Genomic DNA, 57,671 nt, shown 5'->3' with positions numbered 1-57,671 from the left:
ATTAAATTATATGTTGTGTGGAAAATTAATCCGGGACGGAATCTATGAAGATTATCCGGAAGTGTCACAGATAATCAGAAAAGCAACCCAGATCGATCCGGAGAAACGATATCAGACAGCAGAGGAAATGATGCAAGCTGTTTATCAGAGTATGTGTTTCGATACATATACGGATAAAGAGTCGTTGAATGATAAAACGGTTACAGTTGAAACATCTGCTATATCAGATCCTTATGAGCGTAAAGGAAAAATCCGCCCTGCATGGACTCGTTTTCTGCCGCCGGGATTTCGGGAAGGGAAAGTCCTGAATATGGTTGTTGCAGCCATTTATTATACATTTTGGATATATTTCTGTCTGACAGTAGAAGTAAAAGATCATGGAGAACCGCTCTCCGGAACTTGGTTATATGTAAATCGCTTTGTATATTTTATGATGTTTATTATTACTCCGTTTTTTTGGAATAATTATCTGGACGTTTGGAATTATTTTCCGCTTGTACGTTCACCGAAGAAGATATGGAAGCTGGTTGGATTATTTTTATATACAGTGGCATGGTTTTTCTTAGTAATGTTTGTATTCGTTATAGTAGAAGATATATTCCGATAGTGTGCTGACAGCACACCAGCTCTTTCTGATAATTTTATAAGATAGAATATGCAGTGGTTGTAATTATATCAAAATACCCTGAATGATGACTGATGCCGGGGGATTTTAATATAATAGCAAGAACACTTATAACAGCAGAAAGAGGAGAGAATTTATTATGGAAAAGACAAAGCAACCTTTATCAACATTCAGACTTGTAGCAGGGATCATAACAATCGTGTTATCAGTCTTAGTAACATTTCAGTCTTGTGCGGCAGGATTATCAAATGCACTGGAAGAAAACGGGGAATCCGGAGGCTCTGCAGGTGTATTACTTGCAGTTTGTTTCCTTGTTGCAGGAATCGTTGGAATTGTAACCAGAAAGTCAACCGGAGCAGGCGGCGCATTCACAAGTGCAGGCTTCTACATAGTCGGCGGTTTGATCGGCCTTATATGTGCAGGTTCCTATGCCGATTTGGTAATCTGGGGCGTTATCTCCGTAGCATTTGGTGTTATATTCATAATCGCAGGCGTATTAACAAAGAAGAGAAATTCTTAATTTATATAAAACACCTATAAAAAATAAGTCTATCTGGTTGTGTGGGGGGTATGACTGTATTCACCCTATATGACTTACTGCGGTTTCTGTTCTCTGCACATGTCTGATCCGTAAATACTCCTGTGCCAACTCGCCTTCGGCTCAGACAGGCACTCGTATTTACTGACAATGTGCAGCTCACAACGAAATCCTCATAAATGTCATATAGGGTGAATACAGTCATACCCCCCACACAACCGGATGGACTTATTTTTAATTATAGGAAGAAAAACTACGCATACTTCCACCGGAAACTGGAAAAAATACTAAAAGAATATTGGAATATAGGGGATTTTAGGATATACTATAAAACAGTGTGTTTAAAAAAATACAAACAGCGATGGAGGAACTATGTTAGAGTTAAAAAACATCTCATATATTGTAAATGAGGATGGAAAAGAGAAAGCAATATTAAAAGACATTGACCTTACAGTAGACGAACATTTCGTAGCAATTACCGGACCTAACGGTGGCGGTAAATCAACACTTGCAAAGATCATAGCAGGAATCATCAGACCGACGACCGGACAGATTCTTTTAGATGGCGAAGATATTTCAGAGCTGAATATAACAGAACGTGCAAAGAAAGGAATCAGCTATGCATTTCAGCAGCCGGTTCATTTTAAAGGGCTTACCGTAAAAGATCTGGTATCTATAGCATCCGGCAAAACGATGAATGTTTCACAGATCTGTGAGATCCTTTCCGAAGTCGGTTTATGTGCAAGAGATTATGTGAACCGTGAAGTAAATGCAAGTCTTTCCGGTGGTGAGTTAAAACGTATCGAGATCGCAATGATCATTGCAAGAGGTACGAAGCTGTCATTATTTGATGAGCCGGAGGCAGGCATCGATCTGTGGAGCTTCAACAGTCTGATCAAGGTATTTGAGAAGATGCGGGAGGAGATCAACGGAACAATCCTGATCATTTCCCACCAGGAGCGAATCCTTAATATAGCAGATAAGATTGTTGTGATCGCAAATGGTCATGTTGATGCAATCGGAAGCAGAGATGCGATCATGCCAAGACTGACCGGTGAATCAGCCACCTGCAAGGTGCTGGAAGAAAAACAGAAATAAGTTGTGAGGTAACAGAACATGGATTTAATTCAGAAGAGTTTATTGCAGCAGGTAGCAGGACTTCATGATGTACCGGAGGGCGCATTTAACATTCGTGTCAACGGACAGCTTGACAGTAGAAATACAACTGCAAATATAGATATTGTAACAAAAGAGGATAAACCGGGAATCGATATCATCATTAAACCGGGAACAAAAAATGAGAGTGTGCACATCCCTGTTCTTTTGAGTAAGAGCGGTCTGCAGGATATGGTATACAATGATTTCTATATCGGAGAGGACTGCGATGTTACGATCGTAGCCGGATGTGGTATTCATAATTGTGGTGTGGATACCTCCAAGCATGACGGTATCCATACATTTTATATCGGAAAAAATGCAAAGGTAAAATACATCGAACGTCACTATGGTGAGGGAGATGGAAATGGCGAGAATATCATGAATCCTGAAACCATCGTGCATTTAGAGGAAGGCGCATCGATGGAGATGGAGACAACCCAGATCAAGGGAATTGATTCGACCGTCAGAAAGACCAGCGGTGATCTAAAGGACAACGCATCCTTAGAGATCCGCGAGAAGATAATGACACATGGGAAGCAGTATGCAAAGACTGATTTTGATGTAGATTTAAACGGAAAAGGCTGCAGTGCAAATGTAGTATCCAGATCGGTTGCAAGAGATCAGTCCAGACAGGAATTCTATTCTACGATCAATGGCAATAATGAATGTAAGGGTCACAGTGAATGTGATGCGATCATTATGGATAGTGCAAGCGTATCGGCAAGTCCGAAGCTGACGGCAAATAACATTGATGCAAACCTGATCCATGAGGCAGCGATCGGCAAGATCGCAGGCGAGCAGCTGATCAAGCTGATGACACTTGGGTTGACAGAGGCAGAAGCGGAAGAGCAGATTATCAATGGATTTTTAAAATAAAAACGTTTACAATAAATCATATAACCTATTTGACATTAAAGGTAGATAGTGATAGTTTGTAAGAGTAAAAAATACAAATCATAAAATCATAGCGAGGTATCAAAAATGCAGGAAATGAAACCGATTAAAGAGGGTAAAGTACGTGAGATTTATGATAATGGTGACAGCCTTATCATGGTAGCAACAGACCGTATCAGTTGTTTTGATGTCATTTTAAAGAATATCGTTACAAAGAAGGGTACAGTCCTGACACAGATGTCCAAATTCTGGTTCGATATGACAGAAGATATTCTTCCAAACCATATGATCTCGGTTGACGTAAAGGATATGCCTGAATTTTTCCGGCAGGAGAAATTTGACGGAAACAGTATGATGTGCAAGAAGTTGGAAATGCTCCCTGTTGAGTGTATCGTTCGTGGTTATATCACAGGAAGTGGCTGGGCAAGCTACAAAGAAAACGGTACAGTATGCGGTATCAAGCTTCCGGAAGGATTAAAAGAATCCGATAAGCTTCCGGAACCGATCTACACACCTTCCACAAAGGCAGAGATCGGAGATCATGATGAGAATATCTCATACGAGCAGAGTGTTGAATATCTGGAAAAGAGATTTCCTGGCAAGGGCGAAGAATATGGCGCAAAGCTTCGTGACTATACAATCGCTTTATATAAGAAGTGTGCAGAATATGCATTATCAAGAGGTATCATCATAGCAGATACCAAGTTCGAGTTTGGTCTGGATGAGAATGGCAATATTGTTCTCGGTGATGAGATGCTCACACCGGACAGCTCCCGTTTCTGGCCTGCTGAAGGATATGAACCGGGACATGGTCAGCCATCCTTTGATAAGCAGTTTGCGCGTGACTGGTTAAAGGCAAATCCGGATAACAACTGGGAGCTTCCTGATGAGATCGTTCAGAAGACAATTGACAAATATCTTCAGGCATATGAGCTTCTCACAGGCAAGCCTTTAAAGTAATAAGTAATAGAAAAGTAATAGAATAGCACTTAATTTTATTAGGCGGTGTAGGTACGAAGTATTGTATTTATACCGCCTGAATTAATTTTCTGAATATTTGACAAAATGTCTGTAAAATCTGACAATTATGGGTTGACGCTTAAAAAATGGCATGCTATAGTCAGCTCATAAGAAATACAACAGATAAAAAATTACCAGGGGTTTTATGGTGATTATAATAAAAAGATGGAATCTTATTACAATGGGGTGGTAAGATTCCATCTTATTTTTTTGCGTTGTCAGGGAGATTCTCATTATAAGAAATCTCATTCTGTAAAGCGGAAATATGTCTGGGAGCTTGTTTCAGGACAAGGCTCCTGTGTATTATCTGAATGAATTATATGTCTCTCCGGCTTTCATTGTTATACCGCGAAGCTCAGCCATTTCGCTGATGGTTACAAGCTGATAACCATTTTTGATCAGTCTCGGAATAAATGTCTTTGATGCAATAGCTGTTGATTCATGCAGATCATGAACTAAGATGACAGCACCGTCATAAGCCCCATCTACTACTCTTGTGATCGTTGTAGGAGTACTTCTTGTTTCCCAGTCTCTGGTATCGACCGACCACAGGATCATCGGAAGCCCAACATTCTTTCGTACAGTTTCGTTAATACAGCCACCGGGTGGACGCATCAGTGTAGGTGCTACACCGATCGCACGGACAATGGCGTCTGATCCTTTTTTGATCTCATCTTTGATGCCGGCTGCCGATAATTGGTTGAGCCATGCATGGTCATAAGTATGAGTACCGATCTCGCAGCCCAGGTTATATGCCCGTTTTACATAGGATGGATAAGCAGGAACACGGTTGCCGACAACGAAGAAGGTTGCAACGGCATCATATTTTTCCAGAGTATTCAGTACGATAGGAGTATAAGGAGATGGTCCATCGTCAAATGTCAGAGCTACCATTTTCTTATTTCCATCTACGGTACGGTAGATAGCACCATTTTTATCTGTGTAGTACAGACAGTTACCGATTCTGAATTTTCCGGTTTCAATCACTCCGGATGCATCGGCATAGTACCATTTGTTACCTGTCTTGAATTTTCCGGTTTGGATCACGCCTACTGCATTTGCATAGTAGGTAGAATTTCCAATCTTAAACAGTCCGGTTTTAAGGACACCTGAATTAGTTGCATAGTATGTGTTATGACCGATTTTGAATTTGCCGGTTCGTATTACGCCTTTATCAGTAGCATAGTATCGTTTGTTACCGACTTTGAATGCTCCGGTTTTGATCGCACCTTTTTCTGTTGCATAGTATAGTTTATTATTGATTTTGAACTTTCCGGTGTATACATGACCGTTTTTTTTGAAATAATACCAGTGCTTTTTTATCTTGTGTTTTCCGGTATAAGCAGCACCGCTTTTTCCGAAATACATACGGGAATTTTTCGGAGTGATCTTCCAACCGGTCTTGATAACACCGCTGGTTGTTCCGGTATAATATCGTTTGCCTGTTTTGTAATTCTTACAGAAGCCTTTCAGCATGCAGCCTTTATCTGAAAAGATATAAGTCTTTTTGTTTATTGTCTTTTTTCCGGTAACTGCGGTTCCGTTCTTTTTCAGATAATATTTATTACCTGCCTTTGTCGTGTACCAACCGTTTGTCACCATGACTCCGGTTGCAGGATTAAAGCAGTATGTATATTCCCCTATGTATTGTCTCCCCTTTAAGGATTTTCCATTTACATAATAGTGTGTACCGTCTGCTTCCTTCACAAATCCGTTTTTTACAACAGGAATTTCTTCTGCAGAATCCGGAGTGACAGGAGCTGCTTTGCTGACCGATGGATGACAGAAGAGAAGTGTAGCCGAGATAAGTAACAGCGACAGAATCAGAAATCTGAATCTGTGCCATTTTTGTAAATTGCATTTCATTCGTATTCCTCCTTTTTATTCAGATACGATAAGCCGTATCTGATGCGCAAGCAACATACTAACACAAATAATTTAGCGTTTCCATAGAAAAAGTCCTTAAATATCGGTAAAAAGTGCATAACATGTTTTTGTAATGTTCTTCTAACAGAATGGTAACAGAATATCAATAAAAAGCCTATTTTAGAAAACATAAGCAGATAAAGATAATGCTGATAAAGACGCAAATACAGAAAAGATATAACTTGCATGTAAAATGTGAGATGAGTATAATTCATTATTGGATAAAAAAGAAAGCAGGAATATTGTGTTTAAACATAAGAAAAAACGGGATACAAGTACATATTTATTTTCAAATAAAGATCTGGTCAGATTATATGTGCCATTGATCATTGAACAGATGCTTGCGATGTTAGTCGGACTTGCGGATTCGATCATGGTATCTTCGGTAGGGGAATCGGCTGTTTCGGGTGTATCGCTGGTAGACAGTTGTTTTCAGTTGATCATCAACCTCTTTGCAGCACTTGCGACCGGGGGTGCGGTTACGGTCGGACAGTATCTTGGACAGAAGAATAAAGAAAAGGCGGGAGAGGCAGCTACACAGCTCATATGGTTTTCGTTGATCCTGTCGCTCGGAGTCATGACGCTAATGTATGCAGGCAAGGGACTGATCCTAAATCATGTGTTTGGTCAGATCGAAGCAGATGTATATGGTCATGCAGATACTTATATGATGATCGTAAACGCATCGATTCCGTTTCTGGCACTTTATAATGCCGGTGCGGCTATTTTCCGTTCCATCGGTAATTCTAATATATCCATGCGGGTATCTCTGATCATGAACGGGATCAATGTAGCGGGAAATGCCATTTTGATCTATGCATGTAAATGCGGAACGGAAGGCGTTGCGATTCCTACCCTGGTTTCCAGACTTGCGGCAGCGGTTATTATGATCATATTGCTGATTCCGAAGAAAAGTGCACAGGCGAAGCAGGACAGTACACGTATTTATATAAAGAAAAGTCTGCATTATCGGGCGAACTGGCATATGTTAAAAAGCATTCTGTTAGTTGGTATTCCAAATGGTCTGGAAAACAGTATGTTCCAGCTTGGTAAGATTCTTGTACTCAGCCTTGTCTCAACATTTGGCACATATGCGATCGCTGCAAATGCAGTCGGTAATGTAATTGCCGGATTCCAGTTGATGGCGGGTATGGCGGCATCCCTTGCCATGGTCACAGTAGTATCAAGATGCGTGGGAGCAGGAGATTACGAGCAGGCAAAATATTATACGATCAAAGTTCTGACCATGGCATATATATGTATCATAGTTACGGTATTGTTTACATTTGCGGTTCTTCCTCTGGTCATGAAAGCGTATGGACTATCTTACGAAGCGCAGTCTGCTGCCGAGAAGATCCTGATGCTTCATGGTATCGCGGCATCTACGATCTGGCCGGTAGCATTTACGCTTCCATGTACATTCCGTGCAGCCGGTGATGTTAAGTATAGTATGATCGTTTCCATTTGTACGATGTGGATCTGTCGTATCGTGTTCAGTTATGTGCTCGGCAAATATATGGGTATGGGTGTATTCGGTGTCTGGGTTGCTATGATCATGGATCAGTTCGTACGTGGCGTGCTGTTCATCCGGCGGTACCTGAGCGGCAGATGGATCGGCAAGAAGGTAATCTGACCGTATGCGGCATAATATGAGTAAGTTCGTAGAAAAAGTAGAATTTTTCAGATGACAGATGACTGCTTGGTATGCTATATTAGAAAAGTGTTTGTTCTATGAGAGAATTTGGAGAGGCTTCCATAGAATCTAAGAGGATAACAAATAAATTAGAAAGAGTCTGTGATATACAGACAGGGGTAAACAAAACATGGAAAAGAAACGTAATACTTTTTCCGGCTCGCTTGGATTTGTTCTGGCGGCCGCGGGAAGCGCAGTAGGACTTGGAAATATCTGGCGTTTCCCATATCTTGCAGCAAAGGATGGCGGTGGACTGTTCCTGGTTATATACTTGATCCTTGCACTGACATTTGGATATACACTTTTGGTGACAGAAGTATCAATCGGTCGGAAGACCAAGCAGAGTCCGCTTACCGCTTATAAGAAGCTGAATAAGAAATGGGGATTTCTGGGAATCATTGCCAGTCTGGTTCCGGTTATTATTTTCCCATATTACATAACGATCGGTGGCTGGGTTGTCAAATATTTCCTCGCATTTTTAACCGGTAAGGGTACAGAGGCAGCGCAGGACGGTTATTTTACAGGCTTTATTACATCAGATATCGAACCCGTCATTTTGATGTTGATATTTCTTGCTGTTACGGCATTTATCGTATTTCGTGGTGTTAATAAAGGAATTGAATCTTTTTCCAAGATCATCATGCCATTACTGATCATTCTGGTTATAGGAATCGCAATCTTCTCCATAACGATCAAAAAGACCGGAGATGATGGGATTGTCAGAACCGGTGTAGAAGGTTTGAAATTATATCTGATTCCGAATCTGGACGGACTTACTGTGAAAAGCTTCTTTACGGTATTATTGGATGCAATGGGACAGTTATTCTTCAGTCTGTCTGTTGCCATGGGTATTATGATCGCTTATGGTTCTTATGTAAAAGATGATGCAGCTCTGAATAAATCAGTTGGACAGATTGAGATTTTTGATACGGTTGTAGCATTCCTTGCGGGCGTTATGATCATTCCTGCTGTATATGTATTCTCAGGAACAGAGGGAATGGCACAGGGTCCAAGTTTGATGTTCGTATCACTTCCGAAAGTATTTGCCCAGATGGGTAAGGTGGGAAATGTGATCGGTTGTCTGTTCTTCGCAATGGTATTATTTGCGGCATTTACCAGTGCAGTGTCTGTCATGGAAGCAATCGTGGCAAGTATCATGGATGAATTCCATACAAGCAGAACAAAGGCCGGTATTATTGAGTTGATCGTTGCGATCATTGTTGGAACGATCGTATGTCTTGGATATAACAAGCTGTACTTTGAAGTAAAGCTTCCAAACGGAGCGATCGCACAGATCCTTGATATCATGGATTACATCAGTAATAACATTATGATGCCGATCGTAGCAATCGGAACCTGTATCCTGATCGGATGGATCTCCAAACCGCAGACGGTTATCGAAGAAGTGCAGAAGAACGGAGAAAAATTCAGCAGAAAAGGTATGTATGTGGTTATGGTGAAATTCATAACACCGATCCTGTTGTTTATCCTGTTCTTAAAGTCGATAGGTTTATTGACATTTATTTAAAGCTGTAAAATAAAATATAAATAATTTGTCAGCAATATTAAGTTTTCAAATGAATATTATCTAATATAGACCGATCGTCGGAAGCCGGATATTAAATCTTGCATCGACGGTCGGTTTTGCAATATGAAATATATTGAAGAATCTGTGGCAGACAGACCTCAAATGATAGAAAAATACAGATAAGAAAAAAACAGGTCATGGCATAAATAACAGTATTCCGCTATAATAAGGAAACAGAGGAGAGATGATTCATATAATAAATGGAAATAATTTATGGAGCGTGAATATATATGATATTAAGTTTAATTGTTGGTCTGGGACTGCCGCTTCTTGGAACGACGGCAGGAGCAGCCTGTGTATTTTTTATGAAGAAACAGATGAATCTGTTATTGCAGAAAGCATTGTCCGGATTTGCGGCGGGTGTTATGGTGGCTGCATCTATCTGGAGCCTGCTGATCCCGGCGATGGAGCAGTCGGAAGCAATGGGGAAGCTTGCATTTCTTCCGGCAACGATCGGTTTCTGGCTGGGAATTATATTTTTATTACTGATCGATACTCTGATGCCACATTTACATATTGACAGTAAGGAGGCAGAGGGGGTCAAGAGCAATTTCAAACGTACGACTATGATGGTATTTGCGATCATCATACATAATATTCCGGAAGGAATGGCAGTCGGTGTTGTCTATGCCGGATGGATCAGTGGCAACACGAACATTACGTTGACGGCGGCACTTGCATTATCCATCGGTATTGCGATCCAGAATCTTCCGGAGGGAGCAATCGTGTCAATGCCGCTTTGTTCGGAAGGTTGCAGTAAACCGAAAGCATTTGGCTATGGATTCTTTTCCGGTATCGTAGAGCCGATCGCAGCGCTGCTTACGATCGCACTTTCTTCGATCATGGTGCCGGTGCTTCCGTATTTTCTGGGATTTGCGGCAGGAGCTATGCTATATGTTGTCGTTGAGGAATTGATACCGGAGATGGCAGAGGGTGAGCATACGAATCTTGGTACGATCATGTTTGCGGTAGGATTTTCATTGATGATGGTGCTTGATGTAGCACTTGGATAAGAGAACAGTCAGAACGTGAAAATGCAGGATATGGTTATTGTAAAAGGATAACTATATGCTGCATTTTTATGATTTGTATAACTATATAACTGCATTTTTATGGCAGTTGATATTTTCTGAGTGTTCCACTATACTATTATTAAATATAGCTTGAAGCATAACAAAGGTCTGCTCACGGATATATTGATTTTATAGAACGTACGAGGCAGACCGGATGATTGTACAGGAAGAAGAATTATATAGCAGAAGAAAAGAGGCAGATACAAGTGTATGATGTAAAATCATTAAAAGCAGAAGAATTTATTTCAGATGAAGAGATCAGAGAGACATTGACATATGCCGATGCGAATAAAGATAACGTACAGATCGTTGATGAGATCCTTGCAAAAGCCAGACTAAAAAAGGGCTTGACGCACAGAGAAGCGTCCGTGCTGCTGGCCTGTGAGATGCCGGATAAGATTCGGGAGATGTATGATCTGGCAAGGGAGATCAAGGAAGATTATTACGGGAATCGTATCGTGTTATTTGCGCCACTGTATTTGTCCAATTATTGTGTGAATGGATGCGTTTACTGTCCATACCACAGCAAGAATAAACATATTGCAAGAAAGAAGCTGACACAGGAGGATATCGTAAGAGAGGTTACCGCACTTCAGGATATGGGACACAAGCGTCTGGCGATCGAAGCCGGTGAAGATCCTGTGAATAATCCGATCGAATATATTCTGGAATGTATTAATACAATCTACAGTATCAAACATAAGAACGGCGCAATCCGCCGTGTCAATGTCAATATAGCAGCGACAACAGTTGAGAATTATACGAAGTTAAAGGATGCAGGCATCGGAACCTATATCCTGTTTCAGGAGACTTATCATAAGGAAAGCTATCTGAAATTACATCCGACAGGTCCGAAGCATGATTACGATTACCACACCGAAGCCATGGATCGTGCCATGGAAGGCGGTATCGATGATGTAGGACTTGGTGTACTGTTTGGACTGGAAATGTACCGGTATGAATTTGCAGGTTTACTGATGCATGCAGAGCATCTGGAAGCGGTTCATGGGGTAGGTCCGCATACGATCAGTGTTCCGAGAATCAAACGTGCAGATGATATCGACCCGGATGTATTCGATAACGGAATCAGTGACGATACATTTGCAAAGATCTGCGCACTGATCCGTATCGCAGTACCATATACAGGAATGATCATATCTACCAGAGAGAGTCAGGCAGTTCGTGAGAAAGTGTTGCCGCTTGGTGTTTCACAGATCAGCGGAGGTTCAAGAACAAGTGTAGGTGGATATGATATCCCGGAGACATCAGAAGATATCACATCGGCACAGTTTGATGTCAGTGATACAAGAACGCTGGATCAGGTTGTGAACTGGCTGATGAAGATGGATTATATACCAAGCTTCTGTACAGCATGTTACAGAGCAGGAAGGACCGGAGACCGTTTTATGGCACTCTGTAAGAATATGCAGATCTTAAACTGCTGTCATCCAAATGCCCTTATGACGCTTAAGGAATATCTGGAAGACTATGCAAGCTCTGAGACGAAGCAGATCGGTCTGAAACTGATCGAACGTGAGCTTGCGCGGATTCCGAATGAGAAGGTCAGACAGATCACAGCGGATCATATACATGATATCGCGGAAGGTCAGAGAGACTTCCGTTTTTAACAGATGATAGAAAGAAGCGATCTTAACAGATGAAAGGATTGCAGATCAGATAACAGAGATTGCAGATAAATGCTGAAGCAGACAGCGTATAACAACAGGGAGGGCATCACATGGCAGGGTTAAATGAGACACCATCCGGAAATCGACTTCATATCGGAGTATTTGGAAAGACAAACAGTGGAAAATCATCCTTTATCAACCGGTTTTCCGGGCAGAATATATCAATTGTAGCAGATGTTGCAGGAACGACGACCGATCCTGTATATAAAGCGATGGAGGTCTATCCGCTCGGCCCTTGTACACTGATCGATACAGCAGGTTTTAATGATGAAACAGAACTGGGGGGGGAACGCTTAGAGAAGACAAAGCTTGCAGCGGAAAAAACAGATATAGCGATCATATTACTTACAGATACCGATATGGACGAGGAACTTCACTGGTATGAATATTTCAGAGAAAAGAAGACTTCTGTCATATGGGTAATCGGTAAGGCAGATATCCGGAATGATACAGAGAAGATAAATGAAAAGCTGTATCAACAGACGGGACAGCATGCAGTTATAGTCAGTGCCGCGACAGGAGCCGGTATGGATCAGGTAAGAAAAGAGCTTGTGCGGAACCTGCCGGAGCAATATGGTGCTTCTTCGATCCTCGGAGAGCTGGTAACAAAGAGAGATCTGGTTATGCTGGTTATGCCGCAGGATATTCAGGCACCGAAGGGCAGACTGATCCTGCCACAGGTGCAGACACTGAGAGAATTGTTAGATAAAAAATGTCTTGTTATGAGTGTGACAACAGATCAGTATGTAGAAGCTTTATCCCATTTGACGGAAGCACCGAAGCTTATCATAACGGATTCTCAGGTATTTGCCTATGTCTATGAGCATAAGCCGGAAAACTCCATGCTGACATCCTTTTCTGTGTTATTTGCCGCATATAAGGGAGATATCGAATATTATATAGAGGGGGCAAATGCGATAGGAAAGCTGAATGGGGAATCCCATGTGCTGATTGCAGAGTGCTGTACACATGCACCGTTAAAAGAAGATATCGGACGGGAAAAGATTCCTAAGATGCTGCGGAAACGGTATGGAGAAACCATGAAGATCGATATAGTCAGCGGAACGGACTTCCCGGATGATCTGACAGGATATGATCTTATCATACAGTGCGGAGGCTGTATGTTTAACCGCAAATATATTATATCCAGAATCGACCATGCGAAGGAACAGCATAAACCGATGACCAATTACGGAGTAACTATCGCATATCTGACGGGGATACTTGATAAGGTTGTCGTACCTCGATTCTAAAAGAGAAATAAAATAGCAAATAAAACAGATTAGTTATAAAAAATAAGATGATAAAATACAGGAGAATAACCATGAAGCATTTAGTAAGGATTGCGTCTGTATCACCAAGAGTTCACCTTGGCAATGTTACAAAGAATTGCGAGGAGATCGAAACAGTCTATAGAACATATGCAGAACAGGTCGATGTTATTGTTACACCGGAGTTGTCGCTGACCGGATATACCTGCGGTGATCTGTTTGTGAATCGTCGTCTGATCGACAGAGCAGAAGAAGGACTGTTACAACTGGCGGAAATGACTGCAGAATACGGTAAAAAGGGTGCAGCACTTGTTGTCGGTGTGCCATATGAAGTAGACGGAGAATTATTTAACTGTGGAGCTTTTTTATGGAACGGGACAGTACTTGCGCTTACACCGAAGGTATATCTGCCGAATTACGGCGAGTTTTACGAGAAACGTTGGTTCAGTGGAAGACGTGTAGAGAACCGGACAGTTGAGATGGCTGACGGTTCGGAAACCTTATTTGGCAATTCCATTCTGCTCGAGATGACGGATCCGAATCAGCAGGAGGAACATGTTACATTTGGTATGGAGATCTGCGAGGATCTCTGGACACCGATTGCGCCGGGAAGACTGTTGGCACTTCAGGGAGCAGAGATCCTGCTCAATCTGTCGGCATCCAATGAAGTGATCGGAAAGGAACAGTACAGAAGAACACTGACAGGAAGTATGTCATCCTCCTGTATCTGTGGATATGTCTATACATCGGCCGGAGCCTATGAATCAACCTCGGATCTGGTATTTTCCGGCCACAATCTGATGTATGAAAACGGAAAATTATTAGGCGAGATCAAGCCGTTTGAAGATGGTATACTGATCCGTGATTTTAATATGACAAAGATCCGCCATGATCGTCTGGCAAACAAATCCTTTGCGGAGTGCAAACGGAATTTTGATGCCGGAGAATACATGACGGTAACCTGCGAGAAAGTATTTGCAGAGAAAAAAGAAGTATGCGCAAGGGTGTCTATGACTCCATTTGTTCCGTCAAAGAACAGACTTGAACGATGTCGGTCGATTTTTGCGATGCAGGTTGCCGGTCTGCAGAGGAGGATAGAAGCTACGCATGCGTCCTGTATCGTTGTGGGTGTGTCGGGTGGACTGGATTCTACGTTGGCACTTCTGGTATCGGCACAGGCAGTAAAGAACCTCGGACTGCCGCCGGAGACAGTAACCGGTATCACGATGCCGGGATTTGGAACAACGAAACGGACAAAGAGCAATTCAACTACGCTTATGGAGCTGCTTGGATGTGACATCCGGGAGATCAGTATCGTAGATTCTGTCCGTCAGCATTTTGCAGATATCGGACAGGATGAAGCAGTACATGATATTACATATGAGAACTGTCAGGCGAGAGAGCGGACACAGATCCTGATGGATGTAGCGAATAAAGAGGGCGGATTTGTGATCGGAACCGGTGATTTGTCAGAACTTGCACTTGGCTGGTGTACCTATAACGGAGACCACATGAGCATGTATGCGGTGAATACCAGCATCCCGAAGACTCTGGTCCGGACTCTGGTAGATGAAGTTGGACATGATATGGATCGAAATGGATTCCCGGGAATCAAGGATGTGATTGAAGATATCATTGATACGCCTGTAAGCCCTGAACTGCTTCCGCCGAATGCTGACGGAACGATCGCACAGAAGACAGAGGATACTGTCGGATCTTATATCCTGCATGATTTCTTCTTGTATTACACATTGCGTTATGGCATGGAGCCGGAAGAGGTCTATGACCTTTGTAAAGAAGCGGTAAGACAGAGTGTAGAAGCTTCGCAAGATGGGGAAACAGAAGCATATATATTTACAGATGAAGAGATAAAGAAATGGCAGAAGGTATTCTATACCAGATTCTTCCGTCAGCAGTTCAAGCGTAACTGTATGCCGGATGGCGTAAAGGTCGGTACGGTATCGGTAAGCCCAAGAGGGGATCTGAGACTGCCGTCCGAGATAGAATTTGAGGATTTCCTTACTTTTGAATAGAACCGGAATAGAGGCAAATATGAACCGTTACAAACGATAATTAAGATTATTAAAGATTGTTTCAGAGTTGAATTATGATATAGTAGATGGAAATTGCAACCTGAAACTGATCGTACATTCATAACAGGGATATGAATGTCGGTTCATAAAAAAGGAGAGAGATATGAAATTAGAATTACAGGGCATCAAAAAGAGCTTTGATGGCACAGAGATCCTGCATGGGATCAACTTCTCGGTAGAGGGTGGAAGCGCACTCGGACTGCTGGGAAGAAATGGTGCGGGCAAGACCACAACGATCCGGATCATCATGGATGTTTTCCATGCGGATGAGGGGCGGGTCTTATTAGATGGAGAACCCTTTGTCTATCAGCCGGAGCAGGTCGGATACCTGCCGGAGGAACGTGGCTTATACCCGAAACGTCTGATCAGTGAGCAGTTAGTATATCTGGCAAAGCTTCGTGGGATGAATAAGAAGCAGGCGGAAGAGAATATGAGGAAATGGCTGACCCGTCTGGATGTGATCCAGTACGAGAACCGGAAGCTGGATACGTTATCGAAAGGTAATCAGCAGAAGGTACAGCTTGCGGCAACATTGGTAGCAGATCCTGACATCGTGATCTTAGATGAGCCGTTTTCCGGTCTGGATCCGGTGAATTCACAGATCTTAAAGGATGTTATAAATGAACTGATCAGAGTCGGAAAGATCGTTATTTTCTCCAGTCACCAGATGAGCTATGTGGAAGAATTCTGTGAAGATATCGTAGTGATCAATCATGGTGAAGTGGCACTGGCAGGGAACCTTGACAAGATTAAGGAAGAATACGGAGAAGGTCACAAAGCAGTTGCGGCAGTCGGAATGGAATCGGAAGAACTGGAACAAGTTCTTCGTGATAAGTTTGCAGATCAGGTACAGGTGATCAGTCATAACAAGCATCATGTTGTGATACAGATCCTGTCGGAACAGGATGAATGGCAGGTGCTCTCCCGTTTTAAAGAGCTGGGAATCAGGCTTAGAAGTTATGGTGTCTATGAGCCTTCCCTGAATGATATATTTGTATCGGCAGTCGGAGATGAGGAGACACCGGAAGAAATAAAAGAAAAAAATAATATCGGAACTTCTTTTTCTGAATTTGAACCAAAGCAGAAAAAGGGTCTGTTTGGAAAGAGAGGTTAAGATATATGAAAAAGATTGGTACAATATTAAAGTTTGAACTGGGTAATTATTTTGGCAGTAAATCCTATCTGATTTCAACGTTCTTACTGGCACTTCTTTGTGTAGGCATCATGTTCGCACCGAGAATTAAGGAATCATTTACAAGTGGAAGCCCTTCATCTGATAAAGAGACAGATGCAGAGGACGAATCGGATCAGGAGAATGAATCCGTATATGCATACTATGATGCATCCGGTATTATGGATGAAGGTTTGCTGGCGCAGGTATATCCGGATGTTAAGCTGCAGAAATGTAAGGATGCAGCAGAAGTAGAGTCGCTGGTTAAAAGTGAAGATGCGGAACTTGGTTATGTAGTTTATAGTACGTCAGAATATACATATTATGTTTATAACAAAGGCGTGTTTGATGATTACACCGGTGCCTTTGACAGTTATCTGTCCATGCTTGCCAAGAAACAGTACAGTGAAGCACATGATCTGGATTTTGATGAACTTATGAGTCTTGATTATGCAGATATCCAGGCAAAAGAAGTTATCCTCGGTAAGGACAGCACAAGCAATTATTGGTATTGTTATATTCTGGTTATCGTGATCTTCATGCTGATCGTTATGTATGGAATGTCGATTGCAACCGGTGTGGCAAATGAAAAGAGCAACCGCTCGATCGAGATTCTGGTAACGACAACGAACTCCAGAGATATCTTATTCGGAAAGGTATTTGCCGGAACAGTTGCTACGTTCTTTCAGGTAGGGCTTATCATGGCAGCCCTGCTGATCTCATATAACTTTAATAAGGAATACTGGGGCGGATTTATGGGGGCCGTATTAAATATCCCATCTGATGTTCTGATCGCATTTGCGGTATTCGGTCTTGGTGGATTCCTGTTCTATGCATTTATGTATGGGGCACTGGGAGCACTGGTATCTAAGATCGAGGATCTGAACAAATCAGCCGGTACGGCGCAGATGATCGTAATGATCGTATATTTCGTTGTACTTATGAACCTGACAAATGTCGATGGCCTGGTTATCAAGATTTGCTCTTATCTTCCAATCAGTTCTTACAGTGCAATGTTTGCAAGAGTTGCGATGGGAGATGTAGCAACATGGGAAGTTGTTATATCAGCAATAATTTTATATATATCGGTGATCGGTATGGGTGTTCTGGGAGGTAAGATCTTCCGTAATTCAACACTCCGATATGGTAATCCGATTAAGCTTTCCGGAGCTGTAAAGGAATTAAGACATAAAAAATAAACTCGGTAAAATGACGAAAAATAAATGGATGATAGGGGCTTTTAATATAAAAATGCAGAAATTATATTCGACATCTTTACATTAGAAGCCCACTGTGGCATAATCACTGTTGAGAAAAACGAACGCAGTTGGTACGTTTGTGGGGTGACAGGATATTATAAAAGGTTTGATAACCTAGATTCTATTGATACAGCAGGATGTTAACTGTATTATCTGTTGCCACTGTTTTATAAAAACAGTATCCCGTGTTATTTATTTTAAATAGAAAGGTCAGAGTCCCATAATGAAAGTGATAGATTTTCATTCTCATATTCTTCCCGGTATAGATGATGGAAGTAAGAATGTAGAGACATCGATAGAGATGCTTCGCCGAAGTAAGGCAGCGGGTGTTGACATCATGATCGCAACGCCACATTTTTATGCAGATTGTGACCGTATCGAACGATTTACAGAGAAAAGGCTCGGAGCATATCAGAAGATAGAAGATCAATTGGGTAAAGACACTCCACAGATCTTACTGGGTGCGGAGGTCGCCTTTTTTGAGGGAATGGATCAGGCCGAGAAGATAGATTGGTTGACAATTAACGGTTCGAGGATTATGTTATTAGAGATGCCTTTCCGAATGTGGAGACAGAAGGATATAGATCAGGTAAGAAATCTGATCGAGGAGAGAAAGTTTTCGCTGATCATTGCGCATCTGGAACGTTTTATGAAAACGGCAGGAAATAAAGAATACATAGAAGAACTGATGTCACTTCCGGTAACGATACAGATCAATGCAGAGAGCTTATCGGACTGGAAACAGTCACATACGTTGATAAAGATGTTCAAAAGAGGACAGGCACATATTTTAGGAAGTGATTGCCACGGAATTCATCATCGTCCGCCGAATCTGATGGAGGGACGACAGATCTTGGGAAAAAAAGCAGGCGAAGCCTGTATCAGACGCTTGGATGAATATGGAGTGGATTTGCTGCAGCAGATCAAGAATGATAAAATGCAGGAATAACAGCCGAAGGATAAGATTTCAGGTGACAGAGTAATACGGAGGATATCGATTATGTCGAAAAAAGTTGCAATTATAATAAGTGTAGTTTTATTTATGATACTTATTGCATTGATTATATGTGAAAAAGCATTTCCGACAGGTGGATCTGATCTGATAAGCAGTCTGTTTTAAGGGTGGTTTGAGATGTCACGAGTGATTCACAGCAGACAGGAAAAAAGAAAATTATATAAAAAACTGATGATTACCATAGTGGCTGTTGCAGCATTCTGTATCGTATTGGCGATGGTATTTCGTGTAATTGACAGACAGAAGCTTCGGGCACAGCAGGCATATGAAACGGAGCTTGGAGTGGTCACGCTAAATGGTAAGAAATATGTTCCGAAGAAGAATATAGAGACATACCTGTTTATGGGTATAGATTCATATGATAAAGTAGAAAAGGTGACGGATTATGACGGAGGACATCAGAATGATGTACTGATCCTTATGGTTCGTGATATCAGTGCGGGAACATTTAAGACAATGGCGATTAATCGTAATACGATCACAAATGTAAAATCGCTTGATCTGGATAATTCTTATCTCGGAGAAACGGAGATGCAGATTGCATTGGCGCATTCCAGTGGCGACGGACTGGAAGCCAGTTGTGAGAATACGGTAGATGCTGTATCCGAATATCTGCACGGACAGGAAATTGATGGATATGCAGCGGTCAATATGGGTGCTATCGGTACGATCAATCATATGGCCGGTGGAGTAACGGTTACGATCGAAGATGATTTTTCCGAGATCGATCCGGATCTTAAGCAAGGTGAAACAATCTGTCTGACTGATAAACAGGCGGAAGAATTTATTCATGACAGATGGGGCGTTGCTGATGAGACAAATGAGAATCGTATGCATAGACAAGCTGTATATATGACTGAATTAAAAAGGCTCATCAAAGAAAAGTGTCAGCAGAGCAGTACCTATCCGCTAGACCTGTATGAGTCCGTTCAGGACTATATGGTTACCAGCATCAATAAAAGTAAATTTAGCAAGCTTGCGCTTCTGGTTGCAAAGGAAAAGGATGAGGGAGAAGTTTCCGTTGATGGTACAGTTGGAACGGATGAACTTGGATATGCCACATTTGAGCCGAACGAACAGAGCCTGGAAGCGGCAATAGCAGAATTGTTTTACGAAGAATACGAAGAATAAAAAGTAGTTTTACTTTTTACGGAGGAGAATATGAGTACAGAGAACAAGAGAGTATCGGAATCGGATACAGCAAAAGAAGAAAAAAACAACTATATCAGAGTTGTTCAGGCGGAAGAAGACGATAAAGAGATCGATCTGGTCGATCTTGGATATGCATTGATGGATAAGCTCCATTTTATCGTTCTCTCATTTCTGCTCGGAGCAGTTTTGTTAAATGCATGTGCTTATTTTCTGATCAAACCGACATATCAGTCTACAGCAAAGTTGTATGTTGTATCAGCGTCAGAGGATTCTGTTGTTAATCTGTCTGATTTGAATATTGGTACATCTCTTACAAAAGACTACGAAGACCTGATGCTCAGTTATCCGTTATTAGAGCAGGTAATTGCAAAGCTGGATCTTAGTTATGATTATGAACAGCTTGCAGATATGATCACATTAGAGAACCCAACGGATACCCGTGTATTGAAGATTACAGTTACCAGTACAGATCCTGAAGAAGCAATGAACATTGCAAATACACTTGCGGAAATTTCGGTTAAGTATCTGCCTGAGACTATGAGTACCAATGCACCTAATATTGCACAGGTTGCACGAATACCGGATGAGAAAGCAGGACCGAGTTACCTGAAATTCACATTGATCGGAGCTTTGCTCGGAGCATTCCTATATTGTCTGGTTATCATTATCAGATATCTGTTAGATGATACGATCCATACCGCTTCAGATATGGAGAAGTATTTTGGAATCGTTCCGCTGACCTCCATTCCTGAGAGTGATCAGTTCAATCAGGGAGATTCAGCAACAGATAAAGATAAGGCAAAATCCGGTCTGAAAGGAAGAAGCAAATGAAAAAACTCAGTATAGATTTTAATGAAATGCCATATGCAATAGAAGAAGCAATGAACCGACTTAGAATTAATATCAAATTCTGTGGGAAGAATACTAAGAAGCTTCTGATCACAAGCAGTCTTCCGAATGAGGGAAAGAGCACAATCTCCATCAATCTCTGGAAGATGATGGCAGAGGCAGGATTCCCGACCGTATTCCTGGATGTGGATCTCAGAAAGTCTGTGATCAAAGGAAGACACAATATGAAGTCTGAGTCGGAGATCAAGGATCTCGGTTATTACCTGTCGGGACAGGCCGAGTATGAAGATGTTGTATATGAGACAAATATTCCGAATGCATATATTGTTCCGTGCTGCAACCTGTTAGAGAATCCATCTGCATTATTAGAGGATGCCCGGTTTGCGGAGCTTTTAGATAAGCTGGCAGAACAATACAGATATGTTATTATAGATTCACCGCCTCTTGGAAGTGTGGCAGATGCAGCACAGGTTGCATCCCTTTGTGATGGAGCCGTTTTGGTTGTCAGAAGCGGCGAGACATCAAGAAATGTGATTCGCCAGTCCATGCAGCAGTTAGAGCAGGTGAATTGCAGATTATTGGGTGTTATACTAAACCGTGTTGAGGCATCGGGAAGAGCATATAAGAGTTATTACGGAAAGTATGGCAAGGATTATGGCTATGGCTACGGTTATGGCGAAAAAAAATATTCCGGTAAAAAGGAAAAATAAAATGAAAAGCTTGGGTGAATCAACTGGTACGTGGCATACAGTTGTTTTATCATATATGTGTTTGATTCCAACAAAGGATAGTATTTATCAACAATGGGAGAAAACACCTTTATCCAAAATGTGGTAGGAAGGAGAGATAAAACATGAAGAATTTAAAGAAACTGATCGCTATTATCATGGTGATCGCTCTGATGATTCCTTGTACAGCAATGGCTGCAACAGAGTCTCCTAGTAAGGCTTCTTTAAAGGGCAATACAACAATTGTTCTTTCAAAGAAATCCTTTACATTTAATAATAAGTCACAGAAGCCTAGTGTTAAAACAGTGACTTATAAGAACGCAGATGGCAAGACTGTAACATTAAAGGAAGGTACTGATTATACAGTTTCTTTCTCTAAGAAGAGTACAAAGAACGCAGGTACTTATAAAGTAACTATTAAAGGTACAGGTAAGTACAGCGGATCTGTAACATCTTCTTATACAATCAAGAAAGCAAAGCAGAAGAATGTAAAGGTTACAAACAAGTATAAGGCAACAAAGGCTAAGACTTTCAAGAAGAAAGGCAAATCTTACACATTCAAAGCAACAGGTGTAAAGGGAAAGGCTAAAGTTACTTATACAGCAAGCAGCAAGAAGATCAAGGTTAAGAATGGCAAGATTACATTATCAAAGGGTATCAAGAAAGGTACTTATAAGGTAACAGTTAAGGTTGCTAAGACTAAGAACTACTCAGCTTATACAAAGACAGTAACAATCAAGGTTAAATAATTTATTTAATCAAAAAAATGCTATAGCATGGGACATCCGGGCCACGAGGGTGTCCTTTTTTTGTTGTTCTGATTTACAATCGGACTGAAATGTTGTATATATAGAGGGACTTATAGATAAAAATTATCAATAAGACGATAGGAGATATACATGAGTAAATACAAAGTAATTGCATTCGATATGGATGGGACATTGCTGAATTCACGGAAACAGATATCAGAACATACTTTGGAAGCAATCAATCGTGCATTTGATGCAGGAAAGGAAGTGATCCTTTCGACCGGAAGATGTGTGGCAGAGCTTCGGGAATATTTTAAGCGGATTCCGAGGCTGCGTTATGTTGTCTGCTCTAGCGGCGCGATCCTGTATGATGTAAAAGAGGAAAAGATCCTGTATTCGAATTCAATCTCTATTGAACTGGCAGAAAAGATTCTGGCAGAAAGTAAAAAAGAAGATCTTATGGTGCATCTGCTTGCAATCGAATCCATAGTGCAGAAAAAGGACATACCCCAGATGGAACGCTTTGGGATGGGCGTCTATCGGCCAATGTATGAGAAGGTTACAACACAGGTCGATGATATCTATGAATATTATAAGGAACATTCATTTGAGGTCCCGAAGCTGAATCTGTATCATGCGACAACAGAAGGCAGGGAGAAAACCAGAAAGAGACTTGCCGGACTGGATCTTGTTCTTGCGGATGCAGAGAAGACCGCTTTGGAATGTTCGGCGACAGGAGTTACCAAAGGAACCGGGCTGCTCCGGCTGTGTGAGCACCTGGGTGTTGAACCTGAAGAGACGATCGCGGTCGGTGATGCAGACAACGATCTGAATATATTGGAAACTGCAGGATTAGCGATTGCGGTCGGAAATGCAAATGAACATGTAAAAGCAGTTGCTGCGGTTGTTGTCAATGACTGTGACCATGATGGATGTGCAGAAGCAATTGATAAATATTTATTATAAAGAGTTAAGAGGCGATACAAATGACGATCAAAGATTTGAAAGAGGGACAGTCCGCAACCATCTGTACAGTTGGCGGTGATGGAGCACTGAGACAGCATTTCCTTGACATGGGCGTGATACCCGGTATTGAGGTTAAACTGATCAAATATGCACCAATGGGCGATCCTCTTGAAATCCGTATTCATGATTATGAACTGACGCTCCGACTGGCGGATGCTGAGCAGATCGAGGTATCAGATAAAAAATCAGATGAAGACGAACATAGGAAAGATAACAAAAAGGATAAAGCTTTAGTAGAGCATCCGGGACTTGGCGAAGGCGGAAAATATCATGTGAAAGCAGATGAACATCCGCTGCCGAAGGATGAGATCCTGACCTTTGCTCTGGTTGGTAACCAGAACTGTGGCAAGACGACATTATTTAACCAGTTGACAGGCTCGAATCAGCATGTAGGTAATTTCCCCGGAGTAACGGTTGATCGGAAAGAGGGAATGATCAAAGGATATCCGGACACAAGAGTAACCGACCTTCCGGGTGTATATTCTCTCTCGCCGTACAGCAGCGAAGAAATTGTAACCAGACAGTTTGTATTCGATGAAAAACCAAAGGGCATAATCAATATCGTGGATGCAACCAATATTGAGAGAAATCTCTATCTGACGATGCAACTGATGGAGCTTGATATACCGATGGTGCTGGCACTGAATATGATGGATGAAGTTCGTGAGAACGGAGGATCAATCCGTATTAACCAGCTGGAAAGTATGCTTGGAATTCCGGTTATTCCAATCTCTGCGATCAAGAATCAGGGTGTAGATGAATTGATCGAACATGCAGTTCATGTCGCCAGATATCAGGAGAGACCGGGCAGACAGGATTTTTGTGATCCGGAAGATCATGGTGGTTCGGTGCACCGGTGCCTGCATGGAATCATGCATCTGATCGAAGACCATGCAGAGAATGCGGGAATCCCGGTTCGTTTTGCTGCGGCGAAGGTGGCAGAAGGGGATGCAGAGATGGAAAAATCTCTGCATCTTGAACAGAATGAGACAGAGATGATAGAACACATTGTAAGCCAGATGGAAGAAGAACGTGGAATTGATCGTGCAGCAGCAATTGCAGACATGCGGTTCGATTTTATACAGCGGATCTGCAGACAAACGGTTGTCAAACCGGCAGAGAGTAAGGAACGTATCAGAAGCCGGAGGATCGATGCGGTTCTTACGGGAAAGTATACCGCGATACCGACCTTTATATTGATCATGGGAGCGGTCTTCTTTCTGACCTTTAATGTGATCGGAGCGGTACTTCAGAATCTGCTGGAGAAAGGGATTGATTATCTGACAGCGCAGATGGATCAGCTTCTGACTGCATGGTCGGTGAACCCGGTGCTTCATTCACTTGTGATCGATGGTATCTTTAAGGGAGTTGGAAGTGTGCTGAGTTTTCTTCCGATCATAGTGGTGCTGTTCTTATTTCTTTCGTTATTGGAAGACAGTGGATATATGGCTCGTGTTGCTTTCGTCATGGACAAACCACTCAGAAAGATTGGGTTATCCGGAAGAAGTATTGTGCCGATGCTGGTTGGCTTCGGTTGTACGGTTCCCGGCATTATGGCGAGCCGTACCCTTCCGTCGGAGCGTGATCGTAAGATGACGATCCTGTTGACCCCGTTTATGAGCTGTTCTGCAAAGCTTCCGATCTATGCATTCTTTGCAACAGCGTTTTTCCCAAAGTATAAAGCACTTGTTATGGTCGGGTTGTATGTTGTGGGAATACTGATAGGAATCCTTGTGGCGCTTATTATCAGAAAGACATTATTCAAGGGTGAGGCAGTTCCGTTTGTTATGGAGCTTCCAAACTACAGAATGCCGGCATTGAAAAATGTATTGCAGTTATTATGGGAAAAGGCAAAGGATTTCTTACAGCGGGCATTTACGGTTATCTTTGTGGCAACGATCGTGATCTGGTTCTTACAGAGCTTTGATCTGCACTTTAACCTGACGGCAGATTCACAGAACAGTATCCTTGCAGTTGTCGCAGGATTGATCGTACCGGTATTTGCACCGCTTGGTTTCGGAGACTGGCGGATATCGACGGCACTGATATCCGGATTTATGGCCAAGGAGAGTGTAGTATCAACATTGTCTGTGCTGACCGGAAGCATGGATGTTATCCATAAGATCCTGACACCGGCATCCGCTCTGTCATTGTTGATATTCTGTTTGCTGTATACTCCATGTGTAGCAGCCGTTTCTTCCGTAAAACGGGAACTTGGAAGCAAATGGGCACTGGTAGTTGTGGTCGGACAGTGTGTTGTTGCATGGATCATGGCGGCACTTGTCTATGCAATCTGTCTGTGTTTCTAAAACAAATATAAATTATAAAATACAGGCGTGATGATTATAAAAAAAATGTAAAAAAGTCATATCCGGTAAAGATTTTCTTTACTTTTTGATTAGGGATGGCTATAATACAAATTGACTGTGGAAGTTGGTAGTACAAACTAACCTCCATAGAATAATACTTAGAAAGAAAAGAGGATTTGTGTACAATGAAAAATATTGATTTAAGCAAGTATGGCATTACCGGAACTACAGAGATCGTTTACAACCCTTCATATGAAACACTTTTCGAGGAAGAGACTAAATCTACTCTTGAAGGATATGAAAAAGGACAGGAAACAGAGCTTGGCGCTGTTAATGTAATGACAGGTATTTATACAGGACGTTCACCTAAAGATAAGTATATTGTTGTTGATGAGAATTCAAAGGGCACTGTATGGTGGACAACAGATGGTTACAAGAACGATAATCATCCAATGACAGAAGAGACATGGGCATCCGTTAAGGATATTGCAAAGAAGGAACTTTCAAATAAGAAATTATTTGTAGTTGATGCTTTCTGTGGAGCAAACGCTGATACTCGTATGGCTATCCGTTTTATCGTAGAAGTAGCTTGGCAGGCACATTTCGTAACAAATATGTTCATCAAGCCAACTGCTGAAGAACTTGAGAACTTCGAGCCGGATTTCGTTGTTTACAACGCATCAAAGGCTAAAGTAGAAAACTATAAAGAACTTGGTCTTAACTCAGAGACATGTGTAGCATTTAACATCACAAGCCATGAGCAGGTTATCATCAATACATGGTACGGCGGAGAGATGAAGAAGGGTATGTTCTCAATGATGAACTACTACCTTCCACTTAAGGGAATGGCAGCTATGCACTGTTCAGCAAACACAGATATGAACGGTGAGAACACAGCTATCTTCTTCGGTCTTTCAGGAACAGGTAAGACAACACTTTCAACAGATCCTAAGCGTCTCCTGATCGGTGATGATGAGCACGGCTGGGATGACAACGGCGTATTCAACTTCGAAGGTGGCTGCTACGCAAAGGTTATCGACCTTGATAAGGATTCAGAGCCGGATATCTATAATGCGATCAGAAGAGATGCTCTTCTTGAGAACGTAACAGTAGATGCAAATGGTAAGATCGACTTCACAGATAAGAGCGTTACAGAGAATACTCGTGTATCTTATCCAATCGATCATATTAAGAACATCGTTCGTCCTATTTCATCAGCTCCTGCAGCAAAGAATGTTATCTTCCTTTCAGCAGATGCATTCGGAGTACTTCCTCCGGTATCTATTTTGACACCAGAGCAGACACAGTACTACTTCCTGTCAGGCTTCACAGCTAAGCTTGCTGGTACAGAGCGTGGAATCACAGAGCCGACACCTACATTCTCAGCATGTTTCGGACAGGCATTCCTTGAGTTACATCCTACAAAGTATGCTGAAGAGCTTGTTAAGAAGATGGAGAAGAGCGGAGCTAAGGCTTATCTTGTAAATACAGGATGGAACGGAACAGGCAAGCGTATCTCAATCAAGGATACAAGAGGTATCATCGATGCTATCCTTAGCGGTGCTATCCTTTCAGCTCCTACAAAGAAGATCCCTTACTTCAACTTTGAAGTACCTACAGAGCTTCCGGGTGTTGATCCGGCAATCCTTGATCCTCGTGACACATATGCAGATGCTTCTGCATGGGAGACAAAGGCATTAGATCTTGCTGACAGATTCATCAAGAACTTTGCTAAGTACGAGAGCAACGAAGCTGGTAAGGCATTAGTTGCAGCAGGTCCTCAGAAATAATATCTGAATGATCAGAATACAATATATGTTCGTGAGATACACCTGAGACATTATAACGTCAGGATATACTTCGGACAAAGAAGAACCGGGTGTGGGTTTCACATCCGGTTTTTCTTTGAAGCAGGGCATATCGTTCTTGCTAACTATATTGTGTCTGATATTATTTGAAGAAGAACGGAGAGTTGATTGAGATGAAAGTTGGGCAGAACAGACAGGCGGAACGGCAGATGTCGGAAGCGTTTATTACCAGTGTGTTTCTGGCGTTATCCGGTGGATTTCAGGATGCCTATACATATTTTACAAGAGATGAAGTGTTTTCGAATGCGCAGACAGGAAATGTAGTGCTGATGAGTCAGCATTTTATGATGGGTGAATGGCAGGCAGGACTTCGATATCTGTATCCGTTGTTTGCATTTGCATTTGGGGTGTTCTTTGCAGAACAGGTACAGGGACGGTTCAAATACGCAAAGAAGCTTCATTGGAGACAATCCATTTTATTGATGGAGATTTTAATTTTGTTTTTTGTTGGATTTTTAACAGAAGGATGGAACATGCTGGCAACGGTATTAGTATCTTTTTCCTGTGCAATGCAGGTTCAGACATTCCGAAAAGTCAACGGACATTCTTATGCGAGTACGATGTGTATCGGAAATCTCAGAAGTGGTACAGCAGCCTTATCTGTATATTTAAGAGAAAAGAAGCCGGAGCAGTTAGAAATGTCACTATATTATTTCGGTGTGATCCTGTTCTTTGCGGTCGGAGCCGGAATCGGAGGTGTTTTGTCGGTACATCTGGGCTTCCATGCTATCTGGGTATCCAGCGGATTGCTTCTTATCAGTTTCCTTCTGATGTTTAAGGATCGTCTTGAAAAAGATGTGCATGAGCTGGAGGGTGATCTGGAAGAAGATATTCAGAAACTTGGAACACAGCTCCGCGAAGAAATTAAGAAATAGATAAGAGTAAAATAAAGAATATTTATTTTGTTATATTTATGAGATAATGAACGCGGAATTATTCGTTTTCAAGTGTGCTGATTATGCGGCATGCAGTAAGTATAGGATATGCAGAAAGAAATCTACAGAAAGTGAGGTGGCAGCTATGCTTCAACAACAGAAGAAACAAATATGTGTAATATATTGTATCATATTGATATTAGCTGCCACCGTTTTTGGCATAGGTGATATAGAAAGTTCCAGAATGGAGCGGGGGCTTGAACAGAATAAATCTGTGCTTCGTGAAGTCCGGACGACATCAATTAATGAAATAGGGATACTTCCGACAGGAAGCGTTCTTCGTACAGTGTTTGAAACGCAGAGCTTGAAATCGTTTCAATCGGAGAAAACAGTTGATCTGTGGATCCTGGTTTTACCGTTTCTGTTTACCTTATCCGGGTTTGTTTGTGATACCAGAAAATGGTGGGTGAAGATCGGCACACTGGTGCATGCATCTCAATGGTATCGAAGGCTTGAGTATATACATAAAAAGGACGGAAAGAAACTCCTAACTTCTTACATTTGAAAACCGAATATGTAAGAAGAAAAGGAGAATAATAAAATGGGTATGGATATATTTGCTATTGTTTTTGGCGTTGTTGCAATCGGTCTCGGAGGATTCTTTTTCATTAATGAGACATTTATTAAAAAAGAATCGGATAGCGATAAGATATCTGCAGATGCAGAGAAGAACAGCAGAGAATCATAAGCAGTATACTATTATATGGGATATTATAAGAAACAATAGCTGAGACAAAAAGCTGTCGGAATTGGTCATTTATTAACCGATTTTGCCTGATATAATGCAGGTGAAAAGGGAGATATATGATGGATTCCGGCAGTTTTTTTCATGTATGAGGTATTTGTCGTAATTAACGCATTCCTGATATAAAATACTGGATTTTCTGTTTACAGTATGTTAAAATATTTGACACATATACTTAAAAATCGACAAAAAATCAGGATGGAGATAAAGTATAGATTCGTTTGTTCGGAATGAACGATATATAAAGAAGAAAGTAAGGGATAAAATGGCAGGAACGATAGATATAAAGCCGGCGACCAAGCTGCGGTTGGCACTGGATGTGCCGGCAGGAAAACAACCGGTATTCAATATGATAAGCACACGTTGGCATTTTCAACGATTCGATATGGTGTTACGGATTTTGCCGGATTTATACAAATCTGTCATGGCGTTCCACGTATCGCAATTCCACTTTCGGCAATCCTTTTGCCAACGCTGATCTCATTTCCATATCCGATACATGGAATTGATACTCCATTTTTCAGTTCAAATGTGTCGGATAATTTATTCATTTGACGATCCTCCTTGTCTTTGATAATTAAATGATAGTTCTTGGAGTTCACTCTGTGTCAAGCTTTTTTTCAGAGATTAAAAAATTTGTAAAAATTATGCGAATGTACGAAAAGAAATACAATAAAAATGATAAGGATTGTTGAATTATAAAAAAAGATTCTGTATAATACCATTAGAGTGTATTATATATTCACATAATATAAAATTGAAAGGAGAAAAATTATTATGTTACAGAACCAGGAATGGGATTCATTCACAGGTAGACTCTGGAAAGAAGAATGTAATGTCAGAGACTTCATCCAGAATAACTACACAATGTACAACGGAGACGAGAGCTTCCTTGCTGGACCTACAGATGCTACTAACAAGCTCTGGGACAAGCTTCAGGCTCTTCAGAAAGCAGAAAGAGATAACGGCGGTGTATTAAAGGAGGATGCTGATGTTGTATCAAGCATCACAGCATACGGCCCTGGATATATTGATCCTGAGACAAAAGATCTTGAGCAGATCGTTGGTCTTCAGACAGATGAACCACTTAAGAGAGCATTCATGCCTTATGGTGGTATTAAGATGGCTGAGGAAGCTCTTGAAATGTATGGTTACAAGCCAAACGAGAACTTCCACAAGATCTTCACAGAGTATCACAAGACACATAACCAGGCAGTATTTGATGCATATACACCAGAGATGAAAGCTGCACGTCATACACATATCGTAACAGGTCTTCCTGATACTTATGGACGTGGACGTATCGTAGGTGACTACAGAAGAGTTGCTCTTTACGGTATCGATCAGCTGATCGCTTGGAAAGAGGAAGATAAGGCTAACTGTGGCGATGGTAACATGTTTGATGATGTTATCCGTCAGAGAGAAGAACTTGCAGAACAGATCAGACGTCTGCAGGAGATGAAGGTTATGGCTCAGTCATATGGTTATGATATTTCTAAGCCAGCTTCAAACGCTAAGGAAGCTATCCAGTGGTTATACTTCGGATATCTTTCAGCTATCAAGACACAGAATGGTGCTGCTATGTCAGTTGGACGTGTATCAACATTCCTTGATATTTATATTGAGAGAGATATTAAGGCTGGTAAGCTTACAGAGGCTGAGGCTCAGGAACTTATTGATCATTTCACAATGAAGCTTCGTATGGTTAAGTTCGCAAGAATTAAGTCATACAACGAACTGTTCTCAGGTGACCCTGTATGGGCTACACTTGAAGTTGGTGGTATCGGTGTTGACGGACGTTCAATGGTTACAAAGAACGACTACAGATTCCTTCATACTCTTGAGAACATGGGACCAGCTCCGGAACCAAACCTTACAGTTCTTTATTCTTCAGCTCTTCAGGATACATTCAAGAAGTATGCTGCTAAGATCTCAGTAAGAACAAGCTCAATCCAGTACGAGAATGATGATGTTATGAAGCCTATCTGGGGTGATGACTATTCAATCTGCTGCTGTGTATCAGCTACACAGACAGGTAAAGAGATGCAGTTCTTCGGAGCTCGTGCAAACCTTGCTAAGTGTCTCCTTTACGCTATCAACGGTGGTAAAGATGAGAAGTTCTTAGACAAGAAGACAGGCAAGCCAATGCAGGTTGGTCCTGAGTACGCTCCAATTACTTCAGAGTATCTTGACTATGATGAAGTTCTTGCTAAGTACAAGAAGATGCTTGACTGGTTAGCAGGACTTTATGTAAATATCCTGAACCTGATTCAGTACATGCATGATAAGTATTACTATGAGTCAGCAGAAATGGCACTTATCGATACAGATGTACGTCGTACATTCGCAACAGGTATTGCCGGATTCTCACACGTAATCGACTCACTGTCAGCTATCAAGTACGCTAAGGTTAAGGTTATTCGTAACGCAGAAACAGGTCTTGCAGAAGACTTTGAGATCGAGGGAGAATTCCCTAAATATGGTAATGATGATGATAGAGCTGATAACATCGGTGTATGGCTTCTTCATGAGTTCATCACAGATATCAAGAAGAGACACACATATCGTAATTCAGAGCCTACAACATCTATCCTGACAATTACATCAAACGTAGTATATGGTAAGTACACAGGTAACCTTCCAGATGGAAGACGTGCTTGGACACCATTCGCACCAGGTGCTAACCCAAGTTACGGTGCAGAGACATCAGGACTTCTTGCTTCACTGAACTCAGTAGCTAAGATTCCTTATGAGTGGTCATTAGATGGTATCTCAAATACTCAGACAATGAACCCATCAGCACTCGGACATGACGAGGAAGAAAGAGCTGAAAAGCTTGTAAGCGCTATGGACGGATACTTCGATCAGGGTGCTCACCACTTAAATGTAAACGTATTCGGTAAGGATAAGCTCCTTGATGCAATGGAGAATCCAGATAAGCCAGAGTACGCTAACTTCACAATCCGTGTATCAGGATATGCTGTTAAGTTTATCTCACTTACACGTGAGCAGCAGCTCGACGTTATCAACAGAACATTCCATGACTCACTGTAAATCTTACACAGTCTGAATGTTTTAACAGATAAGTAAAAGATTGGAGTCCCGGGGAGTCTATCTCCGGGACTTTTTTACAGCATAAGGCAGACGGATTTTTATCCGTATATCATGTGCTTCGCACATTCTATGCATTACGCAAAATCAGCATTCTTGCGAGCAAATAATTTTGCGTTCATTATATCATGTGCTTCGCACATTCTATGCATTTCGCAAAATCAGCATCCTTGCGAGCAAGTAATTTTGCGTTCATTATATCGTGAGAATAGCTCACCCAATGCATAAAAAACATTCCTTGTAAGGAAGTAAAATTTCATCATAATATCGTGTATGAAAATTGTGTATCAGAGAGAAAATAGAAAGAGACTATGAAGCTGTGAGTGGTGGAAACAGATGCATAGTCGTGGTTGTTTAATGTGTATTTGTGTAAAATAATAGAAAGAACTTAGAGGTGGAACATGCCGGAAAAGAAACAGATTTTAGGATATATTCATTCAACAGAAAGCTTTGGAGCAGTCGATGGTCCGGGAATTCGATTTGTTGTATTTTTACAGGGATGCAAGATGAGATGCAAATATTGTCATAACCCTGAGACATGGAATCTTGTAACAGATTACAGCAGACTGTATGCTGACGATGTCAGCGATGATGAAAGAGAAGCACTTGAGAAAAAAATTGAAGAGAATACAAAACTGCTCAAAGATAAAGGTGTTAAGATCGAGGCCAGAACTCCGGAAGATCTGTTAAAGCAGGCACTTCGTTATAAGCCATACTGGAAAGGTCAGGGTGGTATCACTGTAAGCGGTGGTGAAGCATTACTTCAGATGGATTTCCTGATCGAATTTTTCAAGCTGGCAAAGGCGCAGGGTATCCATACTACGATCGATACGGCCGGAAATCCATTTACCAGAGAAGAACCGTTCTTCTCAAAGTTCAATGAACTGATGAGCCTTACAGATCTTTTTCTACTTGATATCAAACAGATCCATGATGATAAGCATCGTGAATTAACAGGATTCTCAAATCAGAATATTCTGGAGCTTGCTCAGTATCTGTCCGATCAGGGCAAGCATATGTGGATCAGACATGTACTTGTTCCGGGAATTACGACAGATGAGGATGATCTGAAGAAGACAAAAGAATTTATAGATACTCTTAAAACAGTGGATAAGGTAGAGGTACTTCCATATCATAAGCTGGGTATTCAGGAGTGGGAGAGACTTGGAATTCCTTATAAATTAGAGGGAATCGATCCTCCAACAGAGGAGCAGCAGAAGCTGGCAAAGAGCATTCTTGAAAAATAGGGAATGAACAAAAACATCACACGGACGGTATATATATTTTATGAAGCAGACCTGTCCGAATGTCGGTCCTTAGCGATCCGCTATTAAGCGGGAGCTTAGTACCGTTACATGAGGATAGAACGAAAGTGTTCTGCGCAATAAAGATATATATACCGTCCGTGTGATGTTTTATGTCACGAACTTATATAATAAGAATGCTCTTTGCAAGCATGTTCTTAGAGTAGGCGGAAGGTCGACTTTTGAGTGTCGATGATTCCGCCTTTTTTTAGTTTGCTGATTTCAGCGGACATGGCGGAGCGTTCTACACCGAGATAGTCTGCGAGTGCCTGACGATTGAAAGGAATAGTGAAGGTATCCGAATGATTCTGTTTTGCCTGGTCGGAGAGGTATGCCATTAATTTATCACGGGTTGTTTTCTCTGACATATAGCGTATTTTTTGGTTTAACGCAAGGTTTTTCCGGGCAATTTCGTGTAGCAGATTCCGGATCAGGGTGTTGTGAAAATCACAGGAATTCGAACAGGAGGTCAGAAGGTGGTGGCAGTCCAGAAGCAGAATATCACTGTCAGTCATGGCAAAGACGCTGATCGGTACAGTAGAAAGACCTGCGCAGGAGAAGGCTTCTGCAAACAGATCACCGGGTTGTAGATCTGTCATGACGCTTCGGTGCCCATAATAATCTTCCCGGATCACCTGCGCTGTTCCGGTAAGAATGATTCCGATAAAGCGTGCCGGATCGCCCTCTACGAATATGGGATTCCCTTTTTTTACATGAATATGGTTTCCGTCCAGACATGTAAGCATAGCTGGCAGATCCTGTTCATCGATGCCGGTAAACAGGCGGCAGGCTGACAGGGTATCAATATAGGATGTAAGATCGTGTTTGTTCATAAAATTTCCATTTCCTTAAATGTTGTTTTGTTGGAAATCCAACATACATTTTGAAATAAGTATATTAGAATAAGCACATAAAATCAAGAACCTGATTGACAGTTAAGTGATGAAAGTAAGCTGCGATGTATAATGTCGATCAAAGAAGCGACAGATATAACAGCAAATATCATAGAATGATCAGGTATCGGGTATTCAGGAGGAAAAACGATGATTCGCAGGATTATAGAAATTAATGAAGAAAAGTGTAACGGCTGTGGGGCATGTGCATCGGCATGCCATGAGGGCGCAATCGGGATGGTGAATGGAAAGGCAAAGCTGCTTCGTGATGATTATTGTGACGGACTGGGAGACTGTCTTCCTACCTGTCCGACCGGAGCCATTACATTTGTTGAACGTGAAGCAGCGGACTATGATGAGGCAGCGGTATTGGCGGCAAAAGCTGAGAAGGCAGTAAATGGAGCAGGCAGTCCGTCAGGAGAACCACTACCATGTGGTTGTCCGGGTACGGCTATGAAGACATTTAACAGAGACCGGTATGACAAAAAGACAAGAACTGTTGAAGCAGGGAGTAAGACTGTGCAAAATGGTGAAGTATCACCTGAGCTTGTACAGCAGTTAGCATCGATGATGGGACAGCAGGAGTCAGAGCTGCGCCAGTGGCCGGTACAGATCAAGCTTGTTCCGGTGACAGCCCCTTGGTTTGATGGAGCAAAGCTGCTTGTTGCGGCGGATTGTACAGCGTATGCATATGCAAATTTCCATCGGGATTTTATTAAGGGACATATCACTTTGGTTGGCTGTCCGAAGCTTGACATGATAGATTATTCTGCAAAGCTGACAGAGATCATCCGGAATAATAATATCCGGAGCGTTACGGTTGTGAGAATGGAGGTCCCGTGTTGTGGTGGTATTGAGATGGCTGTAAAAAATGCTCTTCAGAACAGCGGCAAATTCCTTCCGTGGAATGTGGTTACAATTTCAACAGATGGAAAGATTATGTAAGTAAAATAAATGTATATTGTATTACTGTTGTTCCTGTAAGATCACGTGGGATAGAAGACACAGATTTTGCAGGAATATATGTCAGGTGATAGAAAAATAAAAGAGAAGAAGGCTTCGGGTGTCAGAAATTATAAGGTAAAGAGCGTGACCGGAAAATAATACTTGACATTTTGGTTAGAAACGTCTAACATAACATGTGTTATGATGAATGATCAGGAAAACACAATAGAGAAAATCAAACAGACAGCATTAGACGAATTCTTCATACATGGCTATAATAAAGCAAGTCTTCGAATGATCTGCAGCCGGGCAGGAGTTACAACCGGTGCAATGTATTTTTATTTTAAGAATAAAGAAGCGTTGTTCCGGGAGATTTTTGAACCACTGGTTGTGCAGTATGAAGAATTGCTTGTCAGATATATGGAGTTAGAGCTTGCAGAGCCGGAGATTGGTACGCAGTTAGATGTTCAGATGATGCGATTTATTCTGGAACACCGAAAAGAAGCGGTGGTCATTCTGGAGAAGGCGCAAGGAAGCTGTTATGAAATGTATCGTTCCAAGGTAGAACAACTGATGGAGCAGTCGATATATACATTTTATAAGAGCCGGATGGAATGTGAGCCGGATGAGAAGCTTGTAAAGATACTGGCCAAGATCCGTTTGGATGGATGTCTGGAGATTATTAAAGGAAATTACAGCATGGAAGATAGTTTGTATCTGGTTGAGAAGATCGGGATCTACTCGATGGGTGGAACAGATAAATTAATACAGAATCTAAGAGCGCCTCACAGCATGTAGCTGTGGGGTTCTTTTTTTACAACATAACAAAAAATAACATTTGTTATGTAAATACAGAAAAGGAGAATAATTTATGAGTGAAGGAAAAGTAATGCAGACAGGAACAACAGGAGAACAGGCTAAAACAAAGGTAGGAGTACAGGGAGTACCGGAGACGATGCTGCAGACTTTATTTGCAAGAGCGGCAGAATCCGAAAAAAAGAATCACCATATCTATGATAAGAAAGCGATCGAGATCGTATCCCGGTTGGATTATGATTTTTCAAAGGCAGAATCCGATAAGTTGATGAGCAGCGGTGTAATTGCAAGAACGATCGTGTTGGATCGTCTGGTAAATGATTATCTGACCAAGCATCCGGATGCCATTGTTGTAAATATTGCCTGTGGACTGGATACCCGGTGTTACCGGATGAAGGGAAAATATCAACGTTGGTACAATATTGATCTTCCGGAGACCATGGATATCCGAAGTCGTTTCCTTGAGGAGAATGACCCTGTTTATCAGATCGCTAAGTCTGCAACAGATCCATCTTATACGTTGGATATCGAGTATCATGGAGAACCGGTTTTGGTGGTCATAGAAGGGCTTACGATGTATTTAACGGAGCAGGATGTGCGTAAGATGTTTGAGATTATTGATCAGACATTTACACAGGCAAAGGTTCTGGTTGAGGTAATGGCACCATTTGTTGTGAAGCATATGAAAGAGAAGTCCATAGAGGGAAGCCAGGCGAAATTCATCTGGGGTGTGAAAAGCGGAAAAGCATTTCAGAGTGTTGCTCCTTCTTTCCAGAGCGAAAAAGATATCAGTCTTGTAGAAGGAATGAAGGAATTTGTTCCTGTATATAAGGTGCTTGGAAAGATTCCGGCTGTAAGGAATTTTTCAAACAAGATTCTGGTACTGAATAAACGATAAGAGTTGAATTTAACGGATTTGGTAAATCGCCGGCGTTTATGATACGCATAGGTGTTGCCATACTGCCTCAAAAATAGTAAAATAAACTCAGATTTTGTCTGAATATTGGAGGTTTACTATGAATGAGACAGTCATGATCAATGCATATATAGTCATATCAATTATTATTGCTGCTACAGATATATTATTAGCGGTAAAATCTTTTAAAAAGAATAAAACAACAGGTAGATTTCTGGGGTTTGCCTGTATGGGTGCGGCTATTGTAGATATTAGTTATCTGATCAGTATCATAAGTGATTCCTATATGTGCATGGCGGCTATGTCGAGTATATATTTTATAAGTATAGATTTTATGCTTGTCTCTCTTTTAATTTTCACGGTTTATTTCACAAAAGGAAAGTTTTCCGGATATGGGAAATGGATGGTAGCATTCTGCTTTTTATATTGTATATATGAATTGATCGTGTTTGCAGTTAATCCATTTATGGAAATTGCAATTGAATATAAACCACGGGATACGCTGATTGCAAAGTATAGCTATCAGATGAAGCCCTTGTATGAGCTCCATCTGATATTTTCGTATGTAATGGTGTTATTGGTGGTAGGTTTATTGATTCGGAAGATTTGCAAGATTCCGCAAGAATATCGTTGGCAGTATTTAAGTGTTATCATAGGAATTCTTATTATTGTAGGGTCAAATGCGATCTTTTTATTTTTACCGGGCGAATCTGTAGTGAATTTACTGGACTATTCGATCGGAGGATACAGTGTAGTATCATTTATTATTTATTGGAGCTGCTTTGATTATTCCACACATGGGATGTTGAATAAATTGAAGACAAGTATATTTGAAAATATAGGGCAGGGCATCGTTTTGTTTGATGATGACGAGCACCTGATTCTGCATAATGAAAGAGCTGATTTTTTCCTGGGAGAAGAACTGTTGACCGGATGTAAAGATCTTCAGAGTTTTCTGGATGTATATGGATTGTCGTTTGATCCAGAATCAGATGACGACAGCTTTTCCCTGCAATGCTATGTTAAGTTGGAAACGGAAGAAAAAACATTGCGGTGTGATGTAAAGAAGCTTGAAAATAAAAACGGCCATAAGATTGGTCAGATGTTTGTATTTACAGATATCGCACTTGAGACGGATATGCTTACAGGATTTCAGAAATGGGAAAATTTCAAACAGCTTGCATTGGAAAAAAATGATCATTTTACGTTCCCGGTAGGAATTGCTGTATGCGATATTAATAGTTTGTCTGTTATCAACAGCACACTTGGGAAAAAAGCAGGGGATCAGAAGATCCGGTTGTTGTCGGAAAATATGAGAACCTGTTTTCCTGAAAGGGCATATTATGTCAGAGGAACCGAGGCACATCTTATAGCATTGTGTAGCCGAAGCAGTGAAGATGAGATGGCAGTATGTGCCGGAAAACTTAAGGAGAAGTTCGACGGAAGTATTCAGTACGCAGTCAGTGTAGTAGAAGATGAGACACACAGTATAGTTGAAAGCATTCGAAATACAGCTAAAGCTATGCGTACAAAGAAATTAGTAGACAGCAAATCCATTCATTCGGATATGCTGGCATCTCTGATACGGGCACTTGAGGAATGTGACAGTGATACGGAGCATCACGTTCGCCGTACACAGATTATGGGTGCAGAGCTTGGTAAACGTATAGAGTTATCCGATATACAGCAAAGCCGCTTGTCCCTTCTCTGTCTGCTTCATGATATCGGAAAGATCGGTGTTCCGATGGAGATATTGAACAAACCGGGAAAACTTACCGATGAAGAATGGAAGATCATGCGTTCACATGTTGAAAAGGGCTACGATATTGCAAACAGTAATGTAGAATTGAAGCAGATCGCAGAGGAAATCAGACATCATCATGAAAGATGGGATGGAAAGGGCTATCCGGACGGACTGAGCAGGGAGAGTATACCTGTACTGTCACGTGTAATTGCTGTTGTTGATGCATTTGATGCGATGGTAAGTGACCGTCCATATAGAAATGGAATGCCTGTATCCGATGCACTTGAAGAATTAAAAAAATGCGCCGGAACACAATTTGATCCGTTTATTGTTTCCGAGTTTATTCAAATGATATCAGAGAATTATTCTGATACCGTAAAGGGAGTTCATAAGTTCAGGCAGGAGAAGGAAAAACCTCAACACAAACAAGTGGCAAAACCGGAGGATAACAGTACACTTCAGGAAGCATTCTGTGTACATACAGTGCAATGCAGCAGATATTTGCTAGATGGTTCATGGAATATTTTGTCTGTGGATGATAATTTCGAGAAGCTGACAGGCTATTCCGGTGAGGATGTAGAAAAAAATTCCATGAATCAGATGGACCTGATCCCTGAAGCTGATCGGACAGAATATTTGTGCCGGACAAATGCCAATCTGGCTAAGAGTACATATGTATTGCAGGAACACAGACTCCATCGAAAGGATGGAAAGGATATTTATGTCTTTTGCTATGGACGTGTCTTTTACGATTCGGCAGTTAAACAGGATCGTGCAGAGATTATTATTTCAGATGTATCGAGTACTTATTCCATGAAGATCTTGACAGATGCAGAGCAGAATAAGGCGGAAGTCAGATTGCGGAATTGGGAGAATACATATCGTACAGATTCCCTGACGGGCCTTTTGAATCATGCGGCTTTTCGGAATGATATGGAGATGAAGCTGTTATCAGGTGATTTTAATGCAATGATGATCATGATAGATGTTGATAAATTTAAGCAATATAATGATACCTATGGTCATCATAATGGTGATAAATATCTGATCTTAGTCGCCCAGACATTGCTTGTGTCTTTACGAAATGAAGATTTTGCCAGTCGTATGGGTGGGGACGAATTTGCAGTAATGATGTTCTTCAATAAGAGTGTGCCGGAGAAGGAGATCAAAGAACATGCCCAGCAGATATTTGACAAAGTAAATCTGACAGTAAAATCTGCAGAGGGAGGTACCGGCATCTCTATGGGCGCAGTCATCGCTAAGTCAGAAGCAACCTTTAACCGGTTATATGAGGAAGCAGATAATGCATTATACGAGGCGAAGGAAAGCGGAAGAGGCAGACTGGTCGTGAAGGAGCATGGGGAAAAATAATATAGTATTTATGTTTATAGATGGCATTCTAACAGGAAGTGTTAGGATGCCATAAGAAGTTTGGAGAATTTTAATGACAAAAGAGGAATGGTATAAGCAGCTATTTGAGAGACTTGGTAATTCCGAGTTCCGAAGCAGCTTTCATTTAAAGCAGAAGGACATTGATTACATAAATGAAAAAGGACTGGATACTATAAGGCAGCATGCGCAGGATTTCATTGCAAAGCGGGAAGCTCCGGCGGTTATTCCAAACGATGGAAAACAGACGCCGATGAAAGGGCATCCGGTATTTATCGCACAGCATGCAACTGCAACCTGCTGCAGGGAGTGCATCCGAAAATGGCATAAGATACAGCCGGGCAGGAAATTGAGCCAGATACAGCAGGAGTATCTTGTGGATGTGATCATGACCTGGATTCAGAGAGAGATGGAGAGGAATAAGGATTAGATAGGTAAAAATAATATTTCTTTAATTGGGATAGAATACTATGAGATAATTCGCTTAATTTGTTGACTATTCCCTTAATTAACACTATTATTTAAGGAAAAGAAAGGAGAAGTAAGGGAATGCGAAACTTCAATTATTCTGCAATTAAATATCAGAAATGGGATTCAGAGATTTTAGGGTTAATTGCTGCTATTTATAAAGAAGCTGGAAAACAGGAGATGTATTTGAAGCAGCGTCCAGAGGAACTTGATAAACTTGTAGAGATTGCAAAAATACAAAGTACCGAGGCATCTAATGCTATTGAAGGCATTGTTACGACGAGTACCAGAATTCGTCAGCTTGTTGAAGAAAAGACAACACCTAAGAACCGGGATGAGCAGGAAATTGCGGGTTATCGTGATGTGCTGAATGTTATTCATGATAGCTTTGATGCGATTCCTATTACAAAAAATTATATTTTGCAACTGCACAAGATGTTATATAGCCATATGAACAATCCGCTTGCAGGGCAAACAAAGAATGTACAGAATTATATTAGTGCTACTTATCCAGATGGACATGTTGAAGTGCTGTTTACACCACTTGCTCCATTTGAAACACAGGAGGCACTCGACAGAATCTGTGAGGAATACAATCGTGTCATAGGAAATATGGAATTGGAGCCACTTATTGCCATTTCTGTTTTTATACATGATTTTCTATGCATTCATCCTTTCAATGACGGAAATGGAAGAATGAGCCGTCTGCTCACTACATTACTGCTGTATCGGAGTGGATTCTATGTTGGAAAGTATGTCTCATTGGAAGCAAAGATTGCCAAGAATAAAGACCTGTACTATGAGGCTCTTGCTGCGGCTCAGCCGGGCTGGCATGATGGAACAGAAGATGTAGTGCCATTTATCAAATATTTACTTGGAACCATCCTTGCTGCCTATAAAGATTTTGAAGACAGAATGGCGTTGGTTGAAATAAAACTACCTGCACTTGAAATGGTACGGAGAGCAAGTCATAATAAAATTGGACGTTTCAATAAGCAGGATATACGGGAGCTATGCCCTACACTCAGTGACAGTTCTATTGAAGGTGCACTGCGAAAATTGGTTGCATCAGGAGAATTGAGGAAAGAAGGAAAAGGAAAAAATACCTGCTATTTTGGGGTGAGGTAGGTGGTTGATTTTTTGTAAATATGAATTGGGGTAAGGGGTGGATTCATAACAGGATTTTGTCTGAATACTTATCCAGATGACCAAAACTAAAATATAAGTACCAACCGTCAAATTCGATGGTTGGTATTTTTTTAGAGTTTTCTGCGTCGGCAAAAACAACAGAAGAATGAGAACAAAATATGGATTTGTTGCCGATAATGTGGTATACTAACTATAGTAAACGTGATTTTTGAAATCATGATAATAAAAGGCTCACAGAATATGCTTTTTATCGTGTGAAAGGAGGAGGGCGGCAGATGCGATATCTTTCAGTTGCTGAAATGGCAAAAAAATGGGATGTATCTGAACGTAGTGTAAGAAATTATTGTGCCCATGGTCGTGTGCCGGGAGCATTTCTTACCGGAAAGACATGGAATATTCCGGAAAATGCAGAAAAGCCGGAGCGCACTAACAAGAAGAAAGAAAAGCCAACGACCTTACTGGATGTTTTGCAGGATGAGAAGGCGAATAAATATGCTGGAGGCATTTATCATAAGACACAGATTGATTTAACATATAATTCAAACCATATGGAAGGCAGTCGGCTGACCCACGATCAGACCCGATATATCTTCGAGACGAATACCATTGGTATAGAAAAAGAAGTGCTTAATGTAGATGATGTGGTTGAAACAGCAAATCATTTCCGGTGTATTGATATTATTATTGATCATGCAAAATTGGCATTGACGGAAAAGTTTATTAAGGAGCTGCATCTGATTCTAAAAAATGGAACCAGTGATTCCAGAAAGGATTGGTTTGCTGTCGGTGATTACAAGAAACTGCCAAATGAAGTCGGCGGTATGGAAACTGCACTTCCGGAAGAAGTAGCAGACAGAATGAAGAAATTGCTGTCAGAGTACAATAACAAGAAAGAAAAGACCTTTGACGATATTCTGGATTTTCATGTGAAGTTTGAACGTATCCATTCATTTCAGGATGGAAATGGTCGTGTGGGACGTTTGATTATGTTCAAGGAATGCCTGAAATACAATATTGTTCCATTTATTATCGAGGATAATTTGAAAATGTTTTATTATCGAGGATTGAAAGAATGGGACAATGAAAAAGGGTATCTGACTGATACTTGCCTGACAGCACAAGATAGATATAAAGCATACCTGGATTATTTTAGAATTGCATATTAAAAGTGAAAATACTGCGGCACAATATCGTGCGATAGTAACATTGAATGCTGTACAGTAATATTAACAGAACCCACCACGCCTCTGATTTTTATGCGCAACCCGGTGGGACTTTTTACTTATGGGGTATTTTGCGTATCAGTATCCAAAACAAATATTAACAATAGAACAGCAGGTGCAATCTTATATTACACATAAATGATATAAAATTGTTTGATTCACAGCATAAAGAATTAATATGAAAATAAAATAGTCGAATTATTTTTGAAAGGCAATAATTGAGGATACTAATAACAAATGTTATAATAATTTTATGATTGAATGACATAAAATTAGTAAATCATAAAAAGGAAAACCCAAATAGATATGAGTGAAAATAGAACTTTGGATTATTACAATAAAAATGCCAGCAGTTTTGCAGAAACAACGATTGATGTGGATTTCCAGAAGACACAGAAGCGTTTTCAGAAATTGTTGCCTATGCAGGGATATATCCTTGATTTTGGATGTGGTTCTGGAAGAGATACTAAGTATTTTCTGAGTCAGCATTTCCAGGTTGATGCAATAGATGGTTCAGAGAAATTGTGTCGTATTGCAAGTGATTATGCAGGTATAAAAGTTAAAAAAATGCTATTTAAAGAGCTGGAAGAAATAGAAAAATATGATGGAATATGGGCATGTTCTTCAATACTTCATCTTTCAAAGAATGAACTTAAAGCGGTGTTTGAAAAAATGATAAAGGCATTAAAAAGAGATGGTATCATTTATATGTCCTTTAAGTATGGTGATTTTGAAGGAGAGAGAAATGGACGATATTTTACAGATTTTACAGAAGAGAAGTTTGAAAAATTTGTTCAGAATATAGAAAATGTTAAATTGAGGGAAGAGTGGATTACAAGTGATGTAAGACCAGGTCATGGAGATGAAAAATGGCTGAATTTAATACTGCAGAAGAATTAGATGATATTAATGAAATAGTATATGGGGCGGATGCACTTACTGGAGGTCAAGATAAGAGGATGTATCTGTATTATCAGTTGATTAATAGTCTGAAACAGGCTGATAGTGTGGATATTGTTGTTTCATTTCTGATGGAATCTGGTGTCAGAATGTTGCTTAATGAACTTGAGAATGCATTGAAACGTGGAGCAAAAATTAGAATTCTTACAGGAAATTATCTTGGTATAACACAGCCATCAGCATTGTATCTTATCAAACATAAGCTTGGGGAACAGGTAGATTTACGTTTCTATAATGAAAAAAATCGTTCATTTCATCCAAAATCATACATGTTTCATTACCAAGAGTATAGTACGATATACATAGGGTCATCAAATATTTCAAGGAGTGCATTAACATCAGGTATTGAATGGAATTATCGATTTAGTAGCAAAACAGATCCTCAAAACTATGAAAAATTTTATAATACATTTCTTGATTTATTTGAAAACCATTCTGTGGTAATAGATGAGGATGAATTAAAACGATATTCAAAAGACTGGCACCGTCCAGCTGTATCAAAGGATCTGGATAGATATGATTTGCAGGATAATGAAATTACAAATAATATAGCGTTATTCGAACCAAGAGGAGCGCAGATAGAAGCTTTGTGTGCACTGGAAAATACCAGAGCAGAGGGCGCAAAAAGAGCTTTAGTCCAGGCTGCGACAGGTGTTGGAAAAACATATCTTGCAGCATTTGATTCAAAGAAATATGGGAGAGTACTATTTGTTGCACATAGAGAAGAAATCTTAAAGCAGGCTGCAGAATCTTTTAAAAATGTTAGAAATTCAGATGATTATGGTTTTTTTGACGGAGAAAGTAAATGCACGGATAAATCTGTGATTTTTGCTTCGGTTGCAACACTTGGCAGGAATGAATACCTGAATGATAAGTATTTTGCTCCAGATTATTTTAATTATATTGTAATAGATGAATTCCACCATGCAGTTAATGACCAGTATCAAAGGATTGTAAATTATTTTAACCCACAGTTTTTGCTGGGATTAACAGCGACTCCAGAGAGATTAGATGGTCGAAATATCTATGAAATCTGTGATTATAATGTGCCCTATGAGATCTCATTAAAAGAAGCAATCAATAAGGGAATGCTTGTTCCGTTTCATTATTATGGGATTTTTGATGAAACCGATTATTCAAAATTACACATTGTAAGGGGAAGATATGATGAAAAAGAATTGAACGAAACCTATATTGGAAATGTTCACAGATATGAGCTGATTTATAAATATTACTGCAAATATGGGTCAAGGCAGGCTCTTGGATTCTGTTGTTCCAAGGAGCATGCAAGAGAGATGGCGAAAGAATTTTCATCAAGAGGAATACCGTCAGTTGCCGTATTTAGTTATGCAAGTGGGGAATATACTGAGAAACGAAATGTAGCAATACAAAAATTGAAGAATGGCGAAATAAAAGTGATTTTTTCTGTGGATATGTTTAATGAAGGCGTTGATATTACATCGGTTGATATGGTAATGTTCTTAAGACCTACAGAATCGCCAATAGTTTTCCTTCAGCAGCTTGGAAGAGGACTTAGAAAATACAGGGGGAAAGAGTTCCTGACAGTGCTTGATTTTATTGGTAATTATGAGAAAGCAGGCAGAGTGCGTTTCCTGCTCGAAGGAAAAACTGATGTGCAAAGAGAAGGAGTTCATCTATCAGATGCATTGCAATTTCCAGATGATTGCCTGGTGGATTTTGATATGAAGCTGATTGATCTTTTTGCTGAAATGGATAGAAAACATTTAAAGCTTAAAGATCAGATAATAAATGAATATTTCAGGGTAAAAGAGCTGTTAGGAAAGCGACCGACAAGGCTGGATTTGTTTACATATATGGATGATAATATTTATGAATCTGCAATTACACATTCCAAAGATAATCCGTTTAAAAGATATCTGGAGTTCCTCAATGATTTGGGAGAACTAAGTCAAATAGAAGAAGAATTTTACAAAGGAATTGGAAGAGAATTTATCAGTCTGATTGAAAATACAAATATGTCAAAGGTATATAAGATGCCGGTGCTTATGGCATTTTATAATAACTCTAATGTGTTGATGAAAGTATCAGAAAAACAGCTTCTTTCAAGCTGGAAAGAATTTTTCTCAACTGGAACAAACTGGAAAGATCTTGATAAAAATATGACATTACAGAAGTATAAAGATATTTCAGATAAGGAACATTTAAAGAAGATTCTCGCTATGTCAGTGCATTTCCTTTTGGAATCAGGGAAAGGATTTTTTGTTAAAAATGATGATGTGATATTAGGTTTAAGAGAGGAATTGCATCCGCTAATTGACAACCCTGTTATGATCCAGCAGATGAAAGATGTAATAGATTATAGGACAATGGACTATTATCAGAGAAGATATAGAGAGAAACAGAATTAAAAGTAACTATAATTGATATGAAATGGATTTAAGGAGAAAATGCAGATATTTATAGATGCAGATGCGTGTCCGGTAGTGGGCATTGTCGAGACAATAGCAGAGAATTACAATATTTCTACCACCTTGTTGTGTGATACGAATCATATTTTGTATTCTGATTACAGCGAGGGGATGTTGTAGTATCGCAGGATTATGATGTTGCTACAATGGCACTTGTAAAAGGGCCCACAAGGTCCGGTGGATATCGGTTCAGCACAGAGCATTTCAAGATAAAACAAGGAGAACCAAAACAATGATACGAATATTATTTATCTGCCACGGCAATATTTAAAGTATGGCGAGAAAACCTTGATTTTGTAGGATTTCTGAGATGGAGACGAACAATTTACACCTTATTTATACCTTTGGAAGATCGAATCGGTAATTAAAATGTAGGGAACTACAAAAGATATGTTTTGAAAATTAGAAAATGTTAAATGCAAGCATAATTTCAAAAAAATAGGAAGTTGCTGATTTTTTACAAAAGAAATCTTGACAGCAACATCGGAAATTGTATAATAATATTAACAGAAACCACCACGCCTCTGATTTTTCATGCGCAACCCGGTGGGATTTTTTTATTTATGGGGTGTTTTATGTATCAGTATCCAAAACAAATATTAACAATAGAACAACAAGTGCAATCTTATGCAGATGCAGGAATGGAGATTACATCTCGTGAAGATGTAGAGAAAGTATTAAAAACAATTGGGGTTTATCGTTTGAGAGGCTACTCGTTTCATCTATATGATAATACTGATAAGAAGTATTCAGATGTTAGAGTGTATTATGAGTAAGGATATTAAGACCGCTCTTGAATGTTATAAAATGTGGACGAGCGTATCAATGGGAAACATACTTGATGTTTTGAGAGATTGTGAGACATGGCAATCTATTGCACTATTGTGAAATTAGAAGATGGGATAGACACTATTGAAAACTAAAAGATATTGGAAAATAAGAAAGATACTATTAAATTGGATTTTTAAACTTAAAAAGATACGCTTTACTTTGGAAAGTCGAAGACAGTCATCTAAGGAATATTGGTCGTTTGACAGACTTCTTTTGGAGAGATTTGTTTCTGGTGTTATTAAGGGAATAATATTAGCAACAATTCTTGGTTTGTTGGATAAGCTGTTACTTAGCATTGGCGTGATACTGGTTATAAATAGTAATATTTTGTCAGATGTACTTATTGGAGAATTAGGCGTTGCAGGTGTTATTTTAGGATTGTATTGCTCTAATATTTCAAGTATATATTCTACAAGATATGCTAATGCTCCAGAAAAAATAGCTATTGCCTTTCAATATGATAGGTTGACGGTAAAGTGTTTAAATGCCATTAGTAGTTGTATAATATATGGAACAATTATACTTGTTGAATTATTAATGGGATATGACGTTGGTTGGGTATCTGCCGGTACATTAATTATATGGTCAATAGTGGTCGTTATTTCTTTTGGAATAACTGGAAATAGAACATACCAGTTGTCAGATGTATTTAGAGTATCAGATGATGCTTATATTGCATTAGGAAGAGTGATTACCAAAAGTCTTAATCGAGAACTGTATGCATCAGATGCAAATTATCAAAATCACTTTTGTAAGATTGCATCAGATAGAATTGAATTACTAAAAGTTATTCAAAAATATGGATGTAATCCTGATTCGGCAGATAGCTCATCTATTCTTAATTTTATGTGTACGAATCTAGACCTTATTGAACAGTATTGGCTTATTAAGAGGCATATTTCGAGAGATTCATTGTGGTTTAGGAGAAAAGGAGTATATCAGAAGTGGCATTTTGCTAATGACACGGAAACCTCAATGGCGTTAAGAACAGGAACCTCATTAAGACCAAAGGAAAAACCTGATTTTTATTGGTTCGAAGATGAATTAATGTCAATAAATCATGCATGTGTAAATTATTTGATTAAAAGGAATGACTGGGGGACTTTATATAGTTATTTTTCAGTCTTTGAGTCAGTTTGTAAATCCGCAATAGAACAAAAAGAGGCAAATTACTATGTAGGACAAATTGATTGGCTAAAAAGTGTTATTCAAAGTTTTGTAGATAACACTAAAATAGAAGAAAATGTTGCCTTTGCAGGAATTGTCGAACATATTTCTCTTTTATATTTGGATATAATATTGGAGTCAAGTAAGTATTTTAGTAATCTTGATATTAATGCAATAAGCAAATCGGTTATAAAAGGAATTGACACCGGAAAGAGATACAACTCTATAAAGGCAATTAGGGGAAGAAATTATATAGAAATATATAAGAAGATGATAACTGAGGTTTATGCAGAAGGACATCGGATCACTCCTGATTGGTTAATTAAGCAGTATGTGGCAAAAGAGGAGTTTGTTTATGTAAATACCTTATTTGATATGGTTAAAGAAGGGGTCGAACAGGCATATTCATTGAGTAGTTTTTTTGTTGAAAAAAATATGTATTATGAAGCGTGCATTATGCTTACGAGATTCTATGAATATGAGTCTAAGTTGTCAAATTTCTTTAAGTTTGCAAATCAGGTAGAAAAGAATTTAAATAAATATCATTTAGATTCTGCAGATAAATGGGATGACAGTAGATTAGCAGGAGTAGAAGAAAAATTTTTGGAATGTAAAAAAGAACTTCCAGAAATGTTGCTAAAATGTTCAAGTGCTTTTGCAATTAAAAATTGGGATAGAAGAGAAGAATATCCTGACTTTTTAGGTGAGTGCTATAACCATATTGCAGAAGATACGGTTGAGGCTATTGTCAACTCAGATAAAAAGCAATTTGAAAAAGATTTTGAGATTTTAACAAAGATAATGCTTTTATATCAGGAGTATATCAGAACGGATTTTATAAAGAACAAAGATTTATATAGAGTAGAATATGCATATTATATGTTTACGTCTCCGATTGTTGAATGGGCACAAATTGGTGGACTTGGAATATTGTGGGGCGAATTTTTTAAAGATGTAGAATGGTGTAGTATCGTAAAAGAAGCTTCAAAAATTGTACTTAATGTAAAAGAGGATGAGGAGAAGTCAACAGAGCTTGCAGCTCAATTAATCGAATTTGCATCACGGAGAAATAAATTCCTTTTTGGTATAGGGGCAAGAGATATCCTTGAAACAAAGTGGAATCAATTTGTCGCAAATGCAATAAGAGAGTCTGCTACTATTGAAACGGAATATGTTATGTTCAGACAAGAGATAAAGACTGATAGTAAAATTATTAAAGCATTTTGCTCAAATTTTTTAGATATGGGATTTACGACAGATCCATCCGAAGTATTTTGGGTTATATGTATTAATCCGCTACTCCCTAAGGAAAAGAGATTTCACACTAGATTTTCGTGGGAGGATGATTTGAATGAATAATATATTAAGAATAAAAAGGAAGATGGAAAAAGTATATAAACGTCCCATTGATAACATTTATTCGCATAGTTTTTACAGTGAGTTGTTTTCAGGTTATGAGTATTCGTTAAGCGAAGAAAAAATTAATAGAAGAGATTTCTATATAATCATTCCAGATGATAAAGAGATTGTAGAATTATTTGGAAACGGTAGGCATTATGATTTTTCATATGAGTTTAGTCAATCTATTGATAGAGTCCTTTATAGCATGGCTGTTTATGGAAAGGCATATATTTTCGTAAAGCCAGATTATATTAACGAATCTGATGCGAATGGAAAAGAAATTAAAAAACTAAGCGCTATTCATATAGGAGAAGTAAAAGGAATTCCAAAGAAAGGTAAGTTTTACTCAAAGACTTATTCAAATGGAATCTCTGAATTCAATATTGAAGAAGGTAAATTAATTATTTTTGACTTAAAGGAATTTGGATATAAAAGAAATTACTTTAAAAACCTTGTAAAACATTTGGGAAAATATGATATTACATCTAATTCTCTAGAATTAATAAACACTGAGCCTGCATATGATTTTAGCGTACATGCAGATAAAAACAGAAAAAGGTTCTTAAAAAAGGTGAGAAACATTGGTTGGAGTTTTGGAACGGATGGTTTGTCGGATAGTTATATTTTGTATAAGGAAATCCAAATGAAGTTATTTAAAATGCAGATGCTTCAAAATGTTCTTATGAAAATTAATCAAGTGATAGCAACAGAATATATTCCTAATAAAGAATTTGAAATAAAAGCGTTAACCAGTAATGTTGACTATGTAGGAGCGTGGACTAAATTCCAATCTGGAGAATTAACAGTTTCGGAATTGAATAATATAGTATGGAAAGGACTTACTGATTAAGTGAACATGTTTACTGTAGAATGCAGGCTCCTCTTGCGGAAGTATCCTAATTGCAAATCTTACCTCACTAAAACAGGGCCTTCCATTAATGACTTTAGGTACAAGCTAAAATGAGAAATTCCAAATGCACATAAGCATGATGTGAGAGAATTTGCCATAAGTTTCCTTGGTTACCTTACAGCGAACCACTCTGGAAATGTCAATGTCTGGAACGACTTAACATTTCTAGAGTGGTTCGTTTCTTTTATATATTTAGGCAAGTGATAGTATGAAAATGATGAGAAAAAAGTTGATAATATTCGCGGGTGAGATTATAATAAAGAAGATTTGATATATAAGGAGATTATACTTATGGATTATTTGTCTATACAAGATGTTTCAAATAAATGGAATATTAGTAAACGAAGAGTGCAAATCTTGTGCCATGAAGGAAGGATTAATGGCGCAAAAATGATAGGAAATATGTGGGTGGTTCCTGAAAATGCTGTAAGACCAGCGGATGCACGAAAAAAGAACCCAATAATGGAGAAAAAAAAGTCATACTCACTTGTGAGAACTGATTTAAAAAAAGTATTAAAATGCATGTATAAAAAGGCAGAGCAATATGAATTTATAGAATCTGATAAAAAGATATATGTTTTGTCAATTCTTTCAGGTGTTCTATGTTCAACTTATATCGGAACAAATGAAAGTGAATTAGAGATTATCAATCAAATTTTTTTTGATATTTCAGGTAAGGTTAATCCATATGAGATTGACAAAGAAATTCTAGATATGGCAGTTGAATTTATCAAATTATATAAAAATAACAAGGAAGTGGAGAGTGTTGTTTCGTGGGCTTATCAATATTCAAATAGAATTATTGATAATAGTGATTATAGTAATACACAGTTTTTTACAGAAAAATATATGATAGATTTTATTGTTCACCATATAGAAGAATTGTCTTTAGCAAAAAAAATACTTGATCCGTGTTTGGGCGGAGGCAATTTTCTTGTTGAATGTTTAGAATTTTTGTGTGCTGGATGTACAGAAGTTGATGTTGAGAATACAGTCATATCTCAAGCAAAAAAGCTATATGGGTATGATATTGATGATATTATTGCCAAAATTGCTGTGGTGAATATTAGAATAAAAGCACTTTCTATAATTCGAGAGAAAGGTGGTAAAGCATCTTTTGATGTATGGAAAAAGATAATTCCTAATATTTTTTGTGCAATGGAAAAAGATGTCACTGTTGGTTCTTTGGCAAAAGATAATAGGATAGTGTGTAATATTTTGAGTGGAGATATTGTGGAACATGATAAAGCATTAGGTAACGCTAAAGTAATAGTAACAAATCCTCCATTTGCGTCAATAAAAGGTATGTCTAAGGAACAAAAGAATTTTTTGAAGATGAATTATCCCTTAGCAAAATGTGATACTTGTGTTGCGTTTATGGAAGCCATAGGTAATCTTTTATGTGCGGATGGTGTTTGCGGAATTGTATCACAAAATGCATGGATGTATTTGAAATCATTTTCAGAAGCTAGAGAAAAATATGTGAGTGAATATTATTTTCGATATATTGCGAATTTGGGTTCAGGCGCATTTATAGATTTAAGTGGAGAAAAATCAAATGTCTCTTTGATTGTATTTGAAAAGAAAAATCAAAAAAGAGTTCCATGTGTTAAAATTATAAATCTTTCTGTGGAGTCATTGTCGGATAAGATAAAAAAATTAATAACAAAAGAAGGTTTATTTGAAATTAATCAAGACAAATTAAATGGGGTGAATGGTTTTGTCCTTTCTGATAACAATGCATTAGATATGAATTATGAGGATAAGGAACAATATAGTTCTTCAGCGGTTCCAATGCAAGGGACATCGACCGGAAATGCTAAAGAATTAGTAGGGTATTTTTGGGAACATTTTGGTGAAAAAGAATGGATTCCAGTAAGTAAGGGGGGAGGATATTGTCGCTGGGAAGGATTAAATAACAGCGTTGTAAAGTGGGGAGAAAATGGAGAATATATCAAGAAACAGAAAGGGTCTGCATTAAGAAATATAAAATATTTTGGAAAAACGCAGTTAGTGTTTAGTGATACAGGAACTGCAGGATTAAATGTAAGATTATTGCTAAACAATCAAATTTTTATTGCTTCAGGACCAGGAATAAGAATACTACAAGGTAATGAATATGCACATATGGCATTTCTTAATTCAAGGTTAGCTGCCAATTATGTAAGGACTATATCTCCTAAATTAACCATTGCAGCAGGGTATATAGGACGCATTCCTGTAGAGCCGACTCTTTTGTGTTCGACAGTATTAGAAAGGAAGGCAAGGTTGTGTGTGAATTTGAAATGTAAACACTTACAATCTAGACCAAATAACCTTGAATATATTGATGTTACACAGGTGGGAAATGAAATTGATTTGAATCAACAAGCATGGGAGTTATTTAAAAGTGATATACTGAATGAATTACTTAAATTGGAAGTAGAAAGTCAATGTGATGAAATAATTTTGTCTGAGTTTTCTTTGAATGAAGTTGAAAGAAATGCTTTGTCTAAAGCAGTTGGAGAATGCGCTTTTAGAATAAAGACAGTTCAGGAGGTTGATATTACTAAATTTGATAAATATCTTGCAAAACTTCTTGATGATGCCTGCATGTTAAAACGATCACGAACATCAAAAGCTTCTTTGGGGTGTGATGGTATGCTAGAATATGTGGCTAAAGATTTGAAAATAAGTCCAACAAGTTTGGTAGAACAAATATGTCAATCTTTTTTTATGATGCAACATACATTGGAAAAATATAAAGATTTAATTATTCATAACTACTTATTGCATGAAATGGGATATTCAGTGACAACAGGTGTTGTTAAAGAGAAGATAAACAGCGATGAACTGATTGAATCGTTTGAAAGTGTTTATGGAAAACAACTAGATATTGATCAGTGGTTAAAAAGTAAGTTCAATTTGATTCATTGTGGTGTTTTTAAGGATAAACCGTTTATTATTTACGAGGATGGTGAATTAAAGAAGTATGGTAAATCAGTTTAGACAAGTAGTGTCTGCATACATTAATCAGAACAGTGAAGAAAAAAACTGGGAAGAAATAAGAGAGTTGTTTACGGTATATTCATATGTGGCATTTCTTTTAGTGGCGATAAAGAATACAACTGGAAAAGTTGATAGGGTAAAAGAACGAGCGATAAGTTTAGGATTGGAATCAAAAGATAATTTGAATTTACTTTTTAGTTATCCTGCAACCGAAAATATCGCTGAAGAAATTGCAAGGATTATAGATGATGAAACTCAAATTGATATTAATGCGGTATATCAAGCATATTTATCGGTTGATTATCGTATGTGTAATAATCTTGTTGAATTTTCAGGAGGAAAGAATAGTAGAGATACGTTGGGCTCTTATTATACACAGGAAGAATTTGCTTATGAAATTACTAAAAAAGCTATAGATGAATACTTGGTGAATTGTATAACTAATCCGAATATTATTAGCGTAGCAGATTTCTCTTGTGGCGGAGGAGCATTTTTGATTGCAGCATATAAAGTATGTAAAGATTATGGTATTAAAGTGAAACTGGTTGGAGTGGATGTTGATCCGATTGCAATTATGATTACAAGGTCTAGGTTAATAGAAGAACATGTAGGAAATAATGCGCAACATATTATTTTAGGAAATCCATTGCTAACTGTGAGCAATTCTCAGAAATCTACAAAAGCATTTTCTATGGCCTTAAGTGGAAGGTATTATAACTCTGATTTAGCTATTGATATTAGTGAGTCGTATGACGTTGTAATTGGTAATCCACCTTGGGAAAAAATTCGCTTTGAAGAAAAAAAATTCCTTTCTCACTACATGGATATACATTTGATAGCTTCTAAGAAAAATCGAGAGAATGTTGTAAATAATGCTCTTGAGACAAATCAAAAATTTTATCGGTCAATTCTAGAAGACTATAAGATTGCAAAGGAAGATATAAAAAAGCAGGAGGTATTTATTGATACAAGGGTGGGTGAACTTAATACATACGCTTTGTTTACAGAGTATGCATTAAAACATATATCAAAAAAAGGTATTGTAGGAATGATTGTAAAAAGCTCATTATTGAAAATGCCGGTCTATAGTGAATTTATGAAACATAGTATGGCTTCTAAAAAAATCTATGAAATTTATATGTTTATGAATCGAAAAAAGATTTTTAATATTGATTCGAGAGAGGAATTTTCTGTTGTATATTATAGCAATGATAATAAAAAAGATTTACAAATAGCAGTAGATATAGATGATTATAGAGAATTCTATGTTAAAGATAAAATAACAATATCAAATGAAATGCTTAGGGTGTTAAATCCTGAAACTGGTATGTTACCGAATATAACAAGTAATGAAGAATTAGATTTTTTATGTAGTGTTTATAATAATAATCCTACCTTTGGAAATGAATATACTGGTTGTCGTTTCGGAAGGTTAGTACATCTTACTAATCACTCACAGCATATATTACGTGAGAAAAAAATGGGCTATTTACCTATTTATGAAGGAAAGTTTATTGAACTTTATACGGGAAATTATGCTACATTCAAGGGTATGAATGAAAACGAAAAATATAAGAATAAGGCTACAGCAATACCAATCGACGATGTTACAGGCACGGAATATCCTGAAGCGAGATTTTATATTAAAAGTGAAATTTGGGATAATCTTTCAAAAAACTTTCATGAGGGCTATATTATTGCATGGAGAAGCTTGACTTCTGCAACAAATCGAAGAACTATGCTGGCAACATTGTTACCTTTAATACCTACATGCCAGTCAATACAAATACTTCAGTTAGACAATATTGATGATATGCTACAAATACTTGTCTTGTTTAATTCAATAATATTTGATTATATAGTCAGATTGAAGATGGCAGGATTAGACTTAACTCAAACTATAATTAAACAAATACCTGTACCAAAGAAAGAAATATATGAATCAGTAATTGTATTTCAGGATAAAGAGGATACAATACGAAATCATGTATATGCGAGAATTAAGTACTTATATGCCAAAGATAAAAGAGTGAGTGCTTTATTTGAGAATAACGATATTTGTGACAGCACAAAAAAAAGTCGAAAACAGATTATTTCAGAGTTGGATTGCTTAGTAGGAGCTATGTATGGTCTATCTACAGAGCAAATAAAAGAGATCGCAAGTACTTTTGATAAATATTATACGAAAAAAGAAGTGGAACAGTGGTTTTAATCACTGTTCCATAAAAATATTATAACATTCCGTATGCTTTAGAGGCAGCACCACTTCCGTTTTTTCCCCATACGCGACTGAGTGATTTAATATTATCTAATTCACTATTGTCTAGGAGTGAGAGAACATAGTAGTCAGGGGTAATTTTTTCAAAAACAAGAATTTTGAAGACAAAATCTCCACGGTTTCCAAATTTTGATAATTCATCAGTACCATCTGTTGGTTTGCCCTTTAATTGAATTCTCCAACTACCATTATTAGGAGCAAATTTAATTGTGGAAGGAAAGTAGTCTTTTCCCAAGTAATTGATGGTAATATCTTTTTCTCTGGTAGTATCTTCTGGATCAATTTCAAAGAATTTAACTCCTCCATACATACGATGGGGATCTGTATATTCATATGGAGTTCCTATAACGGAGCCTTCTACAATTTGTCCAAGCTTTGATAAATCAAGAATATTTCTCGACCCACCAGTGGATTTACGCATCTCAAACCAAAACTGTTCATTTGTAAATGCTGGTGTAGTAGTTGGCAAATCAACAATAAAATCGACATCTGTAGTTGTTTTTGCCTTAGAGAACAATTTCCTTGGTCGTTCTTTAGTTATGCTAATAGGAATAGATACTTTTTCAGAACCAAATAGATGATTCTTTTTTTGATTTGCTTTTTCTATTGTTCTTTTTTTGATTGTTGTGATTTTTTGTGAAACCTCTTTGTTTATGTAATTGGAATCTAGCAAAGTATTAATGTCGTTTATTGATTCGATTTTAGTAGAACAAATATATGAATCATCAGAATATTTATTAATTATTGAATAAATATTGTCTAGTTCACTTTTTTGTGTAGGTAATGAGTATTCCTGGATTGAAGTACTTTCAAAATTTGTCCATAATCCCCCTCCGGTTAGATTGTTTGATCCGATGGCACACCATGCACAAGTAGCATTTTCTAATAGATAGATTTTACTGTGATATGTGGTTGATATATTTTCGGAGTGAATAACGTACAATTCATCGCATAGAGAAAATAGGTTCAAAAGTGCTTCGTAGGAAGTACCATCTAGATCTATTCCTATAAATGCTTTGATGTGCCCAGTTGATTTCTTGAACTTTTCCAATGAGGATTTTAATCTGAGTACACCACTGTTTTTGGCGAAGGCAGAAAAAATAGTAAGGCTAGAATAATCATAGTTTTCAATTTTGTCTATAAGAACATTACCTAATTGTCCTTGAAATGGTTGATTTAATATCGGCATAAAAACACCTCCTAAATCTAGTATATATTAAAATGTGCGAAAGTGACAAATAAAAATGTGATTTCTAATAATAAATTTGAATCAGTTATTTGTCTGTGTCAAGAAGATAAATAAATATAGCAAATCTATACTGTAGGATTACAATACATGTGTTACAACTGAATAT

General features: G+C 39.0%; 44 protein-coding genes and 1 pseudogene (1 of these 45 running past the window's edge). 41 read left to right on the top strand and 4 right to left on the bottom strand.

Annotated elements, in window-relative coordinates:
- The 5 genes from DWW43_RS09730 to DWW43_RS09705 form a co-directional block, all read left to right on the top strand.
- On the top strand, window positions 1-607 hold the 3' portion of the coding sequence (locus tag DWW43_RS09730) for a serine/threonine-protein kinase (RefSeq protein ID WP_119963440.1). 587 nt of this gene lie to the left of the window's left edge; 607 of the gene's 1,194 nt are visible here — the last part of the coding sequence; the start codon falls outside the window, past its left edge; its stop codon occupies window positions 605-607.
- Window positions 608-764: 157 nt separating this feature from the next.
- Entirely contained in the window at window positions 765-1,145 is a 381-nt protein-coding gene (locus DWW43_RS09725) for a hypothetical protein (RefSeq protein ID WP_008401935.1), read from the top strand.
- Between the two features lie 390 nt (window positions 1,146-1,535).
- The gene (locus tag DWW43_RS09715; RefSeq protein WP_008401934.1) at window positions 1,536-2,261 is read left to right on the top strand and encodes an ATP-binding cassette domain-containing protein; all 726 of its coding nucleotides are present in this window, start codon (window positions 1,536-1,538) and stop codon (window positions 2,259-2,261) included.
- Between the two features lie 18 nt (window positions 2,262-2,279).
- A complete protein-coding gene (locus DWW43_RS09710; protein ID WP_008401933.1) occupies window positions 2,280-3,197 on the top strand; it encodes a SufD family Fe-S cluster assembly protein in 918 nt (305 codons plus the stop codon).
- Between the two features lie 105 nt (window positions 3,198-3,302).
- Window positions 3,303-4,175 (top strand): phosphoribosylaminoimidazolesuccinocarboxamide synthase, encoded by an 873-nt coding sequence (locus DWW43_RS09705; RefSeq protein WP_008401932.1) that lies wholly within the window; start codon window positions 3,303-3,305, stop codon window positions 4,173-4,175.
- Between the two features lie 363 nt (window positions 4,176-4,538).
- Here DWW43_RS09705 and DWW43_RS09700 read toward each other — a convergent pair whose 3' ends face one another.
- Window positions 4,539-6,101, bottom strand: a complete 1,563-nt coding sequence (locus DWW43_RS09700) for a polysaccharide deacetylase family protein (RefSeq protein ID WP_119963439.1) — start codon at window positions 6,099-6,101, stop codon at window positions 4,539-4,541.
- Between the two features lie 304 nt (window positions 6,102-6,405).
- Here DWW43_RS09700 and DWW43_RS09695 point away from each other — a divergent pair, with 304 nt between their 5' ends.
- The 19 genes from DWW43_RS09695 to DWW43_RS12105 all read left to right on the top strand — a co-directional run bounded on the left by DWW43_RS09695 (window position 6,406) and on the right by DWW43_RS12105 (window position 29,316).
- Entirely contained in the window at window positions 6,406-7,794 is a 1,389-nt protein-coding gene (locus DWW43_RS09695) for an MATE family efflux transporter (RefSeq protein ID WP_044945646.1), read from the top strand.
- Window positions 7,795-7,984: 190 nt separating this feature from the next.
- The gene (locus DWW43_RS09690; protein ID WP_119963438.1) at window positions 7,985-9,382 is read left to right on the top strand and encodes a sodium-dependent transporter; all 1,398 of its coding nucleotides are present in this window, start codon (window positions 7,985-7,987) and stop codon (window positions 9,380-9,382) included.
- Between the two features lie 290 nt (window positions 9,383-9,672).
- Window positions 9,673-10,455, top strand: a complete 783-nt coding sequence (locus DWW43_RS09685) for a ZIP family metal transporter (RefSeq protein WP_008401927.1) — start codon at window positions 9,673-9,675, stop codon at window positions 10,453-10,455.
- 266 nt (window positions 10,456-10,721) lie between these two features.
- Complete coding sequence (hydG, locus tag DWW43_RS09680; RefSeq protein ID WP_119963461.1) at window positions 10,722-12,143, top strand: [FeFe] hydrogenase H-cluster radical SAM maturase HydG; 1,422 nt, start codon at window positions 10,722-10,724, stop codon at window positions 12,141-12,143.
- Between the two features lie 110 nt (window positions 12,144-12,253).
- Complete coding sequence (hydF, locus tag DWW43_RS09675; RefSeq protein ID WP_119963437.1) at window positions 12,254-13,456, top strand: [FeFe] hydrogenase H-cluster maturation GTPase HydF; 1,203 nt, start codon at window positions 12,254-12,256, stop codon at window positions 13,454-13,456.
- Window positions 13,457-13,527: 71 nt separating this feature from the next.
- Complete coding sequence (locus tag DWW43_RS09670) at window positions 13,528-15,507, top strand: NAD(+) synthase (RefSeq protein WP_165853058.1); 1,980 nt, start codon at window positions 13,528-13,530, stop codon at window positions 15,505-15,507.
- Window positions 15,508-15,670: 163 nt separating this feature from the next.
- A complete protein-coding gene (locus tag DWW43_RS09665) occupies window positions 15,671-16,681 on the top strand; it encodes an ATP-binding cassette domain-containing protein (protein WP_119963435.1) in 1,011 nt (336 codons plus the stop codon).
- Window positions 16,682-16,686: 5 nt separating this feature from the next.
- Complete coding sequence (locus tag DWW43_RS09660) at window positions 16,687-17,937, top strand: ABC transporter permease (RefSeq protein ID WP_119963434.1); 1,251 nt, start codon at window positions 16,687-16,689, stop codon at window positions 17,935-17,937.
- Window positions 17,938-18,220: 283 nt separating this feature from the next.
- Window positions 18,221-18,946, top strand: coding sequence for a CpsB/CapC family capsule biosynthesis tyrosine phosphatase (locus DWW43_RS09655; RefSeq protein WP_119963433.1), 726 nt, complete (start codon window positions 18,221-18,223; stop codon window positions 18,944-18,946).
- A gap of 183 nt (window positions 18,947-19,129) precedes the next feature.
- Window positions 19,130-20,143, top strand: a complete 1,014-nt coding sequence (locus DWW43_RS09650; RefSeq protein ID WP_008401918.1) for an LCP family protein — start codon at window positions 19,130-19,132, stop codon at window positions 20,141-20,143.
- A gap of 30 nt (window positions 20,144-20,173) precedes the next feature.
- A complete protein-coding gene (locus tag DWW43_RS09645) occupies window positions 20,174-20,995 on the top strand; it encodes a Wzz/FepE/Etk N-terminal domain-containing protein (RefSeq protein WP_008401917.1) in 822 nt (273 codons plus the stop codon).
- On the top strand, window positions 20,992-21,723 hold the full coding sequence (locus DWW43_RS09640) for a CpsD/CapB family tyrosine-protein kinase (protein WP_008401916.1): 732 nt from the start codon (window positions 20,992-20,994) through the stop codon (window positions 21,721-21,723). The genes DWW43_RS09645 and DWW43_RS09640 overlap by 4 nt, the downstream gene beginning before the upstream one ends.
- Before the next feature lie 143 nt (window positions 21,724-21,866).
- Complete coding sequence (locus DWW43_RS09635; RefSeq protein ID WP_008401915.1) at window positions 21,867-22,490, top strand: hypothetical protein; 624 nt, start codon at window positions 21,867-21,869, stop codon at window positions 22,488-22,490.
- A 150-nt stretch (window positions 22,491-22,640) separates the two neighbouring features.
- Window positions 22,641-23,456 (top strand): HAD family hydrolase, encoded by an 816-nt coding sequence (locus DWW43_RS09630; protein WP_119963432.1) that lies wholly within the window; start codon window positions 22,641-22,643, stop codon window positions 23,454-23,456.
- 20 nt (window positions 23,457-23,476) lie between these two features.
- Entirely contained in the window at window positions 23,477-25,825 is a 2,349-nt protein-coding gene (gene feoB, locus DWW43_RS09625; RefSeq protein WP_119963431.1) for a ferrous iron transport protein B, read from the top strand.
- Between the two features lie 185 nt (window positions 25,826-26,010).
- Window positions 26,011-27,615: a phosphoenolpyruvate carboxykinase (ATP) gene (gene pckA, locus DWW43_RS09620; RefSeq protein WP_008401912.1), complete on the top strand. Its 1,605-nt coding sequence runs from the start codon at window positions 26,011-26,013 to the stop codon at window positions 27,613-27,615.
- 191 nt (window positions 27,616-27,806) lie between these two features.
- On the top strand, window positions 27,807-28,568 hold the full coding sequence (locus DWW43_RS09615; RefSeq protein WP_192919800.1) for a YoaK family protein: 762 nt from the start codon (window positions 27,807-27,809) through the stop codon (window positions 28,566-28,568).
- 145 nt (window positions 28,569-28,713) lie between these two features.
- Complete coding sequence (locus DWW43_RS09610) at window positions 28,714-29,133, top strand: hypothetical protein (RefSeq protein WP_021944113.1); 420 nt, start codon at window positions 28,714-28,716, stop codon at window positions 29,131-29,133.
- Between the two features lie 36 nt (window positions 29,134-29,169).
- Window positions 29,170-29,316, top strand: coding sequence for a hypothetical protein (locus tag DWW43_RS12105; RefSeq protein WP_008401909.1), 147 nt, complete (start codon window positions 29,170-29,172; stop codon window positions 29,314-29,316).
- A 479-nt stretch (window positions 29,317-29,795) separates the two neighbouring features.
- On the opposite strand, the gene DWW43_RS12405 is transcribed toward DWW43_RS12105, so the two are convergent.
- Window positions 29,796-29,924: a hypothetical protein gene (locus DWW43_RS12405; RefSeq protein ID WP_279221103.1), complete on the bottom strand. Its 129-nt coding sequence runs from the start codon at window positions 29,922-29,924 to the stop codon at window positions 29,796-29,798.
- A gap of 226 nt (window positions 29,925-30,150) precedes the next feature.
- Here DWW43_RS12405 and pflB point away from each other — a divergent pair, with 226 nt between their 5' ends.
- Window positions 30,151-32,427: a formate C-acetyltransferase gene (gene pflB / locus DWW43_RS09605; protein WP_119963429.1), complete on the top strand. Its 2,277-nt coding sequence runs from the start codon at window positions 30,151-30,153 to the stop codon at window positions 32,425-32,427.
- A gap of 458 nt (window positions 32,428-32,885) precedes the next feature.
- Window positions 32,886-33,731 carry a radical SAM protein gene (locus tag DWW43_RS09600; protein WP_008401904.1) on the top strand — a complete coding sequence of 282 codons (846 nt, stop codon included), beginning with the start codon at window positions 32,886-32,888 and terminating at the stop codon, window positions 33,729-33,731.
- Between the two features lie 215 nt (window positions 33,732-33,946).
- On the opposite strand, the gene DWW43_RS09595 is transcribed toward DWW43_RS09600, so the two are convergent.
- Window positions 33,947-34,621 carry a Crp/Fnr family transcriptional regulator gene (locus tag DWW43_RS09595; protein ID WP_119963428.1) on the bottom strand — a complete coding sequence of 225 codons (675 nt, stop codon included), beginning with the start codon at window positions 34,619-34,621 and terminating at the stop codon, window positions 33,947-33,949.
- Between the two features lie 210 nt (window positions 34,622-34,831).
- On the opposite strand from DWW43_RS09595, the gene DWW43_RS09590 reads away from it, so the two are divergent.
- The 15 genes and pseudogenes from DWW43_RS09590 to DWW43_RS09520 all read left to right on the top strand — a co-directional run bounded on the left by DWW43_RS09590 (window position 34,832) and on the right by DWW43_RS09520 (window position 56,250).
- Window positions 34,832-35,626 (top strand): 4Fe-4S binding protein, encoded by a 795-nt coding sequence (locus DWW43_RS09590; protein WP_119963427.1) that lies wholly within the window; start codon window positions 34,832-34,834, stop codon window positions 35,624-35,626.
- A 201-nt stretch (window positions 35,627-35,827) separates the two neighbouring features.
- The gene (locus DWW43_RS09585; RefSeq protein WP_119963460.1) at window positions 35,828-36,424 is read left to right on the top strand and encodes a TetR/AcrR family transcriptional regulator; all 597 of its coding nucleotides are present in this window, start codon (window positions 35,828-35,830) and stop codon (window positions 36,422-36,424) included.
- 73 nt (window positions 36,425-36,497) lie between these two features.
- Window positions 36,498-37,340 (top strand): class I SAM-dependent methyltransferase, encoded by an 843-nt coding sequence (locus DWW43_RS09580; RefSeq protein ID WP_243104457.1) that lies wholly within the window; start codon window positions 36,498-36,500, stop codon window positions 37,338-37,340.
- A gap of 118 nt (window positions 37,341-37,458) precedes the next feature.
- Window positions 37,459-40,473 carry a diguanylate cyclase gene (locus tag DWW43_RS09575; RefSeq protein ID WP_119963426.1) on the top strand — a complete coding sequence of 1,005 codons (3,015 nt, stop codon included), beginning with the start codon at window positions 37,459-37,461 and terminating at the stop codon, window positions 40,471-40,473.
- Window positions 40,474-40,546: 73 nt separating this feature from the next.
- Window positions 40,547-40,921 (top strand): DUF4186 domain-containing protein, encoded by a 375-nt coding sequence (locus tag DWW43_RS09570; RefSeq protein ID WP_119963425.1) that lies wholly within the window; start codon window positions 40,547-40,549, stop codon window positions 40,919-40,921.
- A 119-nt stretch (window positions 40,922-41,040) separates the two neighbouring features.
- The gene (locus DWW43_RS09565) at window positions 41,041-42,087 is read left to right on the top strand and encodes a Fic family protein (protein WP_118484286.1); all 1,047 of its coding nucleotides are present in this window, start codon (window positions 41,041-41,043) and stop codon (window positions 42,085-42,087) included.
- A 296-nt stretch (window positions 42,088-42,383) separates the two neighbouring features.
- A complete protein-coding gene (locus DWW43_RS09560; protein ID WP_119963424.1) occupies window positions 42,384-43,274 on the top strand; it encodes a Fic family protein in 891 nt (296 codons plus the stop codon).
- 363 nt (window positions 43,275-43,637) lie between these two features.
- A complete protein-coding gene (locus DWW43_RS09555; RefSeq protein ID WP_119963423.1) occupies window positions 43,638-44,231 on the top strand; it encodes a class I SAM-dependent methyltransferase in 594 nt (197 codons plus the stop codon).
- Window positions 44,201-46,681 (top strand): DEAD/DEAH box helicase family protein, encoded by a 2,481-nt coding sequence (locus DWW43_RS09550; RefSeq protein ID WP_119963422.1) that lies wholly within the window; start codon window positions 44,201-44,203, stop codon window positions 46,679-46,681. Before DWW43_RS09555 ends, DWW43_RS09550 begins: the two co-directional genes overlap by 31 nt.
- A gap of 39 nt (window positions 46,682-46,720) precedes the next feature.
- Window positions 46,721-46,905: pseudogene (locus DWW43_RS09545) on the top strand (hypothetical protein); the annotation flags it as partial.
- 282 nt (window positions 46,906-47,187) lie between these two features.
- On the top strand, window positions 47,188-47,517 hold the full coding sequence (locus tag DWW43_RS12350; protein ID WP_243104455.1) for a hypothetical protein: 330 nt from the start codon (window positions 47,188-47,190) through the stop codon (window positions 47,515-47,517).
- Window positions 47,518-47,653: 136 nt separating this feature from the next.
- Window positions 47,654-50,098, top strand: a complete 2,445-nt coding sequence (locus DWW43_RS09535) for a type II restriction endonuclease subunit M (protein WP_119963421.1) — start codon at window positions 47,654-47,656, stop codon at window positions 50,096-50,098.
- Window positions 50,091-50,990, top strand: a complete 900-nt coding sequence (locus DWW43_RS09530; RefSeq protein ID WP_119963420.1) for a hypothetical protein — start codon at window positions 50,091-50,093, stop codon at window positions 50,988-50,990. Before DWW43_RS09535 ends, DWW43_RS09530 begins: the two co-directional genes overlap by 8 nt.
- A 351-nt stretch (window positions 50,991-51,341) precedes the next feature.
- Window positions 51,342-54,038, top strand: coding sequence for an N-6 DNA methylase (locus DWW43_RS09525; protein WP_119963419.1), 2,697 nt, complete (start codon window positions 51,342-51,344; stop codon window positions 54,036-54,038).
- Window positions 54,022-56,250, top strand: a complete 2,229-nt coding sequence (locus DWW43_RS09520) for an N-6 DNA methylase (RefSeq protein ID WP_119963418.1) — start codon at window positions 54,022-54,024, stop codon at window positions 56,248-56,250. Before DWW43_RS09525 ends, DWW43_RS09520 begins: the two co-directional genes overlap by 17 nt.
- A gap of 19 nt (window positions 56,251-56,269) precedes the next feature.
- Here the strand turns inward: DWW43_RS09520 and DWW43_RS09515 are convergent, their stop codons facing one another.
- Window positions 56,270-57,505, bottom strand: a complete 1,236-nt coding sequence (locus tag DWW43_RS09515; protein ID WP_119963417.1) for a phospholipase D family protein — start codon at window positions 57,503-57,505, stop codon at window positions 56,270-56,272.
- Window positions 57,506-57,671 lie beyond the last annotated feature (166 nt).

Origin of the sequence: Clostridium sp. AF15-41, assembly GCF_003604095.1 — a bacterium.
In the GTDB taxonomy this organism is placed as follows: Bacteria; Bacillota; Clostridia; order Lachnospirales; family Lachnospiraceae; genus Coprococcus.
This window is presented reverse-complemented; position numbering and strand designations above follow the sequence as displayed.

Bases quoted from the DNA above. Each gene is read 5' to 3' on its own strand.
- DWW43_RS09635 (WP_008401915.1), top strand. From the start codon at position 21,867: ATGAAGAATTTAAAGAAACTGATCGCTATTATCATGGTGATCGCTCTG.
- DWW43_RS09565 (WP_118484286.1), top strand. From the start codon at position 41,041: ATGCGAAACTTCAATTATTCTGCAATTAAATATCAGAAATGGGATTCA.
- DWW43_RS09665 (WP_119963435.1), top strand. From the start codon at position 15,671: ATGAAATTAGAATTACAGGGCATCAAAAAGAGCTTTGATGGCACAGAG.
- DWW43_RS09515 (WP_119963417.1), bottom strand. From the start codon at position 57,505: ATGCCGATATTAAATCAACCATTTCAAGGACAATTAGGTAATGTTCTT.
- DWW43_RS09725 (WP_008401935.1), top strand. From the start codon at position 765: ATGGAAAAGACAAAGCAACCTTTATCAACATTCAGACTTGTAGCAGGG.
- DWW43_RS09550 (WP_119963422.1), top strand. From the start codon at position 44,201: ATGGCTGAATTTAATACTGCAGAAGAATTAGATGATATTAATGAAATA.
- DWW43_RS09555 (WP_119963423.1), top strand. From the start codon at position 43,638: ATGAGTGAAAATAGAACTTTGGATTATTACAATAAAAATGCCAGCAGT.
- DWW43_RS09525 (WP_119963419.1), top strand. From the start codon at position 51,342: ATGGATTATTTGTCTATACAAGATGTTTCAAATAAATGGAATATTAGT.
- DWW43_RS09690 (WP_119963438.1), top strand. From the start codon at position 7,985: ATGGAAAAGAAACGTAATACTTTTTCCGGCTCGCTTGGATTTGTTCTG.
- feoB (WP_119963431.1), top strand. From the start codon at position 23,477: ATGACGATCAAAGATTTGAAAGAGGGACAGTCCGCAACCATCTGTACA.
- pflB (WP_119963429.1), top strand. From the start codon at position 30,151: ATGTTACAGAACCAGGAATGGGATTCATTCACAGGTAGACTCTGGAAA.
- DWW43_RS09685 (WP_008401927.1), top strand. From the start codon at position 9,673: ATGATATTAAGTTTAATTGTTGGTCTGGGACTGCCGCTTCTTGGAACG.
- DWW43_RS09595 (WP_119963428.1), bottom strand. From the start codon at position 34,621: ATGAACAAACACGATCTTACATCCTATATTGATACCCTGTCAGCCTGC.
- DWW43_RS09615 (WP_192919800.1), top strand. From the start codon at position 27,807: ATGAAAGTTGGGCAGAACAGACAGGCGGAACGGCAGATGTCGGAAGCG.
- DWW43_RS09715 (WP_008401934.1), top strand. From the start codon at position 1,536: ATGTTAGAGTTAAAAAACATCTCATATATTGTAAATGAGGATGGAAAA.
- DWW43_RS12105 (WP_008401909.1), top strand. From the start codon at position 29,170: ATGGGTATGGATATATTTGCTATTGTTTTTGGCGTTGTTGCAATCGGT.
- DWW43_RS09705 (WP_008401932.1), top strand. From the start codon at position 3,303: ATGCAGGAAATGAAACCGATTAAAGAGGGTAAAGTACGTGAGATTTAT.
- DWW43_RS09610 (WP_021944113.1), top strand. From the start codon at position 28,714: ATGCTTCAACAACAGAAGAAACAAATATGTGTAATATATTGTATCATA.
- DWW43_RS09530 (WP_119963420.1), top strand. From the start codon at position 50,091: ATGAATAATATATTAAGAATAAAAAGGAAGATGGAAAAAGTATATAAA.
- DWW43_RS09650 (WP_008401918.1), top strand. From the start codon at position 19,130: ATGTCACGAGTGATTCACAGCAGACAGGAAAAAAGAAAATTATATAAA.
- DWW43_RS09630 (WP_119963432.1), top strand. From the start codon at position 22,641: ATGAGTAAATACAAAGTAATTGCATTCGATATGGATGGGACATTGCTG.
- DWW43_RS09645 (WP_008401917.1), top strand. From the start codon at position 20,174: ATGAGTACAGAGAACAAGAGAGTATCGGAATCGGATACAGCAAAAGAA.
- DWW43_RS09655 (WP_119963433.1), top strand. From the start codon at position 18,221: ATGAAAGTGATAGATTTTCATTCTCATATTCTTCCCGGTATAGATGAT.
- DWW43_RS09570 (WP_119963425.1), top strand. From the start codon at position 40,547: ATGACAAAAGAGGAATGGTATAAGCAGCTATTTGAGAGACTTGGTAAT.
- DWW43_RS09520 (WP_119963418.1), top strand. From the start codon at position 54,022: ATGGTAAATCAGTTTAGACAAGTAGTGTCTGCATACATTAATCAGAAC.
- DWW43_RS09640 (WP_008401916.1), top strand. From the start codon at position 20,992: ATGAAAAAACTCAGTATAGATTTTAATGAAATGCCATATGCAATAGAA.
- pckA (WP_008401912.1), top strand. From the start codon at position 26,011: ATGAAAAATATTGATTTAAGCAAGTATGGCATTACCGGAACTACAGAG.
- DWW43_RS09590 (WP_119963427.1), top strand. From the start codon at position 34,832: ATGATTCGCAGGATTATAGAAATTAATGAAGAAAAGTGTAACGGCTGT.
- DWW43_RS09700 (WP_119963439.1), bottom strand. From the start codon at position 6,101: ATGAAATGCAATTTACAAAAATGGCACAGATTCAGATTTCTGATTCTG.
- DWW43_RS09585 (WP_119963460.1), top strand. From the start codon at position 35,828: ATGATGAATGATCAGGAAAACACAATAGAGAAAATCAAACAGACAGCA.
- DWW43_RS09575 (WP_119963426.1), top strand. From the start codon at position 37,459: ATGAATGAGACAGTCATGATCAATGCATATATAGTCATATCAATTATT.
- DWW43_RS09560 (WP_119963424.1), top strand. From the start codon at position 42,384: ATGCGATATCTTTCAGTTGCTGAAATGGCAAAAAAATGGGATGTATCT.
- hydF (WP_119963437.1), top strand. From the start codon at position 12,254: ATGGCAGGGTTAAATGAGACACCATCCGGAAATCGACTTCATATCGGA.
- DWW43_RS12405 (WP_279221103.1), bottom strand. From the start codon at position 29,924: ATGAATAAATTATCCGACACATTTGAACTGAAAAATGGAGTATCAATT.
- DWW43_RS09660 (WP_119963434.1), top strand. From the start codon at position 16,687: ATGAAAAAGATTGGTACAATATTAAAGTTTGAACTGGGTAATTATTTT.
- DWW43_RS09600 (WP_008401904.1), top strand. From the start codon at position 32,886: ATGCCGGAAAAGAAACAGATTTTAGGATATATTCATTCAACAGAAAGC.
- DWW43_RS09710 (WP_008401933.1), top strand. From the start codon at position 2,280: ATGGATTTAATTCAGAAGAGTTTATTGCAGCAGGTAGCAGGACTTCAT.
- DWW43_RS09580 (WP_243104457.1), top strand. From the start codon at position 36,498: ATGAGTGAAGGAAAAGTAATGCAGACAGGAACAACAGGAGAACAGGCT.
- DWW43_RS09670 (WP_165853058.1), top strand. From the start codon at position 13,528: ATGAAGCATTTAGTAAGGATTGCGTCTGTATCACCAAGAGTTCACCTT.